This is a genomic window from Amorphoplanes digitatis (genome assembly GCF_014205335.1).
In the GTDB taxonomy this organism is placed as follows: Bacteria; Actinomycetota; Actinomycetes; order Mycobacteriales; family Micromonosporaceae; genus Actinoplanes; species Actinoplanes digitatus.
This window is the reverse complement of sequence record NZ_JACHNH010000001.1, coordinates 2,736,888-2,794,558: the sequence shown is the minus strand read 5'-3', so window position 1 is coordinate 2,794,558 and position 57,671 is coordinate 2,736,888. Positions and strand designations below refer to the sequence as shown.

Below are 57,671 nucleotides of genomic sequence, written 5' to 3'. Positions count from 1 at the left end.
TCGACGGCGTTGCCGGTGAGCCAGTGGTCGAGCTGGACGGCGAGGTCGAGGCTGAGCCGGGTGACGCCGGAGCGGGCGCCGTGGTCGGGCGTGTGCAGCACCGCCTCGGCGCGGCGCAGGTCGAGCAGCGGGCGTACCGGCGAGCGGTCGTCGTCCAGGATGGCGGCGAGCCGGGCGCGCAGGCCGCGCGCGTACGCCGGGTCCTGTGTGGACGGGAACGGCGCCTTGGTACGCCGCAGCACGGCCTCCGGCAGCAGGTCGCGCGCGGCCGCCCGCAGCAGGCTCTTCTCCCGGCCGTCGAAGCTGCGCATCGCCCAGGGCACGTTGAACACGTACTCGACGAGCCGGTGGTCGAGGAACGGCACCCGGCCCTCCAGCGCGGAGGCCATGCCCATCCGGTCCTTGCGGTCGAGGATGACCCGCAGGTACCGGGTGAGGTTGAGGTAGGTGATCTCCCGGATCCGGCGGTCCAGGCCGGTCTCGCCCGGCAGCCGCGGCACCTCGGCCAGCGCGGCATGGTAGTGGTCGCGCTGGTGCTCCTCGAGCCCGAGGTCGGCGACCAGGTCCCGGTGGAGCAGGCCGGTGAGCATCTCCATCCGGTGCGACGCGGCCAGCCAGGGGAACGCGTCGCGGTCGCGGTACCAGCCCTCGTGGAACCACCGGTAGCCGCCGAACAACTCGTCCGCCGCGTCGCCGGTCATGGTCACCGTCGAGTGTCCGCGGATGTGCTCGCTGAGCAGGTAGAGCGAGGTGTACATCTCGCCGGCCGGCGCCGGCATGTCGAGGGCGCGCACCACACCGGCGCGGACCCGCTCGTCGAGCAGGTCGCCGGAGCCGACCACCACCTCGGTGTGGTCGCTGCCGAGCCGGCGGACCATCTCGGCGACGTATGGCGCGTCGGGGTCGCCGTACATCTCGCCGGCCCGGAACCGCTGGACGTGTCCCTCGAAGTCGATCGAGAAGGTGCGCAGCGTGCTTCCGTCCCGCTCCCGCAGCGCCCGGGCGGCCAGCGCGGCGACCACGCTGGAGTCGAGGCCGCCGGAGAGCTGCACGCAGATCGGCACGTCGGACACGAGCTGCCCGGCGACGCTGTCCTCGAGCAGTTCCCGGACCCGGGCCACGGTGGCCGGCAGGTCGTCGGTGTGCGGCCGCGCGGTCAGCCGCCAGTAGCGGGTGGCGGTCATCCCGCCCACTCCGAACCGGACTATCTGGCCCGGCTCGACCTCGGGCACGTCCCGGTAGACGCCGCGGCCGGGCATCGGTGCGAAGGACAGCACCTCGCGCAGGCCGTCGAGGTCCACCACGGCCGGCACGTCCGGGTGCGCCAGCACCGCCTTCGGCTCGGAGCCGAAGATCACCCCGTGCGGGGTGCGGTGGTAGTAGAGCGGGTAGATGCCGAACCGGTCGCGGATCAGCAGCAGCTCCCGGGTGCGCGCGTCCCAGACGGCGAAGGCGAACATGCCGACCAGCCGCTCGGCGCAGGCCGCGCCCCATTCCAGGTACGCGCGCAGCACCACCTCGGTGTCGCTGCGGGTACGGAAACGGTGCCCGCGCCGCCGCAGATCGTCGCGCAGCTCGGCGAAGTTGAAGACCTCGCCGGTGTAATTCAGCACCGCGAGGACCCGTCCGTCCTCCTCGGCCACCATCGGCTGGCCGCCGCCGGCCAGGTCGATGACGGCGAGCCGGCGGAAGATCAGGGTGACGTATTCGTCCTGCCACACGCCACCGGAATCCGGGCCGCGGCGGTCCAGCGACGCCGCCATCGCGGCACGGACCTCCTCGCCCGTGGCGGCTCCGTCAAAGGCCAGGATTCCCGCGATTCCACACATCGGCTACCTCAGCTCACCTTGGTCGGCAGGTCTTCCGGCAGCACGCCGGTGTCGGCGGCCCGGCCGGTGCGGGTCCGTGCCGCGAGGCAGCCGGCCGCCAGGAGAACGGTCGCGGCGACGACCGCGAGCAGGACGCGGAAGTCGACCCAGCCGATCAGCACGGCGCCGACGGCCACCGAGGCCACCTGCGGCGCGGTCACGAGCGTGCCGGCCGCGCCGGCCACCCGGCCCTGCAGGTGCGGCGGGGTGTGCTGCTGGGCGACGGTGAACAGGCCGACGATCGCCATCGGGATGCCGAGCCCCACCACCGCGGCACCGGCGAGCACCGCCGGAACCGCCGGGAGCAGCATCACGGCCGACCCGAGGCCGAGCAGGCCCAGGCCGAGCACGGTCAACCGGGCCTCGCCGCCCGCCGGCAGCCCCCGCACGATCCGCACCGCCAGCAGCCCGCCGGCGACCGAGCCGGCGCCCTTCACGGTGGCGAGCACCCCGAGGAAGGCGGCGGGCCGGTGCAGCCCCTCGTCGACGACCGCGAAGACGATCGACTCGAAGAAGCCGAAGACGAGCAGGGCGCCGCCCATCGCGAGCACCACCCGCCGGATGCCGGCGGTGCCGGCCACGTGGACCAGGCCCGCGGTCAGCTCGGCCCAGCGGCTTCCCCGCCGCGGCTCCGGCCGGGGCTCGTGCACCCGCACGGCCGCGACCAGCGCGGCGCACAGCACGAAGGTCGCCGCGTCGAGGGCGGCGACCGCACGGGCGCCGAACGCCACGTAGAGCGCCGTGCCCACCGCGGGCGCGACCAGCAGGCCGACCTCCTGCGCGGTGCGCAGCACCGCGTTGGTGGCGCCGAGCCGCTCGGCGGGCACCAGCCGGGTCAGCAGGGCGGTGCCGGCCGCGTGATGCAGCCCGGTGCCGAGGCCGACGCCGAACAGCACCAGGTAGAGCAGCGGCACGCCGGCCGGGCCGTCGACCAGCAGGGCCAGGCTGACCCAGGCGGCGAGGAGCAGGTTGAGGACCACCACCAGCGGCCGGCGGCGCAGCCGGTCGGCCAGCACCGCGGTGAACGGGGTGAGCAGCCGCGGCGCCAGAAACGCGAGGAAGGCGAGGCCGGCCTGGCCGTTGGAGCCGGTCAGCTCCTTGACCCAGACCGAGAGCGCCACCGACAGCGCGGCGTCGCCGGCGACCGAGATGCCGGTGCCCGCGACCCACAGCCGGACGTTGCGCCGGTACTCAGGGCGTGACAACCGCCGGCTCCAGTTCCAGGGCGAGCTCGGCGACGGTGGGGTTCTCGAAGACGGTGAGCAGGGTGACGGCGACGCCCAGCTCCTCGCGCAGCCGGGCGACGAGCTGGGTGGCGACCAGCGAGTCGCCGCCGAGCTCGAAGAAGTCGTCGTCGGGTCCCGCGTCGGCGACGCCAAGCGACTCGCGCCACAGGCGCAGCAGGATCTCAGACATAGGTGTCCTTTCTCTGCCACCGCGGCGTCGGCAGGGCACCGCGGTCGACTTTCCCGTTGGTGGTGAGGGGTAGCCGGGCGACGACCACGAAGACCGCCGGCACCAGGTGGCGGGGCAGCCGGTCGCTGAGGTGGTCGCGCAGCCCGCGCCGGTCGACCGGCTCCGGCCCGCGGGGCACCACGTACGCGACGAGCCGCGGATCGCCGTGCTGGTTGGCGCGCACCGCGACGGCCGCCTCCCGCACCGCCGGATGACCGGCCAGCGCGCTCTCGATCTCGCCGGGCTCGACCCGGTACCCGCGCAGCTTGAACTGGCCGTCGGCCCGGCCGAGGAACTCGAGAACGCCGTCGGACCGGCGCCGGGCCAGGTCACCGGTGCGGTAGCGGACCGCACCGTCGGCCGGGTCGCGGACGAACGCCGCCGCGGTCAGCGCGGGCCGCCGCCAGTAGCCGCGCGCCACCCCCTCGCCGCCGATCCACAGCTCGCCGGTCACCCCGTCGGCGACCGGCCGGCCGGCGGCGTCGCGGACCTCGGCGGTGACGTCGCGGATCGGCCGTCCGATCGGGATCGGCCCGGGCGCGACGTCGGCCGCGGTGACCCGGTGGGTGCAGGCGAACGTGGTGGCCTCGGTCGGGCCGTACCCGTTGACGACCGCCAGGCCGGGCGCGTGCGCGAGGAGCCGGCCGACGTGGCCGGGCGACAGCACGTCGCCGCCGGCGATGACCGTACGCAGGCCGCCGCGGAACGTGTCCGGCCGCTCGTCGATCTGCCGGTGGAAGAGCGCGGCGGTCAGCCAGAGCACGGTGATTCCCTGCTCGTGGACCAGGTTCTCGATCTCCTCGGCGAGCGGCGGGCCGGGCGGCGCGACCACCAGCCGGGCGCCGTTGAGCAGCGGCGCCCAGATCTCGAAGGTGGCGGCGTCGAACGCGACCGGCGCGAGGTGCAGCACCCGGTCGGCGGGGGTGATCCGCACGTACCCGGGGTCGACGACCAGGTTCACGATGCTGTGGTGCTCGACGACGACGGCCTTGGGCTCGCCGGTGGAGCCCGATGTGTACAGCAGGTAGGCCGGGTCGGACGGGCCGGCGGTGGCGCCCGGCGCGGCGCCGGCCGCGCGGCGCCGGGCGGCCGGCACGACGGGCAGGCCGTGCCGCTCGACCTCCTTCTCCGCCGCCTCGTCCGCCAGCAGCACGGTCACCCCGGCGTCGGCCAGCAGCGCGGCCCGCCGGCGGAACGGGTCGCCCACCTCGACCGGGACGTACGCGGCGCCGGCGGTGAGTACGCCCAGCAGGGCGGCGACCAGGTCGGCCGAGCGCCGGACGGCAACACCGACCCGGTTGCCGGGGCGCACGCCGCGCGCGGCCAGGCGCCGCGCCACGTCGCCGGCCCAGGCGTCCAGCTCGGCGTAGCTGAGCCGCCGGTCGCCGCAGGACACGGCGACCGCGTCCGGTGCCCGCGCGACCCGCTCGGCGAAGACACCGGGCACGGTCCGGTTCACGACGGCCGCCGGGCGGCGTGGTCACGGAACAGGCGCAGCCGGTCCTCGCCGACCCGGGCACGCAGCGCCTCGTCCTCGATGCCGAGGCCCTCCCGCTCGGCCAGGCAGAGCACGCCGACCTTGCCCTCGTGCGCGTTGGTCTGCACCAGCCGGGTCGCCTCGGCGGCGGCGTCGAGGCCGAAGGTGCGCGACAGGGTCGGCACGATCCGGCCCAGTGCGACCAGCCGGTTGGCCTCCACCGACTCCTGCGCGTTGGCGCCGTGGCTGCCGATCACCCGCTTGAGCTTCATCCACAGGTGCCGGTTGTCGTAGCGGTGGTCGTACCCGCTGCTCGATCCGCAGGTGACCACCGTTCCGCCGCGCCGCACGACGTACACCGACGCGGCGAACGTCGCCCGCCCGACGTGCTCGAACGCGACGTGCGGGTCCTCGCCGGTGTGCTTGCGGATGGCCGTGCCCAGTGCGCGCCACTCGTCGACCCCGTCGGCCTCGTCGCCGGTGAGGCCGACGTCGTGGCGGTTGAGGACGACGTCGCAGCCGAGCCGGTCGAGCAGGTCGGCCTTGTCCGTCGAGCCGACAACCCCCACGGTGATCGCGCCGGCCTGGCGGCACAGCTGCACGGCGTACGCGCCGAGCCCGCCCGCCGCGCCCCAGACCAGCACCACGTCGCCGAGCTTGATCCGCGCGCCGCCCGGTCCGATCAGCATCCGGTACGCGGTGCCGAGGCAGAGCGTGTTGCAGGCGGCCTCCTCCCAGGAAAGGTGCCGCGGCTTGGCGATCAGCTGGGTGGCCTTGGCGACCGCGAACTGGCCGAACGCGCCGAAGTTGGTCTCGAAGCCCCAGGCGCGGAAGTCATGCGAGAGCATGCCGTCGCGCTGCGCCATGGGATCCTGCTCGTCGATGTACGGCGCGGCAACCACCACCCGGTCCCCCACCGACCAGTGCCGTACCGCGGACCCGGTACGCACCACCACGCCCGCGGCGTCCGAACCCACCACGTGGTAGTCGCGGCGGTGCCGGGTGGCCCATCCGCCCTGCCGGGCGAAGTGGTCGAGGAAGCCGAACGTGGACAGCGGCTGGAACATGGCCGACCAGACGGTGTTGTAGTTGACCGCGGCGGCCATGACCGCGACCAGCACCTCGTCCGGGGCCAGCTCGGGCATCGGTACGTCACCGATGTGGATCGAGCGGCGCACGTCGCGGTCCGCGGCGCCGTCGAAGATGCCCTCGTCCTCGCGCCGCAGGAAGGCCGCGCGATACGAGTCCGGTAGCGGGCTGTTCAGGATGGCGCGGGCACCGGCGTCGGCACGCACCGCCTCCACCAACTTCTCCGGCATGGTCAGTGACCTCCGATCGGGCTGAGCGGTTCGGGTTGCATCGCCACGCGCAGCTCGCCGAGCGTCGCCCGGGCCCGGACCGCGGCGATCAGGGCGGGCAGCACGTTGCGGCCGCCGAGGGCGTCGTCGCGCAGCACGCGGAGCTCGGCGGCGCACGCCCGGCGGTGGACCGTGCGCGGCGGGATCGCGGCGGGCGTGTGCCGGTCCGCGGCGATCAGCGCGTCCTCGGCCGCGGACGGGGTGGCGTCCGGTACACCGACGCGGGGGCCCGGGTTCGCGTACGCCATGGTCTCGACCTCGGCCTCCAGCCAGCCGGAGCGGATGCACTCGCTCATCCCGCCGTGGCGCTCGATCCGGTCGAGCCACTGCCGCACCTCGGCCGTCAGCGCGAGCCGCACCTGCTCCACCGCGGCCGAGCCGCCGAGCGGGTCGGCGTACCGCGCGAGGTCGGTCTCGCCGGCGAGGATCTGCTGGGTACGCAGGGCGACCCGGGCGCCGAGCCGGCCCGGGGTGCGGTGCGCCTCGTCGAAGCTGCACACGTGCAGCGACTGGACGCCGCCGAGCACCGCGGCCAGCGCCTGCACGGTGGCCCGGACGATGTTGTTGAGCGGTTCCTGGTGTGCAAGCGCCGAGCCGAACGTGTTGGCCTGGATGCGCATCCGCATGGCGCGCGGCTCGGTCGCACCCCACCGGTCGCGCATGCGCTCGGCGTACATCGCTCGGGCCACCCGGAACTTCACCGCCTCGGCGAGCAGCTCCATGTGGGTACCGAAGATGAAGCTGAACCGGGCCGCCACGGTGTCCACGTCCAGGCCGCGGGCGGCCAGGCCGGCGAGGTACTCGTCGGTGTTGGCCAGCGCGCAGGCCAGCTCCAGCGCGCGGTCGGCGCCCGCCTCCCGGACGTGCCCGCCGGAGATGGAGATCGGATTCACGGCCGGCAGATTCCGTACGCAGAATTCGATGACGTCGAGCGCGTAGCGCATGCTCGTCGGCAGATCGTAGATGTACGCCTTGCGGGCCAGGAACTCCTTGAGAATCTCGTTCTGGAGGGTGCCGCGCAGCGTCGCCGGATCGACACCGGACTCCTCGGCCACGACGATCCACATGGCGAGCAGCATCGGCGCGGTCGCGTTGATGGTGAACGAGACCGACACCTTCTCCAGTGGGATCTCGGCGAACACCGCGGCGAGGTCGTCGACCGTGGCGATCGAGACGCCGGTGCGGCCGACCTCGCCCGCGGCGGCCGGCTCGTCCGGGTCGAGCCCGTGCTGGGTGGGCAGGTCGAAGGCGAGCGACAGGCCGGTCTCGCCCATGCCCAGCAGGTAGCGGAACCGCTCGTTCGTCGACGCGGCGCTGTGCAGGCCGGCGAGCTGCCGCATGGTCCACAACCTGCTGCGATAGCCGGCCGGGTGCAGGCCGGCATCGTAGGGGAACTGCCCCGGAACGCCCGTCATGGACGCCGAACCTACGGACGGCGCGGACCATCGGACCAGGCAATCGGACCGGCACCGTTCTTGCCGGTCGGATTGCCTGGCCCGGTGCGGCGGCGGCGAATCTAATCGGCTTCCATGCGGAGTTCCGATGTGGTGGGCGGTCATACCGCCGAGGGTCCGGTCACCCGGGTCCAGGAGGGGATGCTGTCCGCCGAGCCGGTCCTGGCGGGCCGGCACTCGCCGTTCCACGTCCTGGTCAGCGCCGAGATCACCGGCGCGCTCGACGTCGACCGGCTGCGCGCCGTGCTTGACCGGGCGACCCGGCGGCACGCGTCGCTGCGGACGATCTGCACCCGGGACCCCGGCACCGGCCGGGCCGGGTACCGGGTGCTGGCCGCCTGGGATCCGGTCGTCGCCGAGCAGGACCTGCCGCCGCAGCCGGCCGGCGCCGACGCCGTGGAGCTCGTGCACCGGCTGCTCGCCCCGGCGGCGCCCCGGCTGCTGCGCCCGTACGAACGGCCGCCCGTCGTGTTCGTGCTGACCCGGGTGGCGCCGGGGCGGTCGGTGCTGTCCGTCCTCGCACACCACGTGATCCTGGACGGCTGGAGCGCGGGCCTGCTGTGGCGGGAGATCGCCGCGGGCTACCGGGACCGGTCACCGGCGGATCCCGGCGGCGAGCCGGAGCCGGGCATGGAGTCGCTGGCCACCGCCGGGCCGGACCTGGCCGGCCGGCGCGCCGCGATGCTCGCCGGCTGGCCCACCGTGGTGGAGATCCCGAGCGACCTGGTGCGCCCGGAGGTCCGCGACTACGCCGGCGCCCGGCTGCCGTTCACGCTGACCGGGGACGCCGCCGCCGGCTGCGCGGCGCTGGCACGGTCGCTGGGTGTCAGCCGCAACGTCGTCCTGCTGGCCGCGTGGGCGCTGACCGTGGCGCGCCGGGCCGCGGTGACCCGGCTCCTGGTCGGCGTGCCGACGGCCGCCAGGACGACCGCGACCGAGATGCGGGTGATCGGCGGGCCGACCGGGCTGGCCCCGGTCGCCTGCGAGGTACCGCCCGGCGGCACGGTCGCCGACTACGTGCGCGGCACCGGCCGGGCGACCCGGGAGTCGTCCGGCTTCGACGGCGCCGCCTTCGAGGACATCGTCGCCGCGCTCGGCGCGGGCCGCGGCGACCGGTCGCGCAACCCGCTGGTCCAGGTCGCCTTCGGCGCGCACGACGAGCTGCTGCCCGGCGTGCTGACGGCCGGCGGGACGCGGTTCGACGTACGCCTCGGGCACACCGGCGGCACCGCCTACGACGCCATGCTGCACGTGCTGGCCTGGCGGCCGGCGCCCACGCTGGAGCTGGAGTACGCCACCTCGGTGCTGTCCCCGGCGGAGGCGATGGAGTTGGCGGCCGGCTTCGACCGGGCCCTTGCCGAGATGGCCGCGGCGCCCGGCGGGCCGTTGGCCGCGGTGCGCACGATCGGCGCCGCCCAGCGCCGCCGCCTCGACGCGTGGGAGCCGGGACCGGACGCCGACGCCACACGCGGCCTGTGGCAGCTGATCGAGGAGGTCGCCGCGCGCGACCCGGACGCGACGGCCGTCCGCGACGCCGATCCGGCCCGCACGCTCACCTATCGCGAGCTGATGGCGGCGGCCGCCGCCCAGTCGGCCGTGCTGGTCGCCGCCGGTGCCGGGGTGGGCGACCGGGTCGGCCTCGCCGTGGGGCGCTGCGCCGAGGAGATCGTGGCGGTGCTCGGCATCCTCCGGATCGGCGCGGCCTACGTGGGCATCGACCCGGACACCCCGACCGCCATCGTGACGGCGATGCTGGACGCCGCCGGCGCGCGGGTGGTACTCGGCGAGCCGGACCGGCTCGCCGGCCTGGGCGCGGCGGCGGACGGGCGGCGGACGATCCCGGTGGTCGACCCGCACGCCACCGCGGGCGCCGTCCCGCCGGTCCCCGCCGCCGGGGACCCGGACCGGGTCGCCTACATCGCCTTCACGTCGGGGACCACCGGCCTGCCGAAGGGCGCGATGATCCCGTGCCGGGCCGTGGTCCGGCTGCTGCACGAGCCGGGGTTCCTGTCGCCCGGCGCGGCGGCCCGCTTCGCCCGGCTCGCACCGCTGGCGTTCGACGCGTCCACCTTGGAGATCTTCGCGCCGCTGTTCGCCGGCGGTACCGTCGAGGTGCTCGCCGGCAGCCCCACCCCGAACGGCCTGGCGGCGTTCCTGCGCGACCGGGCGATCACCGGCCTGTTCCTCACCACCGGCCTGCTCCGGCTGGCCGCCGACTACCGGCCGGACGGGTTCCGGGGTGTCGTCCAGCTCGTCACCGGCGGCGAGGCCCTGCCGCCGGGCGCGGTGGCCGAGATCCTGCGCGCCTGCCCGGGCCTGCGCGTCACCAATGCGTACGGGCCGACCGAGAACACCACGTTCACCACCGTCCACCACCTCGACGACCCGGTGTCCGTCGCGGCGCACGCGGTGCCGATCGGGAGACCGATCGCGGGCACCGGCGTCCTGGTCCTCGACCCGGACGGCCGCGACCTGCCGCCGGGCGCGGTCGGCGAGCTGTTCGCCTACGGCGACGGCCTGGCGCTCGGCTACGCCGGGCGGGCGGCCGAGACCGCTGCGGCGTTCGGTGAGTTCGGCCGCGGCGACGGCCGCCGCCTCTACCGCACCGGCGACCTGGTGCGCTGGGACTCCGGCGGCAACCTGGTGTTCCTCGGCCGGTGCGACCGGCAGGTCAAGATCCGCGGGTTCCGGGTGGAGCCCGACCAGGTCGCCGCCGTGCTGCGCCGGCACCCCGACGTCCGGGACGCGGCCGTGGCCGTGGTGCCGCTCGCCGACGGCGACAAGCAGTTGCTGGCCGCGCTCGTGCCGGCCGGCCGCGCACCCCGGCCCGACGAGGTGCGCGACTTCGCCGCCCGGCACCTGCCCGGCCACGCCCTGCCCTGGCGGTGGGCGGTCGTCGACGAGCTGCCGGTGAACCCGAACGGCAAGGTCGACTACGCCCGGCTCCTGGAGATCGCCGGCCCGCCGGGCTCTCCACCCCGCGGCGACGAGGGCGGCCCGCCCTCCGCCGACAGCCTCGAGGAGATCATCGCCACCGCCTGGCGTGACGTTCTCGGGCACCGCGACTTCGGCCGCGACGACTGGTTCTTCGAGGTCGGCGGCGACTCGCTGGCGCTGGTCCGGGTGCACACCATCCTCGGCGAGACGCTCGCCGGGCACCCGGTGTCGATCGCCGACCTCTACATCTGCGCCACGATCAGCGCCCTCGCCGCCCGGTTGCGGGCCGGCGCGGCGCACAACGAGCGGGAGGTAACGGCGGCATGAGCAAGTTGGACGAAATCGAGCGGTGGGCCGTGGGGTCGTGCCGCGACCTCGGCCTCGACCCGGGCGACGGCGGCGACGACTTCTTCGTGATCGGCGGCACCTCGATCGGGGTGCTGCGGCTCGTCGCCGGCGCCGAGCAGCGGTACGGCGCGGGCGTGCTGAGCCCGGACGACGTCTACAAGCACCGCGTGCTGCGGGAGATCGCCACGGTCGTGCACCGTAACGGCGGCGCTGCCGGATGAGGCCGGACCTCGCCGAGCTCCCGGCCGAGCTGACCTGCCCGGCGGGCCTGCGGGCGCTGGCCGGGCACCTGCGCGGCGCCGGGTTCGACGCGGACCGGGCCGCGGGCCTGCTCGGCGCGCCGAGCCCGGAACACCTGCTGGGCGACCCGGCGCGCTACGCGTTCTTCGCCGGCCCGGTACCGCCGGGCCCGGTAGCCGTCCTGACCTGGCTCTTCATCCTCAACGCGCGGGTTCCCGCCGACTTGGTACGCGGGGGCCTCGACCGGGAACTCATCGAGCTGCTGCGCGACCTCGGCCTGCTCGCGACGGCCGGGGACGGCTACCGCGGCACCGTGTCGATCACCCCGTACCGGTCCCGGTTCTTCGTCTCCGACCAGCTGTTCACCTGTACCGGGCCGCAGCAGGTCCGGGCGAACACCGGGCCCGGCCTGGTGATGCCGCCGCACGCGTCGAGCCTGCTGGCGCTGGCCACCGTCGACCGGATCGACGACACGCTGCTCGACGTCGGGTGCGGGGGCGGCTTCCTGGCCGTCAACGCCGCCGCGCGGTGCGGGACCGTCGCGGGCATCGACCCCAACCCGCGCTGCGCCCGGCTGGCCGGGTGGAACGGCGTCCTCAACGGGGTCGAGGCCGGCTTCGCCGTGGCGGACATCGCCTCGTTCACCGTGCCCGGCGACGACCGGTTCGGAGCTCTGATCTTCAACACACCGACGCTGCCCCGGATCCGGTCCACCGAGGACAGCGAGTGGGGCCAGTCCACGGCGGACCGGCTGGTCCGGCAGACCCTGGACGCGGCGCCCCGGATACTGCGGCCCGGCGGGACCGCCTACGTGCAGGCGCTTGTCGAGGTGCCGCGGCGGTACTCCTCGGCGGCCGCCGCGGTCCGGGACTGGGCCGGCGGCCACGACGTGACGGTCACCCCGATCGACGCGCCGCAGCTCAGCGTGACCCGCGAGCAGCTGCGGCGCCGCCGGCTGCCGGGGCACAGCCTGCTCGCGTACGGTGCGCGGTCCGGGGAACTGCTCGACGCGCTCGCCGCGCGTGACGTGGTGGCCGTGGAGCCGGTGACGATCGCGGCGCGGGTCCGGCCATGACGGATTGGCTCTTCCCCCTGCGCCGCGGCGGCACGGACTTCGCGTACCGCCTGGTGGTGTTTCCGTACGCGGCGGCCGGGCCGACCGCGTTCCGGGGCCTGTTCGCCCGGCTGCCGGACCCGGTGCAGCTGCTCGGCGTCGCGCTGCCCGGCCGGGAGCGCCGCTTCGACGAGCCGCCCGGGACCACCCTCGCCGAGGTCACCGCCGGGGTGGCCGGTGACCTCGCCGCCCGCGACCCGCTGCCGACCGTCCTGCTCGGCCACAGCCTCGGCGCGGCCCTCGCGATGGCCGTGGCCTCCTCGGCACCCGCGGCCTGCGAGGGGCTGGTGATCAGCGGGCGCAAGCCGCACGGCGTACCGCTCGGCGCCCTGCACGGCCTGACCGACGACGAGATCGCCGCGTTCCTCGCGGCGGCCGGGAACACCGCCCCGGAGCTGCTGGCCGACGCCTACTGGCGCGACCACCTGATCCGCCTCTTCCGGCACGACACCGCCCTCGACGTGGAGGCGACCCGGCAGGCCGGATCCGGCGCGCTGCGTGCCCGGATCCTCGCGCTCGGCGGTACCGACGACCCGTACGTCGATCCGGCGGAGCTGTCCGCCTGGGCGGCCCGCACCAGCGGGTCCTGCACGGTCGCCGTCTTCCCCGGCGCGCACTTCTTCCTGCTCGACCCCGCCAATCACGCGGCCGTCGGCGACGCCCTGACCGGCTTCCTCGGCGTCGCCGACCACCTCAGGAGGTAATTGTGGTAGCCGCCCATCCGTCCGCCGACCTGGACGCCCTGCTCGACTGGAACGAGAGCCCGATCGGCCCGCCGGTGAGCGCGGTGAAGCGCGTCATCGACGCCGCCGACCGGCTGCACCGCTATCCGCGCGGGCTCATGGAGGAGGTCACGGCGCGGGCCGCCGAGCACTTCGGCGTCGCCACCGACTCGGTCCTGCTGACCGCCGGCGTCGACGAGGCGGTCGACTGCGCGCTGACGCTCGCCGACCGCGGCTGGGGTGTCGAGCCCGGCTTCGACGGCTACCGGGACCGGGTCGAGGCGAACGGCAAGCCGTTCCGGCCGATCCCGCTCGGCCCGGACTGGCTGCCCGGCGACCTCGACCCGGCGCCCGGCGCCGGCGACATGGTCTTTCTCGCCCAGCCCGGCAACCCGACCGGCAACCTGCTGCGGACCGAGTGGATCGAAACGGTCCGGGCCACCGCCGCCTACGTGTTCCTCGACGAGACCTACCAGGAGTTCTCCTCCGGCACCGGGGTGCTGCCCGGCCGCGGAGGCGCGGCCGGCGCCGGCACCGACCCGCGGCTGCTCGTCTACCGCAGCTTCGCCAAGGCCGCCGGGCTGGCCGGCATCCGGATCGGCTGCCTGATCGGGGCGGCACCGGCGATCGCCCGGCTCACCCCGCTGCGCCGCTTCATGCCGATCGACGCGGTGAGCCTGAACGCCGTTGCCGGGCTGCTCGAGGAGCCGGAGTTCCTGGACCGGCTCGCCGCGCACGTCCGCGCGGCCCGGCCCGCGCTCTGCGCCACGCTGCGCGGCAGCGGCCTGTTCGCGGACGTACGCACGACCGAGGCGAACTTCGTCCTGGCCCGGCCGCGCGGCGCGCTGGGCGCGCTCGTCGACGGGCTCGCCGAGGACCGGATCCGGGTCAAGGACTGCGCCCCGCTCGGCCTGCCCGGCTGGCTCCGGATCAGCGTCGGGTCCTGGGAGGACCAGGACCGGCTCGCCGCCGCGCTCACCCGACTGAGAAGCCTCACTCCTGACGAAAGGGACACCGAATGCTGACCGACGACTTCGAACGCCGGCTGATCGAGCACATCCAACCGGTCCGGCAGTTCTTCCTGGCACAGGCCCTGCATCACGCCCTCGACCTCGGTGTCCTCGCGGCCCTCGCGGACGATCCCGGCCAGCAGTCCGACGACCTGGCCAAGCGGCTCGGTCTCGACCCGGTGCGCACCGCGACGCTGCTGCGCTACCTGCGCAACGAGGGCTACACCGTGCACGAGTCCGGCGGCTGGTCGCTGAGCGCGAAGGGCCGCGAGGTGCGCACGTTCGCACCCTGGTACGAGATGCTGGTCGGCGGCTACGCACCGACCATGGAGCAGCTCGGCGACGTGCTGCGCGACGGCACCCGGTACGCGTCGCGCAACACCACGAAGGTCGGCGCCGGCAGCTGCGGCATCGGCGCCTACGACGCGCTGCCCCTTGTCGAGCAGCTGCTGAACGCCGCCGCCGACCCGCCGCACACCATCGTCGACCTGGGCTGCGGCGACGGCAGCTTCCTGATGGACCTGCTGGTGGCCCGGCCCGGTCTGCGCGGCATCGGCGTCGAACCGAACCAGGGCTCGATCGTGCTCGGCGAGCGCCGGCGGGCCGAGCTGGGCCTGGAGGACCGGATGCGGCTGGCCCGGGGCGAGGCGACCGACGCCCTGGAGCTCGACCTGCCCGCCGGCGGGCAGGGCGTCTGCTTCATGACCGCGTTCGTGTTGCAGGAGTTCATGCAGCAGGCCGGGCCGGCGGCGGTCGAGGAGCTGCTGGCCGGCACGTTCGAGCGCTACCCCGAGGCGCGCTGGCTGGTCGTCGAGATGGACCACCAGCCGCTCGCCCCGGTGCTCGGCACGCACGGCCTGGCCCTCGCCTTCTACAACCCCTACTTCCTGATCCACGCGGCCACCGAGCAGCGCCTGGAGACCCGCGCCTGGTGGGACGACCTGTTCGACCGGCTCGGCCTGACCGCGGAGGCCACCGCCCACCCGGACCCCCGGGCCGACTCGACCGGCCTCCAGTTCGGCCTGCTGCTGTCCAGGAAGCACTGACACCGATCGCGACTTGTGTTGACACATCGCAGTGCCTCCTTGTATCAACTACTTGATACAAGGAGGCACTGCGATGTGGTACGTACCCATACTGGCGTTGACGATCACGGTGATGCTCGCCCTGACCACCGGCGCCCTGATCGTGATTCGCTTCCTGTGGCCGCTTCGCCCGCCGGCCGCGACCGGCTGGGACGACGCGCTCGACGCGGACGACGCCGTGCCGGCGGGCCGCACGCGGACGCCGGTCGGCGGGGACAGCCGCGCGGTGGTCCGGACCGGCAGGTGGCGGTGGGCGGGCATGCTGGTCGGCGCCATCGGCGCCGTCGCCGCGATGTCGGCGAGTGAATCGGCGCGCGGTGCGATGGTCGCGGCGCCCGTGTTCGTCGGCAGCGTGCTGGCCGGGGCGCTGATCGGCGAGCTGTGCATGCCGGCGCAGTCGGGGCAGGTGCGCCGTGCCGAGCTGCGGATCCGCCGGCACCTCGACTATGTGCCACCGGTGCTCGGCGTGCTCGTCTGCGTCGCGACGGTCGCCCTCTTCGCGCTGGCGACCTTCACCACGGCCGTGGGCGCCTCGCGGGGATGGAACGCCACGACCCAGGCGTCGGCCTGCGCCGCGGACGGGTCCCCACAGGTGTCCGAGTGGCTCTGGCCCGGCGCCTACTACACCGTTCCCGGCCTCGTCGTGGTTCTCGGCGGACTGGCGCTGGCCGGTCTCGCGCTGCGCCGCGCGGTGCGACGCCCGCCGTCGGCCGACGCCCTCCGCGTCGACGACGTCTCGCGGCGGCGCTCGGCCGAGGTCGTCACGGCGGCCGCCGGCGTACTCGTGCTCGTGCCCTTCATGGGCGTCGCCGCCGCCGCGGGCATGGCGATGATGTCGCTCGCGCAGATCTGCGATGAGCCGCTGTGGGCGTCGGCGGGGCCCGCACTGTCGGCGCTGGCGCTCGTGGCGTTCGTGGCCGCCGCCTGGTGCGGCGCCTTCCTGGTGCTGCCGTCGGCCCGGCTGACCGGCAGGAGATCGGCATGACCGACCTTCCGGCGCTGACGGTGCGGTCCACCGACCCGACACCCCCCTATGAGCAGCTACGCCGGCAACTCGCCGCACTGATCAACGACGGTGTGCTCGCCCGCGGTCAGCGGCTGCCACCGCTGCGCCAGCTCGCGGGCGACCTCGGCCTGGCCGTCGGCACGGTCGCGCGTACCTATCGGGAGCTGGAGGTCGCCGGACTGGTGGAGTCACGCCGGGGACGCGGCACCCGGGTCGCCGACCTCCCCGCGGCCGGGACCGGGGAGGCGTCCGCCCTGCTCCGCGCGGCGGAGGACTTCGTGCGGCGTGCGCGGGCCCTCGGCGCCGGACGTCCCGAGATCGTCGCGACCGTACACCAGGCCTTGGACGGCTTGCCGTAAGCGGAAGGAGCCCCCATGCGGGTCAAGTACGTCCTCAACGAGGTCCTGATCGGCCTGTGGCGCAACGCCACAATGACCATCGCCATGATCATCACGCTGGCGGTGTCGCTCACCATGCTCGGCGCCGGCGTGCTGCTGTACGCACAGGTCGACCGGATGAAGGACCTCTACTACGGCAACGTCGAGGTCAAGGTGTTCCTGAACGGGGACGCGACGGACGCCCAGCGCGACGGCCTCGGCGCCGCACTGCGTTCCAGCCCGATGGTGCGGGAAACGATCTACGAGAGCAAGGCGGAGGCGTTCGCCAGGTTCCGGGAGATGTGGTCCGAATCGCCCGACCTCATCGCGACCGTTCGGCCGGAGCAGTTGCCGGCATCCTTCCGGGTCAAGCTTCGCGACCCCGAGGGCTACCGGGAGTTCGCCGCCCGGTTCGGCACCCGGCCGGGCGTCGACCAGATCATCGACCAGCGGCAACTGCTGGAGAAGGTGTTCGACATCTTCGCCGCGATCCAACTGCTCGCGCTGGCCGTCGCCGCGGTGATGGCGATGGCCGCGCTGCTGCTGGTGGGCAACACGATCCAGCTGGCGGCCTACAGCAAGCGCCAGGAGGTGGCCGTCATGAGACTGGTCGGCGCGTCGAACTGGTTCATTCAGGCGCCGTTCGTGCTGGAGGCGATGGTCGCCGGCGTCGTGGGTGCGGTGCTCGGCTTCGGTGCGCTGTTCGCCGGCAAGACCATCCTGATCGACGGCCGGCTGCATTCGCTGATCCCGATTCAGAACGGGGACGTGTGGCTGATGCTGCCGTTGATGGCGGTGGTCGGCGCCGCCGTCAGCGCGGTCACCGCCTGGATCACCCTCCGTTTCTACCTCCGCGTCTAGGGCCTGTCCTGCCCCGCGTGTCCGGCCACCGCGGCCAGCGCCTGGCGGTCCACCTTGCCGTTGGCGGTCACCGGCAGCCGGTCGACCACCGCCCACAGGGTCGGCACCAGGTAGCCCGGAAGCCGGTCGGCCAGCATGGACCGGACCACGGCCGGGTCGAGCGGGTACGTGCCGGCCGGCACCACCGCGGCGACCAGTCGCTTGTCGGCGCTGTCGGTCCCGGTGGCGAAGACCAGCGCGTCACGGACTCCCGGGTGGGCCAGGATCGCCGCGCGCACCGCGCCCGGCTCGACCCGGTAGCCGCGGAGCTTGATCTGATCGTCGGCGCGGCCCAGGAAGTGCAGCCGGCCGGCCGGATCGCGCCGCACCAGGTCGCCGGTGCGATAGAGGCGCTCCGGTACGTCCGGCGAGAAGCGCCCGAACCGCCGCCGCGTCTCGGCCTGGTCACGCAGGTAGCCGGTCGCGAGTCCGTCGCCGGCGGCGTAGAGCTCGCCGACTTCGCCCGGCGGCACCGGCCGCGCCGACTCGTCGAGCACGTACACCCGGGTGCCGGGCACCGGCGTGCCGATCGGCAGCGGGCCGTCGACCTCCTCCGGGCGGGAGATCGAGTGGGTGGTGGTGAACGTGGTGTTCTCGGTGGGGCCGTAGCCGTTGGTGATCGTCAGGCCGGGATGGCGGGTGAGCAGCCGGGCCGCGTGCTCGTGCGGCACCACGTCGCCGCCGGTCAGCAGTTGCCGCAGCCCGCCCAGCGCGTTGGGTGCGAAGTCCACGAACAGCCGGAACAGGCCCGCGGTGAGCCAGGCGACGGTCACCTCCCGGTCGATCAGGAACTCGCCGAGCTCGCTGGGCGCCGGCAGGGCGCCGGGGTACGCCTCGAGCGTCGCCCCGGTCAGCAGCGCGCCCCACAGCTCCAGCGTGGAGGCGTCGAACGCGAGCGGGGACAGCCGCAGCATCCGCTCGCCCGGGCCGAGCCGCGCGTAGTGAGCGCCGCGGACCAGCCGCAGGACGGCCCGGTGCGGGATGCAGACGCCCTTGGGTTCGCCGCTGCTGCCCGAGGTGAAGGCCACGTAGGCGAGCCGTTCCGGATCGGGCGCCACCGGCGGCTCCGCGCCGCCCGCCCACGACGGTTCCCAGGTGGCGACCGCCGGGATGTTCCGCACCACGGCCGGCCGGTCGCCGGCCAGGACCGCGGCCGGTGCGCACCGGGCGACGATGCGGGCCAGGTGCGCGGCCGGCAGGCTCAGGTCGGCGCCGACGTAGGCGGCGCCGGCCCAGACCGTGCCGAGCACGGCGACCGCCTCGGCCACCGACGGTGCCAGCCCCACCAGGACCGTGTCACCGGGCGTCACCCCGGCGCGGCGCAGCTCGCGCGCCTGTTCGGCGGCGGCCGCGGCGAGCTGCGCGTACGTCAGCTCGGCCGTGCCGTCGCGGACCGCGACCCGCTGCGGGAACCTGCGGGCGGTGGCCCGGAAGAGCCCGTCCAGCGAGGTCATCCGATCAGCTCTGCCTGCGCCCGTACAGTGTTGGCGCGCAGCACGTCCATGGTCCGCACCGGCTGCCCGGCCCGCGCCCGGATCCGTTCGACGAGCGCGACCAGGCGCAGCGAGTCGCCGCCCACCTCGAAGAAGTTGACATCGTCCGCGACCTCGTCCAGGCCGAGGACCTCCAGCCAGAGCTCGCGCACCAGCTCGATCCGGCCGGCGCCGTCACGCACCGCGATTTCGTCCGACAAGGGAGCCTCCAGGTTTGCGCCCGCCGCGTCGTGGGCGGGCGGTGATCGGTACGTGCTTGTAGCCGGACGCGAAGGTGGACAGCAGCCGCTCCGGCCGGCCCGCCGGCGCGAAGTCCTGGTAGCGGCCCAGGAGCTCGGTGAAGAGGACGTCGAGGCTCACCTTCGCGACGCTGTGCCCGACGCAGTAGTGCGGGCCGATGCCGAACGCCAGGTGCTTGTTCGGCCGGCGCCGGATGTCGAACCGGTCCGCGCCGGGGAACACCCGCTCGTCGCGGTTGGCCGAGCCGAGCCACACCACCACGGCGTCCCGGGCGGCGATCGGCGTGCCGCGCACCACGGTCGCGGTGGTGGCGTACCGCATCACGTGGTTGACCGGGGAGGCCCAGCGCAGCGCCTCGGCGCAGCCCTGTCGGTTGAGCTCGGGGTGCGCGGCCCAGTCGGCGAGCACGTCGGTCCCGATGAACTCGGCCAGTACGAAGCTCGGCGCGTGCGGCGTGGTGACGTTGGCGCCCAGCAGCAGGCTGTAGCAGTTGGAGACGGCCTCGCCGAGGGTCATCTCCCTGCCCTCGAAGCGGGTGGCCAGCAGGGCGCTGAGCAGGTCGTCGCCGGGGTTCTCGGCGCGGTGCCGCACCACGTCCTGGAAGTAGCCGAAGAGCTCGAGGTGCGCACGTTTCAGGGTGACCTCCCGGCCGCCGGCGAGCTGGTACTCCGGGTCGTCGGCGGCGATGCACATCGTGGTGATCCGGGTCAGCCAGTCCCAGTCGGCGCGCGGCAGGCCCATGATGGTGCCGGTCACCCACATCGGCAGCGCCAGCATCGCGGCGCCGAAGTCGAAGACGCCGCCGTCGCCGAGCGGCGCCAGCAGCTCGACGATCAGCGGGCGGATCCTGCCCCGCTGCCGCTCGACCGCCTTGATGGTCAGCGCCCGTTTGAGCCGCGCCTGGCGGCGGGTGTGCCGCGGCGGGTCGGTGACGGCGAGCTGGTGACCGCCGGCCGGGTCGTCGGTGCCGAGCAGATCGAGCAGCGTGCCGCGTTCGGAGGTGAACGTCCGGGTGTCCCGCAGCACGGCGTCGGCCTCGGCGTAGGTGGTGACCGACCAGAAGCCCCGGCCGGCGTCCACCTGCTGCCAGTGCAGGCCGTCCTCGGCGCGCAGCCGCCGCAACAGTGCGTGCGCCTCGGGTCCGCAGTGGACGGCGGGGTCCACCAGGTCCGGCGCGCCGGACAGGATCGGGCATCTGTCACGCGTCATGGCCCACCACCGTGGCGAGGACGCTGCCGGGCGAGTCGGTCAGATACATGTGGCCGCCGTCGACCTCGGCGTAGCGGAAGCCCGCGTCGGTCTCGGCGGACCACTGCCGCGCCTCGGCGGCGCTCACCAGCTCGTCGCGCCGGCCCCGCACCGATGTGATGGGCACCGGCAGCGGCCCGTCGTGCTCCGAGACGTAGGACTCGTGCATCCGGTTGTCGGCGCGCAGCACCGGGAGCACGATCTCGCGCATCCCGGGGTGGTCCAGGGCGCCGTGCACGTAGCCGGTGACCCGGCGCAGCCCGTCGATGAAGCCGTCGTCGTCCAGGTGGCCGACCCGTTCGAAGCCGCGATCGCGGGGGCCGGGTGCGCCGCTGACGACGAGCCGGTCGACGGCGACGCCGCGCTCGACGAGCCGCCAGGTGAGCTCGTAGGCCAGCTCGGCGCCGAGCGAGTGGCCGAACAGCACCACCCGGCCGGCCCCGTCGAGCTGCGGTACCAGCGCGGGGCAGAGGGCGGCGGCCGCCGACCCGACGTCGGTGTGCGCCGGCTCGGCGAACCGCTCCTCCCGGCCGGGGAGCTGGACGGCCAGGATCGTCAGGCCCGCCGGTGCCGACCGCCGCCACTTGCGGAAGAACGAGGCGCCCGCCCCGGCGAACGGCAGGCAGATCAACACTGTCGGTTTCATCGTGCCTTCATGGCCGCGATCAGGCTCTTCGGGCGCATGTCCGTCCAGTGCTCGTCGACGTACCCGAGGCAGGCGTCGCGCGGGCCCGGGCCGTGTGCGACGGTCCAGCCGGCCGGCACCTCGGCGAAGCCGGGCCAGAGCGAGTGCTGGCCCTCGTCGTTGACCAGGACGAGGTAGGACTGGTCCTCGTTCTCGAACGGGTTTGTCATGGGTTTCTCCTGCCCTTCGATTCGGTCTGCGTCATTCGGCCCACAGCGCTTCGATCTCCGCCCGCTCCTCGTCGCTGAGCGTGACGAGCGGTTCGGGTGGGGCATCCTGGCCCGTGTCCTGCTCGATCTCGACGGCCACGGATGCGAGCGCGGCGACGGTTTTCGCGGTGAACACGTCGCGAGGAGTCAGGACGAGCCCGGCCTCCTTGGCCCGGCCGGCCAGGCGAATGGCGGTGATCGAGTCGCCGCCCAGCTCGAAGAAGTCATCATCGGCGCCGACCTCGGCCGCACCGAGCACCTCGGCGAACAGCCCGCACAGCAGCACCTCCCGCGCGGTCCCCGCCTGCCGATGTTCACGGCTGCCGGCGTATACCGGGGCGGGCAGGGCCCGCCGGTCCACCTTCCCGGTCGTGGTCAGCGGCAGCCGGTCGAGTGCCACGAACGCCGCAGGGACCAGATAGTCCGGCAAAAGATCCGCCGCGTGCTCCTGTAGGCCCTCCACCTCGCCGACCACGTAGGCGACCAGGCGTCCCTCTCGCGCCAGTACCACCGCCTGCGCCACGGCCGGGTGAGCACGCAGCACGGTCTCGACCTCACCCGGCTCGATCCGGTGACCACGGATCTTCACCTGCTGGTCGGCGCGGCCGACGAACACCAGATCCCCGTCCACGGTCCACCGCACCAGGTCACCCGTGCGGTACATCCGGCCACCGCCCGGGAAGGCCACGAACCGTGACGAGGTCAGCCCGGGCCGGCCCAGATAGCCACGGGCGACACCGGCACCGGCCAGATACAACTCGCCGACCACGCCCGGCGGCACCGGCCGCAACGCCCCATCCAGCACCAACGCCCGGGTGTTGTCCAGCGGACGGCCGATCGGCAACGGCGACGGGACCGGGCGACCCGGGGCGACCAGGTGGGCGGTCGCGAACGTCGTCGTCTCCGTCGGCCCGTAGACGTCCACAATGGTTAGATTCGGACAGGCTGCGCGGATCTTGGCGGCGGCCTCGGGGTCCACCTGTTCACCGCCGGTCCAGACCTCCCGCAACCCGGCGAAACACTCCGGGTCATCGGCGGCGAACAGATGGAACAACGCCGTCGTCAGGAACAACGCCGTAACCCCGAGCTCCCGCACCACCACCGGAGTCAGCGGCTCGTTCGGAGCCAGCACCGCGCAGCCGCCCGACAACAGCGGCACCCACAACTCATACGTCCAGGCGTCGAACGCCAACGCCGAATGCACCAGCACCCGCTCATGACCCGCCCCGAACCGGCCGTCCCGCGCCAAGGCCGCGACATCGGCGTGGGTGACCTCGACACCCTTCGGCCCGCCGGTCGAACCGGACGTGAACATCACGTAGGCAAGGTTCCCCGGCATGACCGGGAACCCGAGGTTCGACGCGTCCCCGGTATCCGGCCAGCCGCGGTCCACAACGCAGACGGTGTCGGCAAGCAGGTTCTCCACCCGGGAGGACGGCCAGGACGGGTCCACCGGCACGTACGCGCCGCCCGCCTTCAGGATCGCCAGGACCGCGACCACCCAGTCCACGCCTCGCGGCAACGCGAGCCCGACCCGGCTTTCCGCGCCGACACCCGCGGCGGCCAGTGCCCGGCCCATCCGGTTGGCCCGCGCGTTGAGCTCGGCGTAGCTGACCTCGTCCTTCCCGTGGACCACCGCGATCGCGTCGGGAGTGAGCGCCGCCTGCCGCTCGAACAGCCCCACCACCGTGGCGTCCGGCAGCGGGCGGTCCGTGTCGTTCCACCCCGCCAGCAACGACCGCTCGTCCGCGGACGAAAGATCAAGACGGCCGACGAGACGGCCGGGATCGGCCGCGAAGGCCTCCAGGACACCGCCGAGCCGGTCGGCCACCCGCCGGACCAGGTGCCGGTCGAACACGTCCGGCCGGTAGCTGATCTCGAACCGCAGCTCCGCGCCCGGCGTCACGATCATGCTGAGCGGATAGTGCGTGAAACCACTGTCCTCGTTGCCGAGCGGCGCGACCGTGAGGTCGCCGAAGCTCATCGACTCGACGCCCCAGAGCGCGTTCTGGAACGCGATGGTGGTGTCGAACAGGTCGTCGAGGCCGGCCTCCCGCCGCACCGCCGGCAGGTCGAGGTGGTGGAACGGGATCAGCGCGGCCTGCTCGGCCTGCACCCGCGCCAGCAGTCGGTCCAACGGCTCGGCCGGGTCGATGCGCACCCGCACCGGAATCGTATTGATCAACAAACCCACGATCTCCGCCGCGCCCGCCAACTCGGCCGGCCGGCCCGACACCGTCGACCCGAACACCACATCCCAGCGACCCGTCAGCTGCGCCAGCACCAGGGCCCACGCGCCCTGCACCACCGTGTTGAGCGTCAAGCCCCTGGCCCGGGCCGCGGACGCCACGCGCGCGGACTCCCGCTCACCCAGGCCTCCGGCCACCCGCGCCGGCGAGACCCCCGCCGGCAGGTCCGCACCCGCGGCCGCCAGGGTCGGCCCGTCCAGGCCGAGAAGCGCCTGCCGCCACGCACCCAGCGCCTCGTTCCGGTCCCGTCCGGCCAGCCAAGCGAGGTAGTCCCGCAGCGGCACCGGATCCGGCAGCGCGGGCTCGCCCCGGTACAGCGCGAACAGGTCGCCGAGCGCCCGCGCCATCGACCAGCCGTCCCACAGCAGGTGGTGGCTCGTCAGCACCAGCACGTGCCGGTCGGCCGCCAGCCGCGCCAGCGTCGCCCGCATCAGCGGCGGCACCGCCGGGTCGAAGCGCTCGGCCCGGTCGGCCTCCCGCACCCGGGCCAGTCCGCCCGGGTCGTCCGACAGGTCGAGCTCACGCCACGGCACCGTCACCCGGTCCGCCACGACCTGGACGACGTCGCCGCCGCGGCACACCACGAATCCCGCACGCAGGCTCGCGTGCCGGGCGACCAGAGCGTCGACCGCGGCCCGCAGCCGGCGCGGGTCCAGCTCGCCTGCGAGCAGCAGCGCGTCCTGCACGAGGTAGGGGTCGGTGTCGGTCTCGTCGTACAGGCTGTGGAACAGCAGGCCCTGTTGCAGCGGCGTGGCCGGCAGGATCTCCTCGACGGCCTCGTAGCGGGCCTCGACGGCCGCCCGCTCGTCGTCCGCGAGCACCACGAGCGGCCCGGCCGGTGTCCCGGCGTCGTCGCGTACCTCGCCGGCGAGCGCGGCGAGCGCCGCGGCGGTCCGGCCCGCGAAGACCTCGCGCGGGCTGAACGCGAGCCCGGCCTGCCGGGCCCGGGTGACCAGCTGGATGGCGACGATCGAGTCGCCGCCCAGCTCGAAGAAGTCGTCGTCGATGCCCACCTCGGCGACGCCGAGCACGCGTGCGAACAGCCCGCAGAGCAGTTCCTCGCGCGGGGTGCGTGCCGGGCGGTGTACCCGGCCGGCGCCGTACGCGGGCGCGGGCAGTGCCCGCCGGTCGATCTTCCCCGTGCTGGTCAGCGGCCACCGGTCGAGCGCGACGAACGCGGCCGGCACCATGTAGTCCGGCAGCAGCGCGGCCGCGTGCCGCCGCAGGCCCTCCACCTCGCCGACCACGTAGGCGACCAGGCGTCCCTCCCTCGCGAGCACCACCGCCTGTGTGACGGCCGGGTGAGCACGCAGCACCGTCTCGATCTCGCCCGGCTCGATCCGGTACCCACGGATCTTCACCTGGTGGTCGGCGCGGCCGAGGAAGTCCAGCTCGCCGTCCACGGTCCAGCGGGCCAGGTCGCCGGTGCGGTACATCCGCGCGCCGGCGGGGCCGAACGGGCAGGCCACGAACCGGGCGGCGGTCAGCCCGGGCCGGCCGAGATAGCCCCGGGCCACCCCCTCGCCGGCCAGGTACAGCTCCCCGGTCACGCCCGGCGGCACCGGGCGCAGAGCCGGGTCCAGCACGTACGCCTGCTTGTTGCCCATCGGGCGGCCGATGGAGGTGCCGGTCCCGCTCGTGATGTGGGCGCAGGTGGAGTCCACCGTGCACTCCGTGGGGCCGTAGAAGTTGTAGACCTCGGCGCCGGTCGCGGCCAGGTCGCACCACAGCGACTCGTCGACCTTGTCGCCGCCGAGCGACAGCAGCCTCGGCCGGTGCCCCGGCGCGCTCAGCAGGCCGGCGTCCAGCAGCTGCCGGGCGTGCAGCGGCGGCACGCTGAGCGAATCGACGGCGTGCTCTCTCCCGTACGCGATAAGGGCCTGCGCGTCACCGCGCAGCTCCTCGCCGATGAGGTGGAGTTCGTGGCCGGCCATCATCCGCAGCAGGTCGGCCCAGGCGGCGTCGAAGCCCAGCCCGAACGTCAGCGCGACCCGCAGGCGGCGGCCCGCGGCGGCCGCGCGCATGTACCCGTCGTTCTGCGCGTGGAACATGGCCACGACGTTGCGGTGGGTGACCGCCACGCCCTTCGGCCGGCCGGTCGAGCCGGAGGTCTGAATCACGTAGGCGAGGTGCCCCGGCCGCAGCGGCGTCCGGGGGTCGTCCGCGGGCCCGTCGGCCGTGGCCCGTTCGACGGGCAGGACGGTGGCGCCGCCGGCCTCCGGCGCGTCGCCGCCGGTCAGCACCACCGCCGGGGCGACGTCGGCGAGCAGGGCGCGGATGCGCTCGGCCGGCCAGGACAGCTCGATCGGCAGGTAGGCGCAGCCGGCCTTGAGCACGCCGAGGATTGCCACGACGGCGTCCGCCGACCGGGGCAGCAGCGCCGCCACCAGGTCGTCGGTGCCGGCGCCGAGGCCGATCAACCGGTGGGCGACCCGGTTCGCGCGGGCGTTGAGCTCGGCGAAGCTGAGCGCGAGGGTGTCGTGTACCAGCGCGGTCGCGTCCGGGGTGGCCCGGACCTGACGTTCGAACAGGTCGACGACGGTGTCGTCCGGGAGCGGGCGGGCCGTGTCGTTCCAGTCCGAGAGCAGCCGGGTCCGGTCGGCGGCCGGCAGCAGGTCGACGTGGCCGGCGGGCCGGCCGGGGTCGGCCGCGAAGGTCTCCAGGACCCGGCGCAGGCCGCCGGTCACCTGCCGGGCGAAACCCTCGTCGAACAGGTCCGGGCGGTAGCTGAGCTCCAGCCGCAGGTCCGCGCCGGGCAGCACGTCGAGGCTCAGCGGGTAGTGGGTGAAGCCGCGCGCATCGTCGTCGAGGACGCCGACGTCGAGCCCGGCGCCGCGCAGGACGTCGTCGTTCCACGGCGCGTTCTGGAAGACGGTGGAGGTGTCGAACAGTTCGCCGAGCCCGGCCTCGCGCCGCAGGGCCGGCAACTCGACGTGGTGGTGCGGGGTCAGCGCGGCCTGCTCGGCCTGCAACCGGGCGAGCAGGCGGTCCAGCGGCTCGGCCGGGTCGATGCGTACCCGCACCGGGATCGTGTTGATGAGCAGCCCGACGATGTCCGCCGCGCCCGGCAGCTCGGCCGGCCGGCCCGACACGGTCGACCCGAACACCACGTCCCAGCGGCCGGTCAGCTGCGCCAGCACCAGCGCCCAGGCGCCCTGGACCACCGTGTTGAGCGTCAGGCCCTTCGCCCGGGCCACGGCCGCCACCCCGGCCGACGCCCGCTCGCCCAGGCCGGCGGCGATCCGCGCGGGCAGGGCGCCCGCCGATGCGCCCGGCGCCACCAGGGTCGGGCCGTCCAGGCCCGCGAGGGCCCGGCGCCACGCCGCCAGGGCCGCCGTCCTGTCCCGGCCGGCCAGCCACGCCAGGTAGTCGCGGAACGGCACCGCCGGCGGCAGTCCGGACTCGCCCCGGTACAGCGCGAAGAGGTCGCCGAGCGCCCGCGCCATCGACCAGCCGTCCCACAGCAGGTGGTGGCTGGTCAGCACGAAGGCAAAGCGATCCGGGGCGAGCCGCGCCAGCGTCGCGCGCACCAGCGGCGGTGCCGCCGGGTCGAAGCGCACCAGCCGGTCCGCCGCTAGCATCGCGGTGAGCCCGCCGGGATTCGCCGACAGGTCGAGCTCGCGCCACGGCACCGTCACCCGGTCCGCCACGACCTGCACCACCGCGCCGCCGGGGCAGACCGCGAAACCGGCGCGCAGGCTCGCGTGCCGGGCGACGAGTCCCTCCACCGCGGCCCGCAACCGATGCGGGTCGACCGGGCCCGACAGCATCAGCGGGATCTGGCCGACGTACGGGTCCGCCGGGCCGTCGCCGCGGTCGTAGAGCGCGTGGAAGAGCAGGCCGTGCTGGAGCGGTGCGGCCGGCAGGATCTCACCGGCCGCCGGGAAGCGGGCCTCGACCGCCGCCCGGTCCTCGTCGTCGAGCACGATCAGCGGGCCGTTGACGGCCTCGGCGGCGGCCTGCGGTGCGGTGGCCACCCGCGCGAGCGCGGCCACGGTCTTCGCGGTGAACACGTCGCGGGGGCTCAGGACGAGCCCGGCCTCCCGGGCCCGGCCGGCCAGGCGGATCGCGGTGATCGAGTCACCGCCCAACTCGAAGAAATCATCGTCAGCGCCGACCTCGGCCGCACCGAGCACCTCGGCGAACAGCCCGCACAGGACCACCTCCCGCGGTGTGCCCGCCGGACGGTGTTCACGGCTGCCGGCGAATGTGGGCGCGGGCAGCGCCCGCCGGTCCACCTTCCCGGTCGTGGTCAGCGGCAGCCGGTCGAGCACCACGAACGCCGCAGGAACCAGATAGTCCGGCAACAGACCCGCCGCGTGCTCCCGCAGACCGTCCACCTCGCCGACCACGTAGGCGACCAGACGGCCCTCTCGCGCCAGCACCACCGCCTGCGCCACCCCCGGATGGGCACGCAGCACGGTCTCGACCTCACCCGGCTCGATCCGATGACCACGGATCTTCACCTGCTGATCGGCCCGGCCGACGAACACCAACTCCCCCGCCGCCGTCCACCGCACCAGATCACCGGTGCGATACATCCGCGCACCGGCCGGGCCTGCCACGAACCGTGACGCGGTCAGCCCGGGCCGGCCCAGATAGCCACGGGCGACACCGGCACCGGCCAGATACAACTCGCCGACCACGCCCGGCGGCACCGGCCGCAACGCCCCATCCAGCACCAACGCCCGGGTGTTGTCCAGCGGACGGCCGATCGGCAACGGCACCGGGACCGGGCGACCCGGGGCGACCACCTGCGCGGTCGCGAACGTCGTCGTCTCCGTCGGCCCGTAGACGTCCACAATGGTCAGATTCGGACAGGCTGCGCGGACCTTGGCGGCGGCCTCGGCGTCCACCTGTTCACCGCCGGTCCAGACCTCCCGCAACCCGGCGAAACACTCCGGGTCATCGGCGGCGAACAGATGGAACAACGCCGTCGTCAGGAACAGTGCCGTGAGGCCGTGACCCCGGACTCCCGCCGGGGTCAGCGGCCCGTTCGGAGCCAGCACCGCGCAGCCACCCGACAACAGCGGCACCCACAGCTCGTACGTCCAGGCGTCGAACGCCAATGCGGAGTGCACCAGCACCCGCTCATGACCGGCCTCGAACCGGCTGTCCCGGGCCAGTGCGGTGATGTCGGCGTGGGTGACCTCGACACCCTTCGGCCGGCCCGTCGAGCCGGACGTGAACATCACGTACGCCAGGTTCCCCGGCACGATCCGGCATCCCAGGTTCGACGCGTCCCCCATATCCGGCTGATCCACATTGGAGATAACGCGGACGGTGTCAGCCAGAAGGCTCTCCACCCGGGAGGACGGCCAGGACGGGTCCACCGGCACGTACGCACCGCCCGCCTTCAGGATCGCCAGGACCGCGACCACCCAGTCCACGCCCCGTGGCAACGCCAAGCCGACCCGGCTCTCCGCGCCCACACCCGCCGCCACCAGCGTCCGGCCCAAGCGGTTCGCCCGCGCGTTCAGCTCGGCGTAGGTGACCTCACCGGTCTCGTGCACCAACGCCACCGCGTCGGGGGTGAGGCGGACCTGCCGCTCGAACAGCTCCACCACGGTGGCGTCCGGCAGCGGGCGGTCCGTGTCGTTCCAGCTCGCCAGCAACGAGTGCTCCGCGGCCGACAGAAGCTCAACGGACCCGGCGAGCCGCCCGGGATCGGCCGCGAAGGCCTCGAGGACGCCGCCCAGCCGCTCGGCCACGCCCCGGGCGAACCACTCCTCGAACACATCCGGCCGGTAGCTGACGTCGAACCGCAGCTCCGCGCCCGGCGTCACGGCCAGGCTCAACGGGTAGTGGGTGAAGCCCTCCTGCGCCGGGTCCTCCCCGCGCAGCACCCCGGTGTCCCACAGGTCGCCGGGCGCCTCGGCCTGGTGGAAGTTCTCGAAGGCGATGGTGGTGTCGAACAGCTCGCCGAGGCCGGACTCGCGCCGCACCACCGGCAGCTCGACATGATGGAACGCGGTCAGCGCCGCCTGCTCGGCCTGCACCCGGGCAAGCAGCCGATCCAACGGCTCCGCCGGATCGATGCGCACCCGCACCGGAACCGTGTTGATGAGCAGCCCGACGATGTCCGCCACGCCCGGCAACTCCGCCGGCCGGCCCGACACCGTCGACCCGAACACCACATCCCAGCGACCCGTCAGCTGCGCCAGCACCAGCGCCCACGCGCCCTGCACCACCGTGTTGAGCGTCAGGCCCTTCGCCCGGGCCACGGCCGCCACCCGTGCGGAGGCCCGCTCGCCCAGACCGCCCGCGACCCGCGCGGGCAACACGCCCCTGGCCGGGCCCGCGCCCGGCGCCACCAGCGTCGCGCCGTCCAGCCCGTTGAGCGCCCGGCCCCACGCCGCGACGGCCGCGTCGCGATCCTGCCCGGCCAGCCATGCCAGGTAGTCGCGCAGCGGCACCGGGTCCGGCAGCGCGGGCTCGCCCCGGTACAGCGCGGCCAGGTCGGCCAGCGCCCGCGCCATCGACCAGCCGTCCCACAGGATGTGGTGGCTCGTCAGCACCAGCACCCGGCGCCCCGCCGGAAGCCGGACCAGCGTCGCCCGCAGCAGCGGCGGCACCGCCGCGTCGAACGGCACCAGCCGGTCCGCCGCGAGAAACCCGGCCAGGTCCGGCAGGTCGGTCTCCCGCCAGCCGACGGTCGCGTGTTCCGCGATGACCTGCACCGCGCCGCCCTCGCGGCGCACCAGGAACGCCGCGCGCAGGCTCGCGTGCCGGGCGACCAGGCCGTCCAGCGCGGCCCGCAGCCGCACCGGGTCGACCGCGTCCGACAACTCCAGCGGCGCCTGGATCACGTACGGGTCGGCCGCGCTCGCGGTGGCCAGCGCGTGGAAGAGCAAACCCTCTTGCAGCGGAGCCGCCGGCAGGACCTCCTCGGCGCCCGGGTACCGGGCCTCGATCGCCGTCCGGTCCTCGTCGTCGAGCACCACGAGCGGCCCGCCACCGGCATCGGCGCCGGCCTCCGGCACCGCCTCGGTGGCGGCCCGGGCCAGGGCGGCGACCGTCTCGCCGATGAAGATGTCGCGGTATTCGAGCACGAGCCCGCGGACCCGGGCCGCGGCAACCAGCCGCACGGAGCTGACCGAGTCGCCGCCCAGCTCGAAGAAGCTGTCGTGGATGCCGGGCCGGGGCGCGTCCAGCACCTCGGCGAACAGCTCGCACAGCAGCGCCTCACGCACGTCCATCATGGAGTCCTTTCGGAACGGGTCGGGCGGCGGGGCGGCGTACTACAGCCGGACCCGGTCGGCGGAGACCGGCTTGCGGACCTCGCCCGGGTCGCGGGAGACGATGATCTTCCGGAGCCAGCGGTCGGTGCCGTCGTAGCGCGCGGTGAACGACTCCCGGGCGTGCGCGACGCTGCGGTTGTTCAGGATCAGCAGGGTGCCCTGAGCCGCGACCAGGGGCCGCCGGACCCGGTGCAGCTCCGCCGCGAGCGCGTCCAGCGCCCGCCGCGCGGCCGGATCGTCGCCGACGCAGCTCATGTACGGCGCGTCGAGCCGGATGCACGGCTCGAACGGGTTGCCGAACAGCACCGGGACCGGCGCCGGCCGGTCGCGCATCTCGATCGCCTTGCGCAGCGCGGGGTCGCCGGGCGCGCGCAGTTCGAGCTGCCGGATGTGCTCGTCGTCCGGGATGATGTGGAACCGCGCCTCGGACAGCACCCGCCGGTCGTCGTCGCCGAGTTCGACGTCGCGCACCGCGGAGACGTACGTCGGCACCGCGTCGTGGTTGCGGACCCCGAAGAGCAGGATGTAGTCGCACGAGTCCGGCCGGAACGCGTCGTCGGTGTGGAACTGGAGGAACGCGTCGCTGCCGTGGCCGCTCTCGCGCCGCTCGTCGCCGCGGATCGGGAAGACGTCCTGCACCAGCCGGCCACATTGGAGGGTCGCCCAGGCGAACGGCTCGCCGAGTGCCGAGGCGCACATCGCCACGGCGATGTCGAGCTCGGCGGTCGATTCGAGCCCGTCCCGCAGATCCCAGTGGTCGGGGGTCGGTCCCACGGCGGCGTCGTCGACCGGGAAGCCGCGCACCTCGCACACCGGCACGTTCCCGTCGCGGCGGAACTCGTCGAGGAACCGGGACAGCCCGGCCGGCAGCAGTTCATGACTGGACGGGTGCCGGTCGTAGAAGTCGGGTCCGGCCGGTGAGCTCCCGCCCGCCCGGAGCTCATCGACGGCGCCCGCTAGCGCGCACGCCTCCTCGGCGGACATGATGTACCGGTCTTTTCGTAGCGTGTCTCTCACGCGATCCTCCGGTTGAATTCGCTGGTGGTGGCACCTGCGATCTCGCCACCGTCGATGACGATTTCCTGGCCGGTGAGAAAGCGGGCCTCGGGCGACGCCAGATAGAAGAACGCGGCGGCGATCTCGTCCGGATCCGCGTGCCGGCCGGCCGGGATGCGTGCGTTGACGGCGACCAGCATCTCCGGGGTGTACTCGGCGAGCTGCATCGGCGTCAGCACCGCGCCCGGTGACACGCAGGCCGCCCGGATCGCCGGGCTGAGCTCCATCGCGAACGTGCGGCAGAGCGCCGCGACGCCGGCCTTCGTGGCGTTGTAGTCGGCGTAACCCGGGTATCCGCGGTGGCCGTTGACCGAGGCGGTGGCCAGCAGCACGCCCGCGCCCCGGCCGGCCATCCGGCGTGCGGCCGACCGCCACATCGCCAGCACACCGAGCAGGTTGACGTCGACGACCCGGCGGGCGTCCGTCTCGGCGATCTCCAGGACGCCGTGCCGGATGCTGATGCCGGCGTTGGCGATCGCCACGTCGATACCGCCGTGCGCCTCGTCGACCCGGGCGACCGCCCGGTCGACGGCGGACCAGTCGGCCACGTCGGTCTCGATCCAGGTGCCGGCGGCGGAATCCGTTTCCGGCGGCTTGATATCGAGGTTGTAAACGCGGTCACCGGCCCGGGCGAATCGTTTCGCGGTCGCGTTTCCGATTCCGCTGGACGCACCCGAAATCACGATGGTTCGCATGGTTTTCCTCCGCTTCACCGAATTCCGATGGTGTCAGTGGCCCGGACCGCGGCCCAGGCAACGCATCCGGCAACTGCCGGGCAATCCGGCAGCGCCAATTGCCGCCCGAAAAGGCCCGGTCAGCGCGGTACCGGCGGGGCGGCGAGGCCGGCCGCGATGCCGGCCGGCGTCCGGCGCCGGAAGATCAGGGCGGGGTCGACGTCCGCGCCGAGTACCTCGCGGATCCGCCCGGCCAGCCGCAGCGCCAGCAGGGAGTCGCCACCCGCGGCGAAGAAGTCGGCGCCGGCGCCGAGCCGGCCGGCGCCGAGGACCTCCCCGGCGAGCTCGCCGACCCGGTCCACGACCGCCGGCCCGGGGTCGGGCTGCCGGTGCGGGTCGGCGGCGAATCCTTCGAGGACGGCCGTCAACCGGTCCATCGCCTCGGCGGCCAGCGGGTCCGGTACCAGCTCGGGACGGTGACTGATCTCCAGGCGGAGCCGTTCGCCCGGCGCCGCCAGCAGCTTGAGCGGGTAGTGGTAGGCGTCCCGCCCGGAGAACTGGGCCACCGGCAGCCGCTCGTCGCCCGGCGCCGGGTCGGCGGCGGCGTCGGGGAAGTTCTCGAAGACCATCGACGTGTCGTAGAGCGGCCCCAGCCCGGCGAGCCGCTGCACGGCCCCCGGCCCCAGATAGGCGTACCGGTTCAGGGCCGCCTGTTCCGCCTGCACCTCGGCCAGCAGGCCGGCCAGGCCGGCGCCCGGCGTCAACCGGACCCGCACCGGCACCGTGCTGATCAAGAGCCCGACCATCTCCTCGGCGCCGGGCAGCTCGGGCGGGCGCACCGAGACGGTGGCGCCGAACACCACGTCGCGGCGGCCGGTGAGCGCGCCGAGCACCACGGCCCAGGCGCCCTGGAGCACGGTGTTCACCGTGAGGCCGCAGGCGCGGGCCCGCGCGGCGATCCGGCCGGTCAGCTCGGCGGGCAGGTCGGCGGTGCGGCGCCGGGGCAGGGTGGGCAGCCCGGCCGCGTCGCCGCCGGGCGCGATCAGCGTCGGCGCTTCGAGCCCGGCGAGCGCCGCCCGCCAGGCCGCCTCCGCGGCGGCCGTGTCCTGCCCGGCCAGCCACTCGTGGAAGAGCCGCACGGGCGGGGGCGCCGGGCGGGTGGCGTCGCCCGCGTAGTGCTCGCCGAGCTCGCGCAGCAGCAGCGGAAGGGACCAGCCGTCGGCCAGCAGGTGGTGCAGGGTGAGCACCAGCGCGTGGCGGTCACCGCCCAGCCGCAGCAGCGCGAACCGCAGCAGGGGCGGCCGGGCCGGGTCGAACCGGCGGAGCAGGTCCGCGTCGAGGAAGCCGGTCAGCCCGTCCGGTCCCGGCAGGTCGTGTTCCTGGAACGGCGCGGTCACCGTGGCCGGGATGAGCTGGACGGGCGCGCCCACCGCGCGCACCGGGAAGGCCGCGCGCAGCGCGGCGTGCCGGTCCACCAGCGCCTGGCACGCGGCGCGCAGCGCGGGCACCCGCGGCGCGCGGTCCAGCTCCAGCACCAGCTGGAGGTGGTAGACGTCCGGGACCGCGCGGTCGTAGCGGGCGTGGAACAGCAGCCCCTCCTGAAGCGGCGTGAGCGGCAGCACGTCGGCGAGGCCCCGCCCGCCGAGGGACGCCTCCCACCGGGACAGCTCCTCCTGGCCCACCTCGGCCGGGCGGACGTCGGACGGGGTGAGACCGCCGGCACCGGGCCGCGCCGCGTGCGCACCGAGCAGGCGCAGGGCGGACAGCCACGCCTCGCCGAGCGCGCGTACGTCATGGACGGTCAGCAGCCGGTCCGGCCAGGCGAACGCGGCGGTCAGGATCGGCCCGTCCGGGCCGTCCTCGATCGCGGCGGTCACGCCGAGGGTGTGCGGCATGGCAAGGCGCGGGCCGGCGCCCGGCCCGGCGGCGTCCGACTCGGGCGCCGGCGACCAGTCCGCGCCGTCGTCGCCCGCGACGCGACCCAGGTAGTTGAAGCCGATCCGGGGCGCCGGGTGTGCGGCGAGCACCGCCGCGGTCCGCGGGTTGAGGTAGCGCAGCAGGCCGTAGCCGAGGCCGCGATCGGGCAGCCGGCGGCGCTGCTCCTTGACCCGCTTCAGCGCGGCGCCGAGGCGCGGGTCGCTGGGCCCGGCCCGCTCCCAGCCGGGCAGTTTAGGGTCGAGGCGCTCCGGGTGCAGGGTGGTGAACCAGCCGACGGTACGGGACAGGTCGGCGCCGCCGGGCAGGTCCTGCCGGCCGTGCCCCTCGACGTCGACGAGCACGCCGCCGGCCGGGCCGGGCCGCCACGAGGTGACCGCCATGGCGAGCGCCGTCAGCATGGCGTCCTCCGCGTCCGCGCGGAAGGCTGCCGGCACGGCCGTGAGCAGTGCGGCGGTGTCCGCCGGGCCGAGCCGGACGGACAGGCTGCGCGCCGCGCCGAACACGTCCTGCGGCCCGGCCGCCGGCAGGGCGTCGCCGGGGCCGCCGCGGAGCACCTCCGTCCACAGTGCCGCCTCCGCGACCCGGTCCGGCTCCGTCGCCGCCGCCGCCATCCGGTGCGACCAGGTACGCAGCGAGAACGGCACCGGGAGGAGCCGAGGCTCGTCCTGGAACGCGGCCCGCAGGTCGGGAACGAGAATGCGCCAAGACACCTCGTCGACGACACCGTGGTGCGCCAGGATCAGCAGGCGTCCGCCGCTCCGCGGCCCGCGGTCGAGCCAGACACAGCGCAGCATCCGCCGTTCGCCCGGTGACAGCTCCGCGCGGGCCCGGGTCGCCTCGGCCGCGACCGCCGTCCGGAGCGCGGGACCGGCGAGGCCGGCCGCGTCCACCCGGCGTACGCACTCGGCGGCACGCACCGAGCCGCGCGGGCCGATGTCCAGCGCCCACCGCGGCCCCGGCGCTGCGGTCCACCGCATCCGCAGCGCGTCGTGCCGGTCGAGCACCGCCTGCACCGCCGCCGTGAGGCCGCCCAGGTCCATCCCGGCCGGTACCCGCAGCACCGCCGACTGGTGGAGGTCGTCGACCGGCCCGGCGAGCCCGCTCAGCCAGTGCAGGACCGGCAGGGCCGGCAGGTCGCCGATCCCGGCGTCCCGGTGCTCGGCCGCCGCGGCCGCCGCGGGCCGGGCGACCCGGGCCAGCGCGGCGACCGTCCGGTGGGTGAAGACGTCGCGGGGTGTCAGCGCCCAACCGGCGCGGCGGGCCCGCGCGACCAGCTGGATCGACATGATCGAGTCGCCGCCCAGGTCGAAGAAGCTGTCCTCGGCGCCGGCGCCGGCCTGCCCGAGCACCTCGGCGAACAGGCCGGCGAGCAGCTCCTCGACGGGCCCGTGCGGCGGGCGCCCGCCCGGCCGGGCGACGGCCGGCGCGGGCAGGGCCGCGCGGTCCAGCTTGCCGTTCGCGGTCAGCGGCAGCTCGGCCAGCTCGACGATGTCGGCGGGAACCATGTAGCCGGGCAGGGTCGCGGCGGCGTGCGCGGTCAGCTCGCCAGGTTCGGCCGGCGGCCCGGCCGGCACCACGTAGGCCACCAGCCGCTTCGCGCCCGGCCGGTCCTCGCGCATCACGACGGCGACGTGCGCGACGCCGGGGTGCCGGGCCAGCACCGCCTCGATCTCGCCGAGCTCCACCCGCATGCCGCGGATCTTGACCTGGTGGTCGGCCCGGCCGAGGTATTCCAGGTCACCGCCGGGCGACCACCGGACGATGTCGCCGGTGCGGTACATCCGCTCGCCGGCCGCGCCGAACGGGCTTGCGACGAAGCGTTCCGCGGTCAGCGCCGGCCGATGCGCGTAGCCGGAGGCCAGCTGCCGCCCGGCGAGGTACAGCTCTCCCGCGACGCCCGGCGCCACCGGCCGCAGCGCCGCGTCGAGCACGAACACCCGGGTGTTCCACACCGGTCTCCCGATCGGCACACCGGCGCCCGCGGGCACCGGCCGGCACGGCCAGTGCGTCACCTGCACGGCCGCCTCGGTCGGGCCGTACAGGTTGTGCAGGCCGGCCGGGAGAAGCTCGTGGAACAGGTTGACGGTCTCCGGCGGAAGCGGCTCGCCGATGCAGAACACCCGGCGCAGGCTGTCGCACGCCGCGGCCGCCGGCTCCTGGAGGAACACGCCGAGCAGCGACGGTACGAACTGGACGGTGTCGACCGACTCGCGCTGGATCAGCCCGGCCAGGTAGGCCGGGTCCTGGTGCCCGCCGGGGGCCGCCACCACGAGCGTGGCTCCGGTCTGCAACGGCCAGAACAGCTCCGGCACCGACACGTCGAACCCCGACGGGGTCTTCTGGAGCATGCGGTCGCCCGGGCCGAGCGGGAACCGGCCCTGCATCCAGCGGAGCGCGTTGACGATCGCGGCGTGGCTCACCACGACGCCCTTGGGGCGCCCGGTCGAGCCGGACGTGAACATGATGTAGGCCGGCCCGGCGGGCCACCGGGCCGCCGCCGCGCGGTCCGGCGCGTCCGGCAACGGTGCGTCCAGGAGCAGCCGGGGCACGGGCGAGCGGGGCAGCCCGGCCGCGACGGTCCCGGTGGTGATCAGCAGGGCCGGGTCCGCGTCGGCGAGGATGCCGGCGGTACGCCCCGCCGGGTACTCGGGATCGAGCGGGACATACGCCGCGCCCGCCGCCACGACCGCGTGCACGGCCACGATCAACTCGATCGAGCGGGGAACGGCGACCGCTATCGCGTCGCCCGGCCGTACCCCACGGGCGCGCAGGACGCGCGCGAGCCGGTCGACGCGCCCGGCCAGCTCGGCGTAGGTGAGGCGCTCGCCCTCGAAGACCACGGCCGTCGCCTCCGGTGTCCGCGCGGCCTGCGCCTCGAACAGCTCCGGCAGGGTCGACTCCGGCAGCGGCACGCCGGTGTCGTTCCACTCCCGGACGACCTGGGCCAGCTCCGCCTCCGGCAGCAACCCGACCCGGCCCACCGGCGTGGCCGGGTCCGCGGCGCAGGTCTCCAGCAGCATCACCAGGCGCCGCGCGAACCGTTCGACGGTGTCCCGGTCGAAGAACTCCGCCCGGTAGCTCAGTGCCAGGTGCAGCCGCGGCCCGGGTACCGCGGTCAGGCTGAGCGGATAGTGGGTGGCGCCGGTCCGCTCGGCCTCCGACTCGGTCTCCGCGCTGATCCGGAGCCGGTGCGCCGCGCCGCCGGAGGAGTCCGCGGGGGCGTTGGCGAACATGACCGCGGTGTCGTACAGCTCGCTGAGCCCGGCCAGCCGCTGGACGGCGGCCAGGCCGAGATGGTGGTGCGTGATCAGCTCGGCCTGCTCGCGCTGTACCCGTTCGAGCAGCCCGGCGAGGGTCTCGGCCGGATCGAGCCGCACCCGGACCGGCACCGTGTTGATCAGCAGGCCGACGATGTCGGCCACCCCGTCGAGATCCGCGGGCCGGCCCGACACCGCCTGCCCGAACATCACGTCGTCGCGACCGGTCACGCCGCACAGCAGCAGCGCCCAGGCGACCTGCACGATCGTGTTGACGGTCAGCCCGGTGGACCGCGCGGACCCGGTCAGCGCCGCCGTCGCCTCCCGCGACAGCTCGGCCGCGACCAGCCCGGCCATCGTCGCCGGCCCGGTCGCCGGCTTCACCGGCGCCACCAGCGTCGGCTCCGCCACCCCGCGCAGCGCCTCGGCCCAGGCGAGCCCGGCCTTCTCCCGGTCCTGGCCGGCCAGCCAGGCCAGATACCGGCTGAACGGGACCGCCGGCGGCAGCTCCTCGCCCTCGTACAGCGCGACCAGGTCGCGCAGGACCAGTTGCAGCGACCACGCGTCGAGCAGGATGTGATGCCAGGTCAGGACGAGGATGTGCCGGTCGTCCGCCAGCCGCGCCAGGGTGAGGCGCAGCAGCGGCGGGCGGGCCATGTCGAACGGCTCGGCCCGGTCGGCCGTCTGCCGCCGGCCCAGCAGCCGCTCCTGCTCGGCCGGTGCGACGTCGCGCAGGTCCAGTTCGGCCCAGGGCAGAGCGACGTCGCGGCGGATCAGCTGGACCGGCTCCCCCGATTCCCGGGTGTGGAAACCGGCCCGCAGCGCGCAGTGCCGCCGCAGCAGCTCCTCGGCGGCCGACCGCAGCCGGTCCGGCGACAGCGCACCGTCCAGCCGCAGCGACACCTGCACCACGTAGACGTCGACGCCCTCGTCGTCGTAGAGCGCGTGGAACAGCATCCCCTCCTGGAGCGGGGTCAGGGGCAGGGCCGCTTCGAGAGAAGACACCTTCACCCGTCGGATCGTGCCGCCGATCCGTACCCGGCTCCAGGCAGGCCGACCGGCAACTCGTGTTGCCGGTCAGTCCCGGGTGGGCAGCGGCAACGCGCGCAGCTCGCCCTTGCGGACCTTGTTCGATCCGGTACGCGGCAGGTCGTCCACGACGTCCACGTACGCCGGGATCTTGTAGCCGGCGAGCCGGCCCCTGAGGAACGCCGGCACCTCGGCGGGCGTGAGGTGCCGTCCCGGCGCCGGGACCACGAACGCGCGGCCGACCTCGCCCCACTTTTCGTCCGGTACGCCGACCACGGCGGCCTCGGCGACCGCCGGGTGCTCGAAGATCGCCGCCTCGACCTCGGCCGGGTAGACGTTCTCCCCGCCGGAGATGTACATGTCCTTGGTCCGGTCGACGATGCGGAAGTGCCCGTCGGCGCCGACGGTGGCCACGTCGCCGGAGCGGAACCAGTCGCCGTCCACGAACGCCGCCGCGGTGGCCGCCGGGTCGTCCCAGTAGCCCGGGGTGACGTTCGGGCCGCGGACCAGCACCTCGCCCGGCTCGCCGGGCTCGGTGTCCGTCAGGTCCGGCCGCACGCAGCGCACGTCGGCGAAGAAGACCGGCGGGCCGGCCGAGCCGACGTGCTCGCGGCTCTCCCGGGCCTCCAGGAACGTGGCCCCGGGCGCGGTCTCGGTCATGCCGTAGCCCTGGCAGAACGCCAGCCCCCGCTCCTGATAGCGGCGGATCAGCGCCTCCGGAACGGACGCGCCGCCGGTGAGCAGGACCCGCACCGACGACAGGTCGGCGGTGTCCCAGCGGGGTGAGCGGGTGAGCCCGGCGAACATGGTGGAGACGCCGAACATCCAGGTCACCCCGTGCCGGCCGATCAGGTCGAGGCAGTCGTCCGCGTCCCAGCTCGGCATGATCACCGAGGTGCCGCCCTTGAGCAGCGCCGGCAGCAGGCACTGGTTGAGCGCGGCGACGTGGAACAGCGGCGCGCTGATCAGGACGACGTCGTCGCTGATCACGTCGACGCCGACCAGCAGGTTGTAGCAGTTCCAGACGATGTTGGCGTGGGTGAGGGTGGCGCCCTTGGGCGTTCCGGTGGTGCCCGAGGTGTAGAGGATGCAGGCCACGTCGTCCATGTCCGCCGGCGTGGGTGCGGGTGCCGGGCCGCCGGTGGCGAGGAACCGCTCGTACTCCGCCAGGGTCACCGTCGTGCCGGCCGAGACCGGCGGCATGCCCGGCGCGACGATCAGCGCCGAAGCGCCGCTGTGCCGTAGCTGGAAGTCGAGTTCCGGGGCGGTGAGCCGGTAGTTCAGGGGCACGAAGACGGCGCCGAGGGCGTACGCGGCGAACATGGTCTCGACGAACGCCGGATGGTTGGGGCCGAGGTAGGCGACCCGGTCGCCGCGGCGCACGCCGGCGCCGCGCAGGGCGGCGGCGAGGCGGGTGGTGCGTGCGTGCAGTTCGGCGTACGTGGTCCGCCGGTCCTCGAAGATCAGCGCGGTGCGCCGGGGCGACATCGCCGCCCGGCGCGCCGGCCACGAGCCGAGCATGGTCTCAGGCGTAGTGCCGGTAGATGGGCCGGGCGACGCACGCGGGCTTGCTGAGCCCGTCGACCTCGACGGTGAAGTCGAAGGTGCTCTGCACGCAGTTGCGGCCCACCTCCTCGACGCTGACCACCGTCGCGCCCAGGCGGATCTTGGAGCCGACCTTGACCGGGCTGGGGAAGCGGACCTTTTCCAGACCGTAGTTGACGCCCATCTTGACGTCCTCGACCGCGAGCAGCTCGCCGAAGAGCGGGATGACCAGGGAGAGGGTGAGGTAGCCGTGCGCGATCGGGCCGCCGAACGGTCCGGCCTTGGCGCGCTCGACGTCCACGTGTATCCACTGGTGGTCGCCGGTGGCGTCGGCGAACGTCAGCACCCGGTCCTGGGTGATCTCCAGCCATTCGCTGTGGCCGAGATCCTGGCCGACGAGGCCCTTGAGTCCGTCGAGCCCCTTCACGGTGGTGGTCATTCCGCGTTCTCCTTTGCAGACAGGCCGAGCAGCCGTGCGGCGTTCGTCTTGAGAATCTTGGGGCGGACCGCGGGCTTGATGTCGAGCGCCGCGAAGTCGGCGAGCCAGCGGTCGGGCGTGATGAGCGGGTAGTCGGAGCCGAACAGCACCTTGTCCTGGAGCAGGCTGTTCGCGTACCGGACCAGCTGGGGCGGGAAGTACTTGGGCGACCAGCCGGAGAGGTCGATGTGTACGTGCTGCTTGTGCGTGGCGACGGCGAGGGCCTCGTCCTGCCAGGGGAAGGACGGGTGGGCCAGGATGATCCGCAGGTCCGGGAAGTCCACCGCGACGTCGTCGACGAGCATCGGGTTCGAGTACCTCAGGCGGATGCCGCCGCCACCGCGCACGCCGGCGCCGATCCCGGTCTGCCCGGTGTGGAAGAGCGCGACCGCGCCGAGTTCCTCGATCGCCTCGTAGAGCGGGAAGGCGAGCCGGTCGTCCGGCGCGAAGCCCTGGAGGCTGGGGTGGAACTTGAACCCGCGCACGCCGTGGCGCTCGACCAGGCGCCGGGCCTCGCGGACGCCGGCGCGGCCCTTGTGCGGGTCGATGCTGGCGAACGCGATCAGCGTGTCCGGGTGCGCCGCGCAGCCCTCCGCGATCTCCTCGTTGGCGATCCGCGGGTGGCCGGTGGCGTGCTCGGCGTCGACGGTGAAGACCACCGCCGCCATCGCGCGCTCGGCGTAGTAGGCGGCCGTCTCGTCGATGGTCGGCTGCCGGTTGCCCTGCGCCTTGAAGTAGCCGGCCGACGCGCCGAGCAGCGCGGGGCTCAGCGAGCCCTGCCCGTCCCTGCCGACCTCGGCGTGCGTGTGCACGTCGATCGCGGCGAGCTCGTCGAGGTTCATGACCGGTCCCGCGGCGCCGGGATTCCGTACGTCTCGGGCTCGGAGCCCACGCCGGCATCCCAGCCGGCGGCGATCGCCGTGGCGGTCCACCCGCCGTCGGCGAAGGCGACGGCCTTCTCCCGGGGGTGCGCCCAGAGCGCGAGCCGGTCACCGCCGACGCCGATCGCCTGGCCGGTGACGCCCTTCGACGCGTCCGAGGCGAGGAAGACGATCAGGCCGGTGACGTCGTCGACCGTGCCGAGGCCCTCCTCGCGGCGCAGCCAGGCGGGCAACGGCGCGCCGGTGCGCTCCGCCTCCTCGATCACGCCGGCGAACGCCGGGATGGTCCTGGTCATCTCGGTGGCCGCGACCGGAACCACCGCGTTGACGGTGATCCGGCTGCGCTCCAGTTCGAGCGCCCAGGTGCGGGCCATCGCGGCGATGCCGGCCTTGGCCGCGGCGTAGTTGGTCTGCCCGAAGTTGCCGCGCTGCCCGGCCGGGGAGGAGATCAGGATGATCCGGCCGCCGTCGCCCTGCTCGCGCATCCGGATCGCGGCGGCGCGGGCGCAGGTGAAGGTGCCCCGGAGGTGGACGCCGACGACCGCGTCGAAGTCCTCGTCGGTCATCTTCCAGAGGACCCGGTCGCGCAGGATGCCGGCGTTGGTGATCAGGACGTCGAGGCGGCCGTACGCCTCCACGGCGGCGGCGACCAGCCGTTCGGCGCTCCCGGAGTCGGACACCGAGGCGGTCACCCCGACGGCGGCTCCCCCGGCCGCGGTGATCTCCGCGACCGCCGCCTCGACCGCCGCCGGTGTCACGTCGTTCACCACCACGGCGGCGCCGGCCGCGGCGAGCGCCTTCGCGTAGCCCAGGCCGAGTCCCCGGCCCGCCCCTGTGACCACGGCGACCTTGCCGCTCAGATCCATGCCCATCAACCTCTCACGGAAACCGCGCCCGGCGCGAGCCATTCAATCGACAGGATTCCTGTCGATGTCGAGTGTTGCGATGAACAGGATTCCTGTCAATCGGCTAGCCTGGCGCCATGCGCCCCGGCCCATCCCTGCTGTACCTCGTCAAGCAGCTCGAGCTGGCGGTCCGGGCCCGCCTCGAGGAGCTCGTACGCGGCGCCGGCATCACCGCGTTGCAGTACACCGCCCTCACCGTGCTGGAGCGCCACGACGGCCTGTCCGCGGCCCAGCTCGCCCGCGACTCGTTCGTCACCGCGCAGTCCATCGCCGACATGGTGCGCGCGCTGGAGAACCGCGGCCTCATCCGGCGCGAACGCGACGCCGCCAACCGCCGCGAGCTGCGGATCCACCTCACCGGCGAGGGGCAGCGGCTGCTCGCCTCGTTCGCCGCGCCCGTACGCGAGCTGGAGGACCGCATGATCTCCAAGCTGACGCCGGAGCAGGCGGCCGAGTTCCGCCAGTCCCTGATCGGCGGCTGGCAGGCGCTGACCTAGTCGTCGGCGATCATGTCCAGCACCCGCTCGGCGATCTCGGCGGCGGGACGGCGCAGCGCGTCGTCGAGGTGGGTGAAGACCTTCTGCGCGTGCAGGGCCGGCCAGTCCTCGGGCAGGTGCTGGAACGGCAGGTGCGGGTCGCGGCGGACGAGCTGGAGCCAGTCGGCGACCAGGCGCAGCTTCGCCGCGAACGGGTCCGGCGACGGCACGGGGCCGGCGACGCGCTCCCACCGCGCGAGGAAGTCGTCGTACTGCCGCGCCATGCCGTCGACGTCGTAGGCGTCGCGGATGATCTGCGCGACGTCGGTCAGCTGGTCCGCGTGCGCCCGGAAGACCCGGACGTGCGCGTCGAGCCCCAGCCCGGCCACGATCGGCGCGACGTCCGGCCCGCCGGGCGCGATCCACAGTCCGCCCTGCAACGGCCCGAACCCCGCCCACACCAGCTGCGACCGCAGGTCACGCCGCTGGCGCTGCCAGGCGTCGGGCAGCGAGAAGGCCAGCAGGGTCCAGGTGCCGTCCCAGTCGTGGTTGACCGCGCCGGTCTCCAGGGCGCGGCGCCGGCCGTCCAGCAGGATCCGCTCGGAGCGCTCGGTGAGACCGAAGTACATCCGCCGGCCGCTGCGCCGGCGGCGCAGGAGTCCACGGTTGACCATCCGGGTCAGCGTCGACCGGGCCGCGTGCTCGGCGACGTCCACACGCGACGCGGCGTCGACGAGGCTGCCCGAGTAGACGCACACGGATCGGCCCAGGACGTACTCGCCGAACAGGGTGAGTACCAGCGTCTGCGGACGCAGCGCGGGCGGCTCGGGATCCGGATCCTGGCTGCTCACTTCGTACCTTCCCGTCGCGCGCAAGATGATGGGCATTTTCTTGACTGCCGTTCAGAATAAGCCTAACTTGGGCCCAATCCTCGTCAATGCGCAGCCCTCGCCTGGAGGTACTCGTGCGACGTCCAACCTTTGTCCTCATCGGCCTGGTGGCGGCGCTGGCCGCCGCCGGGTGCGGCGGCGATTCCTCGGGCGACAGCGACAGCGGCCCGGTCAAAGTCGGCCTGATCACCTCGCTCACCGGGAACTACGCGCCGCTGGGCAGCGAGGACCGCAAGGCCGTCGAGCTGGCGGTCCAGCAGATCAACGACAAGGGCGGCCTGCTCGGACGCACGGTCGAGCTGACCGTGCGGGACGACAAGAGCGCGCCGGATCAGTCGGTGCTCGCGTTCAACCAGCTCACCGACGACGGCGTGGTGGGTGTGCTCGGTTCGCCGTTCTCCAACTCGGCCCTGGCGACCATCCCGCAGGTCGATCGCGAGAAGATCCCCTATGTGTCGCTGACCCCGGCGGACGAGCAGGTCAACCCCGTGCACCCGTACGTGTTCGTGGTTCCCGCGACGTCGGGCACCTACGCCGACCGGATCCTCCAGTACTACCAGGCGCAGAAGTACACGAAGGTCGCGATCGCCTACGACACCAAGAGCTCCTACGCGATGGCGGGTTTCGCCGGCACGCAGGCCAAGGCGGCCCAGTACGGCATCACGCTGGTCGCCACCGAGCAGTTCCAGACCACGACGACCGAGTTCAGCGCGGTGCTCAACCACGTCCGGTCCTCCGGCGCGCAGGCGCTGGTGGTGTGGGCGACCGGCGCGCCGTCGGTGGCCTTCGCGAAGCAGTACGCCAGCGCCGGCCTCGACATCCCCCTGATGTTCACCGGCGCGCAGGCCAGCACCCTGTGGCTCAAGCCGACCGGGCCGGCGGCCGAGGGCATCTTCGTGGCCAGCTCCCTGGCGGTCGTCGGCGACGCACTGCCCGACGGCCCGCAGAAGCAGGCCGTCAACGACCTCACCGTGCCGTTCACCCAGAAGTACGGCTACGCGCCGCCACAGTTCGCCGCCGACGGCTACTCCGGCACGAAGCTGCTGGCCGCCGCCATCCAGAACGCGGACTCCACCGACCCGGAGAAGATCCAGAAATCGCTGGCGGGCCTGACCCTGCTGACCCCGAACGGCACGTACCGGTACAGCGACACCGACCACTCCGGACTGTCGGCGAAATACATCTCGATAAACGTGGTCAAGGGCGGCGCCTTCACGGCGACCGACTGGGCCACCACCCAGCTCGCCGGCCTCGCCAACGGATGACGGCCCCGGATCCCGTACTGCTGAGCGTCGCGGGCGTCTCCCGCAGGTTCGGCGGCGTGTACGCCCTGCGCGACGTCGACGTCGACGTCACGCGGGGCGAGACACACGGCGTCATCGGCCCCAACGGCGCCGGCAAGTCCACACTGTTCAGCCTGATCGGCGGTCATCTGCGGGCCAGCTCCGGCACCATCGCATACGACGGCGCCCGGATCGACCGCGCCGCGCCGCACCGCCGGGCCCGGTCCGGGATCGCGATGGTGTTCCAGGGCGCGCGGCTGTTCCGCGGCATGACCGCGCTGGAGAACGTCATGGTCGGCGCGCACGCCGCGACCCGGGCCGGCGCGCTCAGCGCGGTGCTGCGCCTGCCCCGGCACTCCCGCGACGAGCGCCGGATCCTGGCCTGGTCCCGCGAGGCGCTGGCCCGGGTCGGCCTCGCCGACTGGGCCGGCCGTCCGGCCGAGGCGCTGCCGCTCGGCCAGCAGCGTGCGCTCCAGGTCGCCCGGGCGCTCTGCGGGCAGCCGCGGCTGCTGCTGCTCGACGAGCCCGCGTCCGGGCTGCGCGCCGCCGAGCGGGCCGCGCTCGCCGAGCTGATCGCGGAGCTGCGGACCGGCGGGCTGACGATGATGCTCGTCGAGCACGACGTCGCGTTCGTCACCGGCCTCGCCGACCGCATAACGGTCCTGGACCTGGGCAGGGTCATCGCGCAGGACGTGCCGCGGGCGATCCGCGCCGACCAGCGCGTCATCGACGCCTACCTCGGAGCGGACGGGCATGAGTGACCCCGTGATCGAGGTGGAGGAGCTGACCGTGCGGTACGGGGCGGCGGTGGCCCTGGACGCGGTCAGCCTCAGCGTGCGGGCCGGGGAGATGGTGGCGCTCATCGGGCCGAACGGCGCAGGGAAGTCCACCCTGGTCAACACGCTCTCCGGCATCCTGTCGCCGGCGTCCGGCCGGGTAACGGTCACCGGGCGGCTGGCGCACGTGCCGGAGGGCCGGCAGATGTTCGGCAGCCTGACCGTCGACGACAACCTGCGGCTGGGCGCCTGGCGCGACCGCGACCGGAGCACCGGCCGGATCTACGCGATCCTGCCCGAGCTGGAGCCCGTCCGGCGGCGCCGCGCGGGCCTGCTCTCCGGCGGCCAGCAGCAGATGGTGGCGCTGGGCCGGGCCCTGATGGGCCGCCCGCGGGCGCTGGTCATCGACGAGATGTCGCTCGGGCTCGCGCCCCTTGTCGTCGCCGGCCTCGCCGCACATCTGCGGGCGCTCAACGCCGAGGAGGGGCTGGCGGTGCTGCTGATCGAGCAGAACGCGCGGCTCGCGCTGGAGCTGTGTTCGCGGGCGTACGTGCTGGAGGCCGGCCGGCTGGTCGCGCACGGCTCCGCCGCGGAGCTCGCGTCCAGCCCGGCCGTGGTCGCGGCCTACCTGGGCGGCGCGGCATGAGCGCCTTTCTCCAGTACCTGATCACGGGGCTCGGCGTGGGGTGCGCGTTCGCGCTGATCGGCAGCGGCCTGGTGGTCATCTACCGGGTCACCCGGGTGGTCAACTTCGCGCAGGGCGCGTTCGCGGTCATCGCCGCGATGACCGTCTCGTCGCTGCTGGGCGCGCGCGTGCCGCACGGCCTGGCCGAGGCGCTCGCCGTCGCGCTGGCCGGACTCGTCGGGCTGCTGGTCGGCCTGACCGCGATCGGCAAGCCGGGCACCAGCCCGCAGTCGGCGCTCATCGTCACCCTCGGGGTCGCGGTGTTCGCGTACGCGGTGGAGATCCTCATCTGGGGCGATCAGCCGCGCTCGTTCCCCGGGCTGCCCGCGTCGGTCACCGTGCTCGGCGCCCGGGTGCAGAGCCACTACCTGTTGATCATCGCCGCCTCGGCGCTGGTCTTCCTCGCCATGGCGCTGCTGTTCGCCCGCACCGACCTCGGCAAGGCGCTGACCGCCTCGGCCGCGAACCCGTACGCCGCCCGGATCGTCGGCATCGACGTGCGGCGGATGGGCCTGCTCTCGTTCGTCATCGGCGGCGCGCTCGGCGGCCTGGCCGGCGTGCTCGTCACCCCGGTGCAGCAGGTCACCTTCGACGGCGACGTCGTCCTGGTGGTCAGCGGCTTCGCCGCGGCAATCCTCGGCGATCTCACCCGGCCGGCCGCCACGCTGCTCGGCGGACTGCTGCTCGGCGTGGCGCAGGCGATGGTGGCGGGCTACCTGAGCACCTCGTACCAGAGCGAGGTGGCGCTGCTGCTGATGCTCGTCGTGCTGATCGCACAGGCCGCCCGCCGCCCGATGATCCAGGAGGAGACGGCGTGACGACACCGCGGCCCGGCACGGTGCTGACCGCAGCCGCCACGCTGGCGCTGCCGCTGGCGCTGCGCGACGACCACCTGACCCTCTACGTCCTGCTCGGCCTCGCCGCCATGGTCACCATCGGCCTGTCGATGCTGATGGGCTACGCCGGCCAGGTGTCGCTGGGGCAGGCCTCCTTCTACGCCCTCGGCGGGTACGCGGCAGGGCTGATCGGCGTGCACGGCGGGCCGACGCTGCTGGGCCTGCTCGCCGCGCCGGCCGTGGCCGCGGCGGTCGCGCTCGTCGTCGGCGTGCCGATCCTGCGGCTGCGCGGCCACCAGCTCGCCTTCGCCACCCTCGCGCTGCAACTCATCCTGCTGTCCCTGCTCGGCGACGCCACCTGGGCCGGCGGTGCCATCGGCCTGCAAGGCATCCCGCACCTCTCGATCGCCGGGGTCGAGCTCGACCGGGACATCGACTACGCCTACCTCACCTGGGCCGGCGTCGCCGTCACGATGGTGGTGGCGCACAACGTGATGTCCTCGCGCACCGGCCGGGGGCTGCGGGCCCTCGCCACGAGCGAGACCGCCGCCGCGGCCAGCGGGGTGCCCGTCGGCCGGTACCGGCTGCTCGTCTTCGCGGTCTCGGCCGCTTTCGCCGGCCTGGCCGGCGGCGTCTACGCCTTCTACGTCGGCTACCTCGCGCCCGGCTCGTTCCCGGTCCTGCTCTCGGTGCAGTTCGTCGTGATGGCCGTCGTCGGCGGGCTCGGCACCATCTGGGGCGGCCTGTTCGGCGCGGCGGCCGTCACGCTCCTGGTCCAGCTGCTCACCGACTTCGGCACCCGCCCCGGCATGCCGAGCTACGCGCCAAGCGTGCTCTCGTACGCCGTCTACGCGGTCCTGCTCGTGCTCGTCGTGCTCTTCCTGCCGCACGGCCTGGTGCCGGCCCTGCGGAAGTGGTGGCCGTGGCACCGCCCCGTCCGAACCCGGAGGTAACCGTGATCCGAAGACTCGCCACCGCTCTCCTGCTCGCCGCCACCCTCATCGCGGGGCATTCGCCCGGCATCGCCACCGCCGCACCGGCCACCACGACCCACCACACCGGCGTCCTGCGCGACGGCGGCAGCTGGGTCGCCGACGTGCCCGCCGACTGGAACGGCACCCTCGTGCTGTACAGCCACGGCTTCGGCACGCTCGCGGCCGCCGACGCGCCGAGCCCCGCGGTGCAGCAGGCCATGCTGGACCGCGGCTACGCACTCGTCGGCTCCTCGTACGACCCGAACGGCTCCCTCTGGGCGCTGAAGAGCGCCACCCGCGACCAGTTCGAGAGCCTCGCCGCGATCACCCGGATCATCGGCCGCCCCCGCCTCACCCTCGCCCTCGGCACCTCGATGGGCGGCCTGGTCAGCGGCCAGGAGGCCCAGATCGGCGGGCACCGGCTCGACGGCGCCGTCTCCACCTGCGGCCTCATGGCCGGCGGCATCGACCTGAACAACTACCAGCTCGACGGCGAATACGCGCTCAACCGGCTGCTGCGCCCCGAACAGCCGGCCAAGCTCGTCGGCTACACCGCGCCCGCCGAGGGCGCCGCGGCGGCGGCCCAGCTGTCCGCCACCGCCACCGCCGCCCGGGCCGATGCCGCCGGACGCGCCCGGGTCGCGCTGGCCACCGCGCTGCTGAACATGCCCACCTGGTCCGGCGGCCAGGCCGAGCCGCCCGCGCCGGGCGACGCCGAGGGCATCGCCGCCGCCCAGTACGAGTGGCTCGTCGCGACGCTGCCGTTCATCATGCCGTCGCGGTACTTCATCGAGCTCTCCGCCGGCGGGAACGCCTCCTGGAACACCGGCGTCGACTACGCGGCGCTGATGGCCCGCTCCCCGCACCGCGACACCGTCCGCGCCCTCTACCGCACCGCCGGGCTGGACCTGCGCGCCGACCTCGCCGACCTCACCCGGAACGCCGCCGTCCGCGCCGACCCGCCCGCGGTCCGGTCCCTGGCCCGCACCTCGACGCTCAGCGGGCACCTCGACGTGCCGAACCTGACAATGCACACCCTCTACGACCAGCTCGCACCCGTCGAGGTCGAGGAGCGGTACGCCCGCCAGGTGCGCGCGGCCGGCGACCGCGGACTGCTGCGCCAGGCCTACGTGAACCGCCGCGGCCACTGCGCCTTCACCCCGAGCGAGATCATCGCCGCCGTCCGGGCCGTCGAGCACCGCGCGGTCACCGGCCGCTGGGACGCCGCCGCCACCGCCCGGCACCTCCAGGCCGACGCCGGCGCCCTCGGCCTGGGCGACACCCCCGCCTTCGTCCACCACCGGCCGGGCCGTTTCGTCAACGATCGGCACCTCCCCGGGTGACCGCCCCGCGCGCCCTCGGGTCGTTTCCCGCGCGGGCGGCGATCCTACGACCATGTACAAGATCGCGGCGGCGGCCGTCGCCTGCCTGACCCTCGTCGCCGGAGCCGCACCCGCCGGTGCGGCTCCGGCCACCGGGCCCGACGCCGCCGGAGCCGCCCGGCTGCGCCTGGCCTGGGCCGCCGGTCCCGCCGCCGCGGGTATTCAGACCGCGCCGGTCTATCTGGCCGGCTCGACCTACCACGTCGAGGGCGTCGCCGACCCGGAGAAGCTCCGTTCGCTCATCCGGGTGGTGCGCCGCGATGCCGGCACCGGGCGGCGCCTGCCGTTCGCCACCGGCGCGGTCGAGTCGATCGCCGGGTATCCGCCGGTCGCGGACGGGCGCTCGCTCTTCGTCACCACCTTCCGCGAGGAGACGCGGCTGTGGGCCTTCCACCCGGACGGCCGGGTGCTGTGGAGCCGGAACCAGCCCGGCGAGCTGTTCCCGCATCCGCCGCTGCGGGCGGGCGCCTACCTGATCACCGCGTCCAAGTCCGGGTGCGACGTCGAGTGCGACCACAACACCGTCTTCGCCTGGCATGCCGACGACGGGCGCCCGGCCTGGTCGTACCGGTTGCCCGGCGGATACCTCAAGCTCGCCGCCGCCGCCGGCCAGGTGGCCGTGCGGACCGACACGTTGACCGTCCTCGACACCGGCACCGGCGAGCGGCTGTGGTCGCGGCCCGCCGAGGGCGGCGGCATCGCGGTGGACGACACGCACGCCTACGTCGCGGACGGCTCGCTGCGGGCCTACCGGGTCACGGACGGCAGCCCGGCGTGGGCCGGCGAGGACGCCGGATACACCGCCGCCTACCCCAGCCGATACGGGATCTTCACGACCTCGGGGCAGCGCCTCGCGGCCTACGACCTGACGGGCCGCCGCCGCTGGTGGAGCGCGATCCATCCACGGACGACGCTCACCGTCGACGGCGGCGTCGTCTACTTCCAGCAATCGCCGACCCGGCGCGGCGCGGCGTACCTGATCGCGATGCGCGCCTCGAACGGCGCCGTACTGAGCCGGGTCCGGATCTGGGGCCGGCCCAGCGTCGGCGACGTCGCCGTCGGCGGCGGCCGCGTCTTCACCAAGGCCCTCCTGGAGAAGATCGTCGCCTTCGCCCCGGCCGATGCCCGGTCGAGGTAGACGCAATCGATCCCCTGTCGCGTCAGATGGCGATGAAACCGGTCCAGAGGCCGACGACGCCGGTGATTCCGGCGGCCACGATCAGGATGCAGAGGGCGACCTCGGTCGGCGTGAACAGTCGCCGGCCCCGCACGGCCAGCTGGCGCAGGCCGTCGACGCCCTCGAACAGCGCCCGCACCCGCGGGCCGGCCCGTGGCCACCCTGGCTGGCCGAGGTGCTCCGGGTCGCCCGTGACTCCCTGCTCGACGCCGGCCGGCCACCCGGGCCGGGCGGCCGCACCCCGCGCCACGTGCTCGCACAGGCGAGCGCGGCGCTGGCCGCGGGCGACGGCCGCACCGCCCGCGATCGCGTGGCGGCCCTGCTGCGCAGCCCGCGCCTGCCCCTCGACGTGCGCGTCGACTGCTGGCTCATCACGACCGGCGCGGAGCTGGCCGACAACAACCCCGATCGCGCGCACCAGGCCCTGCTGCGGGCGCTGCGGGCGGCGAAGCCCGAGCGGCTGCGCCGGTCGCTGCTGGAGGCGCCCGCCCCGGTGCGCCGCCTGCTCCGGGAGGAGCCGGCGCTCGCCGAGCGGCACGCCTGGCTCGGCACCGCCGAGGCGGCGCCGCCGACGGCAACGGCCCCGGTCTTCGAGGCCCTGACCGCCCGGGAGGGCGAGGTGCTCGGATACCTCAGCCAGCTGCGTTCCACCGAGGAGATCGCCCAGGCGATGTTCGTGTCCGTGAACACCGTCCGGACGCACATCCGCGGCGTGCTGCGCAAGCTGGCGGCGACCCGGCGCGGCGAGGCGATCCGCCGGGCCCGCGAGCTCGGGCTGATCTGACCGGCGGCGAGGAGCCGATCCGACCGGCGGCGAGGATCAGCCGGGCTGAAGACGGCCGAACCGGCTGCGGTGGAAGACCAGCGGCGAGGGGTCGGCCCGCCCGGCGTGGCGGACCGCGCGCAGGCGCAGCAGCACGATGGTGTGGTCGCCGGCGAGCACCTCGTCGTGGACGGTGGTGTCGAACTGGGCCAGGCCGTCGTCGAGGGTGACCGCGCCCTGCGCCGACGCGGTCAGCGACAGCCCGTCGAACCGCCGGTCGACGGCGCCGGCCAGCTGGCGCGCCACCGCGGAGTGGTGGTCGGCCAGGATGGTGACGCCGAGCTGCTCCGCGCGGCGCAGGTCGGGCCACGTCTTCGACCTGTTGGCGATGGAGAACGACACCAGGGGCGGATCGAGGCTCACCGAGGTGAACGAGCTCGCCGCCAGGCCGACCGGCACCCCGTTGACGAGGGCGGCGACGGCCACCACGCCGCTGGGGAAGATGCCGAAGACCTCGCGCAGCCGCTCGTGCGACAGGTCCTGGTTGGTGCGCAGGGTGGTCACGCGGCACCCGCCCCCGCGGTCGGGGCGGCGCCGAACGGCACGGCGGCGGCCGCCTGCCGGCCGGGCGCCGGATGCCGCCAGAGCCCGCGGCGGGACAGCTCGGGCAGCACGCCCTCGCCGAAGCGGTACGCCTCCTCGAGGTGCGGGTACCCGGATAGCACGAACTCCGTGACGCCCACCTCGACGTACTGCTCGACGAGGTCCGCGATCTGCCGGTGGCTGCCGACCAGCGCGGTGCCGGCGCCGCCGCGCACCAGCCCGACGCCGGCCCACAGGTTCGGATGGATCTCCAGCGAGTCCCGGGAGCCGCCGTTGAGGTCGAGCATCCGCCGCTGGCCCTCGGACTCGCTGCGGCGCAGCCCGGCCTGCACCTCGCGGATCTGCTCGTCGGAGATGCCGGCCAGCAGCCGGCCGGCCTCGGCCCAGGCCTCCTCGGCGGTGTCCCGGGCGATGGTGTGCACCCGCAGGCCGAAGGCGGGGTCCCGGCCCTGCCGCTCGGCGAGCTCACGCACCCGGCGCACCTTCTCGCCGACGGCGGCGGGCGGCTCGCCCCAGGTCAGGTAGACGTCGGCGTGCCGGGCCGCCACGTCGAGCGCCGCGGGCGACGACCCGCCGAAGTAGACGCCCGGCAGCGGATCGGGGCGCTGGGACAGGACCGCGTCGGACAGGTGGTAGTACTTGCCCTCGACCTCGACGGGCTTGCCCGACCACAGCGCGCGGACGATGTCGAGGAACTCGCCGCAGCGCTCGTAGCGGGCGTCCTTGTCCAGGTGGTCGCCGTACATCCGCTGCTCGTGGCTCTCGCCGCCGGTGACCACGTTGAGCAGCAACCGGCCGCCGGAGAGGTTCTGGAAGGTGCCGGCCATCTGCGCGGCAAGGAACGGCGACACCAGGCCGGGCCGGAACGCCACGAGGAACTTCAGCCGCTCGGAGACGCTGCTCAGCATCGCGGTGGTGATCCAGGCGTCCTCGCACCAGGCGCCGGTCGGTGTCAGCGCCGCCTCGAAGCCGAGCTGCTCGGCCGACCGGGCGATCTGGCCGAGGTAGGCGACCGAGGCGGGCCGCCCGCCCGAGCCGGCCGGGGTGCCGTGTCCGCCGCCGACGATGTTTCGGCCGTCGCCGCCGTTGGTGGGCAGGAACCAGTGGAACTTCAGATCGGTCATGGCTCACACCTGTCCGTGGTTGGGGGGTGGGGTTCCGTCGACGGCCCAGCGTCCGAGGTGCTGGATCTTCCAGGCGGCGGGATCATGGAGGGTGTGCGTGCGGGCGTTGCGCCAGTGCCGGTCCAGGCCGAGCCCGGCGGCGGCGGAGCGGGTGCCGGCCACCTCGAACAGCCGGCTGCTCGCCTCGAGGGCCGCGTGTGTGGTGGCCGCCCGCGCCGCGGCGACGGCGAGGGACGCGGCGGTCGCGGAATCCGCCGTCAGGTCGCCGTCGGCCCGGTCGATGGCCCGGGCCGCCTCGCCCAGCAGCGCCTCGGACCCCCGCACGGCCAGCTCGATCTCCCCGAACGCCCGCACCACGAGGGGATCGTCGGCGGCCCGCTCCACCTTCGCGTCCGGGTGGGGGCGGCTCTTCTCGCGCACGAACGCCGCGGCGTCGGTGAGCGCCGCGCGGGCGATGCCGGCGTCGATCGCCGCGTGCAGCACCTGCGCGAACGCGCCGTAGGTCTGCGGGCCGTCGAAGGTGACCGCGAACGGCGTGATGAGCTCGTCGGGCACCGCGACGTCGCGCAGCAGCACGGAGCCGCTGGCGGTGGTCCGCTGGCCCAGGCCGTTCCAGTCGTCGACGACCTCGACGCCCTCGGCGTGCCGGTCCACCCAGGCGACGTGCAGCGGGCCGTCGAGACCCAGGTGTGCCAGCACCGGGATCCGGTGCGCCAGCAGCGCGCCCGTGGCGTAGAACTTGTCGCCGTTGAGCCGCCAGTGCCCGGGCGCGGCGGCGGTCAGCGTGGTCCGGATGTCGCGCACGTGCTTGGTGCCGGCCTCGGACTGCGCGTTGCCGAAGCGCCGGCCGGCGAGCACCTCGCCGAACAGCCGCCGCTGCTGCGCCTCGGTGCCTTGCAGGCGTAGCTGGTTGACGTAGACGAAGTGGCTGTGCGGGATCTGGCCGATGTTCGGGTCGGCGGCCGACAGCAGCCGGATCACCTCGACGACGGTCTCCACGGGCAGGCCGGCACCGCCGTACCGGGTGGGAATGGTGATCGCCAGCAGGCCGGACCCGCTGAGCAGGTCCAGCGCGGCCAGCGGGAGGACGCGGTGCGCGTCGCGCTCGGCCGCGTCGCGGGCGAAGCCGGCGGCGAGCCCCGCGGCGAGCGTGACCGCCTCGGCCGGCGCGAGCCGCGGAACGGCGCTGGGCGCCAGCGTCCCGGGGCTCGTCACGCCGACCCCAGCCGCGGCACGGCGGTGAGCAGCCGGCGCGTGTACGGGTGCTGCGGCCGTTCGAAGACGTCGGCGGCGGTGCCGTGCTCGACGACCCGGCCGTCCTTCATGACCAGGATCCGGTCGCTCATGTGATGGATGACCCCCAGGTCGTGGGAGATGAACAGGTAGCTCACGCCGAGCTCGTCCTGTAGGTCGGTGAGCAGGTCCAGCACCTGCGCCTGCACCGAGACGTCGAGCGCCGAGGCGGGCTCGTCGCAGACCAGGATCGACGGCTGCGGCGCCAGCGCCCGGGCGATGGCGACCCGCTGCCGCTGCCCGCCGGACAGGCGCAGCGGCGCCGCGCTCAGGTGCCGCTCGTGGAGGCCGACCTGTTCGAGCAGGCGTACGGAGCGCTCGCGCGCCTCCGCCCTCGAACTCGGCGGCCGGGCGGCGGTCGCGAGCGCGTCGGCGAGGACCCGGCCGACGGACCAGCGCGGGTCGAACGAGCTGAGCGGGTCCTGATAGACGACGCCGATCTGCTTGCGCAGCGGGCGGCGCCGGGCCGGCGACAGCGCCGACCACGGCTCGCCGTTCAGCAGCACCTCGCCCTCGGTGGCGGCCAGGATGGCCAGCGCCATGCGGGCCAGGGTGGTCTTGCCGGAGCCGGACTCGCCGACGACGCCGAGCGTCTCCCCGCCGTACAGGTCGAAGGAGACGTCGTCGACCACTCGGCGGTCCACCTTGTCGGGGCCGCGGAAGACCTTGGCGAGGTTGCGGCCTTGCAGGACGGGCCGGTCCGTCTCGACCGGCCGGCGGGTACGCGGCGCCGGCGCGGCGCCGGCGGCCGGGCGGGTGAGGCTGGCGCCCCGGGTGTGCTCGGACGGGATCGCGTCGAGCAGCTTGCGGGTGTACTCGTGCCGCGGATCGCGCAGCACTTGCTCGGCGGGGCCGTGCTCGACGATCTCGCCGTCGCGCATGACGGCGACCTCGTCGGCCATCCGGGCCACCACGGACAGGTCGTGGCTGATCAGGATGATCGAGGTGCCCCGCTCCTTCGAGGCGGCGAGCAGGTCGAGCACCTGCGCCTGCACCGTGACGTCGAGCGCGGTGGTCGGCTCGTCGGCGATCAGCAGCGGTGGCGCCAGCGCGATCGCCGAGGCGATCAGGGCCCGCTGGCGCAGTCCGCCGGAGAGCTCGTACGGCCGCTGCGCCGCCTTCACCTCCGGCTCCGGCACGCCGACGGAGCCGAGCAGCTCGATCGCCTTCGCGGACCGGCCGGCGCGGGTGCCCCAGCCGTGCAGCCGCAGCGGCTCGGCCACCTCGTGCCCGACCCGGCGGAGCGGGTCGAGCGAGACGAGGGCGTCCTGGAGGACGAAGCCGATCCGGCTGCCGCGCACGCCGCGCCAGGCCCGCTCGGAGGTGCGCAGCAGGTCGGTGCCGGCGAGGTCGATCCGGTCCGCGCTGACCCGGCTGCCGGCGCCGGTCAGGCCGACCAGGGTGCGGGCGGTCACGCTCTTGCCGGACCCGGACTCGCCGACGATGACAAGGCAGCCGCCCGGCCGGGCGGTGAACGAGATGCCCTTGACGACCTCGGTGCCCCCGAACGACACCCGCAGGTTCTCGACGCGCAGCAGGGCCGCGCCGGGATCGCCGTCGCGGCGGTCCAGCAGGTCTTCCCGGTAGTCCAGAGTGGTCATCGGGAGGCTCCTCCGAGTCTGTTCTGCAGGGTACGGCCGAGCGCGGTCACCGAGAGCGCGACCAGGACGATCACCAGGCCGGGCAGGATCTCCAGCCACCAGGAGGTGGTGATGTGCAGGCGGCCCGCGTCGAGCAGCGCACCCCATTCCGGGCTCGGCGGCGGCACGCCGAGGCCGAGGAACGACAGCCCGGAGGCCCACACGATCGACTGGCCGATGCCGAGGGTGACGACCGCGACGAGCGGCCGCATGGCGTTCGGGAACAGGTGCCGGCGCCAGATCGGGAACCGCCGGTGCCCGAGCGCCGACGCCGCCTCCATGAAGCCGGCCTGGCGTACCGCGAGCACCTGGCCCCGGACCATCCGGGCGTAGCCGGGCGCCGACCCGATGCCGACCGCGACGATCTCGGTGGCCAGCGACGGCCCGCGGATCGTGATGACCAGCAGCCCGAGCAGCAGCGCCGGGAAGGCGAAGGCGACCTCGATGACGCGGGTGATGACCGCGTCGACCACGCCGCCGGACAGCGCCGCGGTGAACCCCAGCACGGCGGCGATCAGGAACGCCAGCGCGGTCGCGCCGAGGCCGATCGCCAGCGACTGGCGCGAGCCGTGAATGACCCGGGTGAGCAGGTCCCGGCCGGCGTCGTCGGTGCCGAACGGGTGCTGCCAGGACGGCGCGAGCAGGGTCGAGTGCAGGTCGATCGCCGTCGGGCTGCGGTCGGTGAGCAGGCCGGGCGCGATCGCCGCGACCAGCACGAGCCCGACGACCAGCAGCGACAGCGCCGTGCCGAGGGAGGGCAGCCGGTCGCGCCACGGCAGCGACCGGGCCGTCAGCGGCCAGGAGAGCACGCTCATCGCGCACCCGCCAGCCGCGGGTCGACCACCGCGTAGGCCAGGTCGACCAGCAGGTTGGCCACCACGTAGATGGCCGCGACCACCAGCACGATGCCCGACACGGTGGGCAGGTCGCGGGTGTTGACCGCGGTGACCAGCACCTGCCCGATTCCCGGCCGGCCGAAGATGTTCTCGGTGATGACGGCGCCCGAGACCAGCGCGCCGAGCGCCCACCCGGAGAGCGTGATCGCCGGGAGTACCGCGTGCCGCAGCACGTGCCGCAGCCGTACGCCCAGGTCGGACATCCCCCGGCTGCGTGCCGTCGTCACGAACGGCTGCCGCAGCACCTGCACGAACTCGTCGCGGGTCACCTGGCCGAGGAATCCGGCGAGCGGTATCGCGAGCGTCAGCACCGGCAGGACCGAGCCCCACGCGCTGGTGCCCCCGATGATCGGGAACATCCGGAGCTGGACCGCGAAGACCACGAGCAGGACGA

General features: G+C 74.3%; 45 protein-coding genes (2 of these 45 cut by a window edge). 18 read left to right on the top strand and 27 right to left on the bottom strand.

The features are described from left to right. The 6 genes in view from asnB to BJ971_RS11955 are tightly spaced (at most 8 nt apart) and all read right to left on the bottom strand, a layout consistent with a single transcriptional unit that may run on beyond the window. Window positions 1-1,829 carry the 5' portion of an asparagine synthase (glutamine-hydrolyzing) gene (asnB, locus tag BJ971_RS11980; protein ID WP_184992517.1) on the bottom strand. It extends 13 nt beyond the left edge of the window, so the window shows 1,829 of its 1,842 coding nt (coding positions 1-1,829); its start codon is at window positions 1,827-1,829; its stop codon lies off the left edge, out of view. Window positions 1,830-1,837: 8 nt separating this feature from the next. Beyond that, window positions 1,838-3,073: an MFS transporter gene (locus BJ971_RS11975; protein WP_184992515.1), complete on the bottom strand. Its 1,236-nt coding sequence runs from the start codon at window positions 3,071-3,073 to the stop codon at window positions 1,838-1,840. Then, window positions 3,060-3,284: a phosphopantetheine-binding protein gene (locus tag BJ971_RS11970; RefSeq protein WP_184992513.1), complete on the bottom strand. Its 225-nt coding sequence runs from the start codon at window positions 3,282-3,284 to the stop codon at window positions 3,060-3,062. Before BJ971_RS11970 ends, BJ971_RS11975 begins: the two co-directional genes overlap by 14 nt. Continuing rightward, window positions 3,277-4,782, bottom strand: coding sequence for an amino acid adenylation domain-containing protein (locus BJ971_RS11965; protein ID WP_184992511.1), 1,506 nt, complete (start codon window positions 4,780-4,782; stop codon window positions 3,277-3,279). The genes BJ971_RS11970 and BJ971_RS11965 overlap by 8 nt, the downstream gene beginning before the upstream one ends. Next, on the bottom strand, window positions 4,779-6,119 hold the full coding sequence (ccrA, locus tag BJ971_RS11960; RefSeq protein WP_184992509.1) for a crotonyl-CoA carboxylase/reductase: 1,341 nt from the start codon (window positions 6,117-6,119) through the stop codon (window positions 4,779-4,781). The genes BJ971_RS11965 and ccrA overlap by 4 nt, the downstream gene beginning before the upstream one ends. A gap of 2 nt (window positions 6,120-6,121) precedes the next feature. Next, entirely contained in the window at window positions 6,122-7,573 is a 1,452-nt protein-coding gene (locus tag BJ971_RS11955; protein WP_184992507.1) for a methylmalonyl-CoA mutase family protein, read from the bottom strand. A 114-nt stretch (window positions 7,574-7,687) separates the two neighbouring features. Between BJ971_RS11955 and BJ971_RS11950 the strand changes: the two genes are divergently transcribed. The 9 genes from BJ971_RS11950 to ftsX all read left to right on the top strand — a co-directional run bounded on the left by BJ971_RS11950 (window position 7,688) and on the right by ftsX (window position 17,312). Further along, window positions 7,688-10,876, top strand: a complete 3,189-nt coding sequence (locus tag BJ971_RS11950) for a non-ribosomal peptide synthetase (RefSeq protein ID WP_184992505.1) — start codon at window positions 7,688-7,690, stop codon at window positions 10,874-10,876. After that, window positions 10,873-11,118: an acyl carrier protein gene (locus tag BJ971_RS11945; protein WP_184992503.1), complete on the top strand. Its 246-nt coding sequence runs from the start codon at window positions 10,873-10,875 to the stop codon at window positions 11,116-11,118. The genes BJ971_RS11950 and BJ971_RS11945 overlap by 4 nt, the downstream gene beginning before the upstream one ends. Continuing rightward, window positions 11,115-12,212: a methyltransferase domain-containing protein gene (locus tag BJ971_RS11940; RefSeq protein WP_184992501.1), complete on the top strand. Its 1,098-nt coding sequence runs from the start codon at window positions 11,115-11,117 to the stop codon at window positions 12,210-12,212. Before BJ971_RS11945 ends, BJ971_RS11940 begins: the two co-directional genes overlap by 4 nt. Then, window positions 12,209-12,955, top strand: a complete 747-nt coding sequence (locus tag BJ971_RS11935; RefSeq protein WP_184992499.1) for a thioesterase II family protein — start codon at window positions 12,209-12,211, stop codon at window positions 12,953-12,955. The genes BJ971_RS11940 and BJ971_RS11935 overlap by 4 nt, the downstream gene beginning before the upstream one ends. A gap of 2 nt (window positions 12,956-12,957) precedes the next feature. Continuing rightward, window positions 12,958-13,998 carry a pyridoxal phosphate-dependent aminotransferase gene (locus BJ971_RS11930; protein WP_184992497.1) on the top strand — a complete coding sequence of 347 codons (1,041 nt, stop codon included), beginning with the start codon at window positions 12,958-12,960 and terminating at the stop codon, window positions 13,996-13,998. After that, window positions 13,992-15,029, top strand: coding sequence for a 2-ketoarginine methyltransferase (locus BJ971_RS11925; RefSeq protein ID WP_184992495.1), 1,038 nt, complete (start codon window positions 13,992-13,994; stop codon window positions 15,027-15,029). The genes BJ971_RS11930 and BJ971_RS11925 overlap by 7 nt, the downstream gene beginning before the upstream one ends. A 73-nt stretch (window positions 15,030-15,102) precedes the next feature. Next, window positions 15,103-16,053 (top strand): hypothetical protein, encoded by a 951-nt coding sequence (locus BJ971_RS11920; protein WP_184992493.1) that lies wholly within the window; start codon window positions 15,103-15,105, stop codon window positions 16,051-16,053. After that, a complete protein-coding gene (locus BJ971_RS11915; RefSeq protein ID WP_184992491.1) occupies window positions 16,050-16,433 on the top strand; it encodes a GntR family transcriptional regulator in 384 nt (127 codons plus the stop codon). The genes BJ971_RS11920 and BJ971_RS11915 overlap by 4 nt, the downstream gene beginning before the upstream one ends. A gap of 15 nt (window positions 16,434-16,448) precedes the next feature. Then, window positions 16,449-17,312, top strand: coding sequence for a permease-like cell division protein FtsX (ftsX, locus tag BJ971_RS11910; protein WP_184992489.1), 864 nt, complete (start codon window positions 16,449-16,451; stop codon window positions 17,310-17,312). Here the strand turns inward: ftsX and BJ971_RS11905 are convergent. From BJ971_RS11905 to BJ971_RS11845, 13 genes are all read right to left on the bottom strand, one after another. Then, complete coding sequence (locus tag BJ971_RS11905; RefSeq protein WP_184992487.1) at window positions 17,309-18,805, bottom strand: amino acid adenylation domain-containing protein; 1,497 nt, start codon at window positions 18,803-18,805, stop codon at window positions 17,309-17,311. The genes ftsX and BJ971_RS11905 overlap by 4 nt on opposite strands. Then, a complete protein-coding gene (locus tag BJ971_RS11900; RefSeq protein WP_184992485.1) occupies window positions 18,802-19,044 on the bottom strand; it encodes an acyl carrier protein in 243 nt (80 codons plus the stop codon). The genes BJ971_RS11905 and BJ971_RS11900 overlap by 4 nt, the downstream gene beginning before the upstream one ends. Next, window positions 19,019-20,293: a cytochrome P450 gene (locus tag BJ971_RS11895; protein ID WP_184992483.1), complete on the bottom strand. Its 1,275-nt coding sequence runs from the start codon at window positions 20,291-20,293 to the stop codon at window positions 19,019-19,021. The genes BJ971_RS11900 and BJ971_RS11895 overlap by 26 nt, the downstream gene beginning before the upstream one ends. Next, the gene (locus BJ971_RS11890) at window positions 20,283-20,978 is read right to left on the bottom strand and encodes a thioesterase II family protein (RefSeq protein WP_184992481.1); all 696 of its coding nucleotides are present in this window, start codon (window positions 20,976-20,978) and stop codon (window positions 20,283-20,285) included. The genes BJ971_RS11895 and BJ971_RS11890 overlap by 11 nt, the downstream gene beginning before the upstream one ends. After that, complete coding sequence (locus tag BJ971_RS11885) at window positions 20,975-21,187, bottom strand: MbtH family protein (RefSeq protein WP_184992479.1); 213 nt, start codon at window positions 21,185-21,187, stop codon at window positions 20,975-20,977. The genes BJ971_RS11890 and BJ971_RS11885 overlap by 4 nt, the downstream gene beginning before the upstream one ends. 31 nt (window positions 21,188-21,218) lie before the next feature. After that, the gene (locus tag BJ971_RS11880; RefSeq protein ID WP_184992477.1) at window positions 21,219-30,674 is read right to left on the bottom strand and encodes a non-ribosomal peptide synthetase; all 9,456 of its coding nucleotides are present in this window, start codon (window positions 30,672-30,674) and stop codon (window positions 21,219-21,221) included. A 42-nt stretch (window positions 30,675-30,716) separates the two neighbouring features. After that, window positions 30,717-31,700, bottom strand: coding sequence for a TauD/TfdA family dioxygenase (locus BJ971_RS11875; protein WP_184992475.1), 984 nt, complete (start codon window positions 31,698-31,700; stop codon window positions 30,717-30,719). A gap of 29 nt (window positions 31,701-31,729) precedes the next feature. Beyond that, complete coding sequence (locus BJ971_RS11870; protein WP_184992473.1) at window positions 31,730-32,467, bottom strand: SDR family NAD(P)-dependent oxidoreductase; 738 nt, start codon at window positions 32,465-32,467, stop codon at window positions 31,730-31,732. A 119-nt stretch (window positions 32,468-32,586) separates the two neighbouring features. Then, window positions 32,587-38,652: a non-ribosomal peptide synthetase gene (locus BJ971_RS11865; protein WP_203709057.1), complete on the bottom strand. Its 6,066-nt coding sequence runs from the start codon at window positions 38,650-38,652 to the stop codon at window positions 32,587-32,589. A 66-nt stretch (window positions 38,653-38,718) separates the two neighbouring features. Beyond that, complete coding sequence (locus tag BJ971_RS11860) at window positions 38,719-40,191, bottom strand: acyl-CoA synthetase (protein ID WP_184992471.1); 1,473 nt, start codon at window positions 40,189-40,191, stop codon at window positions 38,719-38,721. A 4-nt stretch (window positions 40,192-40,195) separates the two neighbouring features. Then, window positions 40,196-40,654, bottom strand: a complete 459-nt coding sequence (locus BJ971_RS11855; protein ID WP_184992468.1) for a MaoC family dehydratase — start codon at window positions 40,652-40,654, stop codon at window positions 40,196-40,198. Continuing rightward, window positions 40,651-41,535 carry an amidohydrolase family protein gene (locus BJ971_RS11850; RefSeq protein ID WP_184992466.1) on the bottom strand — a complete coding sequence of 295 codons (885 nt, stop codon included), beginning with the start codon at window positions 41,533-41,535 and terminating at the stop codon, window positions 40,651-40,653. Before BJ971_RS11850 ends, BJ971_RS11855 begins: the two co-directional genes overlap by 4 nt. Next, window positions 41,532-42,440, bottom strand: a complete 909-nt coding sequence (locus BJ971_RS11845) for an SDR family NAD(P)-dependent oxidoreductase (RefSeq protein ID WP_184992464.1) — start codon at window positions 42,438-42,440, stop codon at window positions 41,532-41,534. The genes BJ971_RS11850 and BJ971_RS11845 overlap by 4 nt, the downstream gene beginning before the upstream one ends. Window positions 42,441-42,556: 116 nt before the next feature. Here BJ971_RS11845 and BJ971_RS11840 point away from each other — a divergent pair, with 116 nt between their 5' ends. After that, complete coding sequence (locus BJ971_RS11840) at window positions 42,557-42,976, top strand: MarR family winged helix-turn-helix transcriptional regulator (protein ID WP_184992462.1); 420 nt, start codon at window positions 42,557-42,559, stop codon at window positions 42,974-42,976. Here BJ971_RS11840 and BJ971_RS11835 read toward each other — a convergent pair. After that, the gene (locus BJ971_RS11835; protein WP_239087110.1) at window positions 42,973-43,806 is read right to left on the bottom strand and encodes a PaaX family transcriptional regulator; all 834 of its coding nucleotides are present in this window, start codon (window positions 43,804-43,806) and stop codon (window positions 42,973-42,975) included. The genes BJ971_RS11840 and BJ971_RS11835 overlap by 4 nt on opposite strands. A 113-nt stretch (window positions 43,807-43,919) precedes the next feature. On the opposite strand from BJ971_RS11835, the gene BJ971_RS11830 reads away from it, so the two are divergent. Genes BJ971_RS11830 through BJ971_RS11800 form a run of 7 tightly spaced genes read left to right on the top strand, consistent with a single transcriptional unit; the run spans window position 43,920 to window position 50,919 of the window. Then, window positions 43,920-45,110 (top strand): ABC transporter substrate-binding protein, encoded by a 1,191-nt coding sequence (locus BJ971_RS11830; RefSeq protein WP_239087109.1) that lies wholly within the window; start codon window positions 43,920-43,922, stop codon window positions 45,108-45,110. Then, complete coding sequence (locus tag BJ971_RS11825) at window positions 45,107-45,889, top strand: ABC transporter ATP-binding protein (RefSeq protein WP_184992456.1); 783 nt, start codon at window positions 45,107-45,109, stop codon at window positions 45,887-45,889. Before BJ971_RS11830 ends, BJ971_RS11825 begins: the two co-directional genes overlap by 4 nt. Further along, window positions 45,882-46,550, top strand: a complete 669-nt coding sequence (locus tag BJ971_RS11820; protein ID WP_184992454.1) for an ABC transporter ATP-binding protein — start codon at window positions 45,882-45,884, stop codon at window positions 46,548-46,550. Before BJ971_RS11825 ends, BJ971_RS11820 begins: the two co-directional genes overlap by 8 nt. Next, a complete protein-coding gene (locus BJ971_RS11815; RefSeq protein ID WP_184992452.1) occupies window positions 46,547-47,407 on the top strand; it encodes a branched-chain amino acid ABC transporter permease in 861 nt (286 codons plus the stop codon). Before BJ971_RS11820 ends, BJ971_RS11815 begins: the two co-directional genes overlap by 4 nt. Continuing rightward, the gene (locus BJ971_RS11810; protein ID WP_239087108.1) at window positions 47,404-48,378 is read left to right on the top strand and encodes a branched-chain amino acid ABC transporter permease; all 975 of its coding nucleotides are present in this window, start codon (window positions 47,404-47,406) and stop codon (window positions 48,376-48,378) included. Before BJ971_RS11815 ends, BJ971_RS11810 begins: the two co-directional genes overlap by 4 nt. A gap of 2 nt (window positions 48,379-48,380) precedes the next feature. Further along, window positions 48,381-49,742, top strand: coding sequence for a hypothetical protein (locus tag BJ971_RS11805; protein ID WP_203709056.1), 1,362 nt, complete (start codon window positions 48,381-48,383; stop codon window positions 49,740-49,742). A 52-nt stretch (window positions 49,743-49,794) separates the two neighbouring features. Then, the gene (locus BJ971_RS11800) at window positions 49,795-50,919 is read left to right on the top strand and encodes an outer membrane protein assembly factor BamB family protein (protein ID WP_184992448.1); all 1,125 of its coding nucleotides are present in this window, start codon (window positions 49,795-49,797) and stop codon (window positions 50,917-50,919) included. A 22-nt stretch (window positions 50,920-50,941) separates the two neighbouring features. Here BJ971_RS11800 and BJ971_RS11795 read toward each other — a convergent pair whose 3' ends face one another. Further along, on the bottom strand, window positions 50,942-51,097 hold the full coding sequence (locus BJ971_RS11795) for a hypothetical protein (RefSeq protein ID WP_184992445.1): 156 nt from the start codon (window positions 51,095-51,097) through the stop codon (window positions 50,942-50,944). 36 nt (window positions 51,098-51,133) lie between these two features. Between BJ971_RS11795 and BJ971_RS11790 the strand changes: the two genes are divergently transcribed. Next, the gene (locus tag BJ971_RS11790) at window positions 51,134-51,742 is read left to right on the top strand and encodes a helix-turn-helix transcriptional regulator (protein ID WP_184992443.1); all 609 of its coding nucleotides are present in this window, start codon (window positions 51,134-51,136) and stop codon (window positions 51,740-51,742) included. A 36-nt stretch (window positions 51,743-51,778) separates the two neighbouring features. On the opposite strand, the gene BJ971_RS11785 is transcribed toward BJ971_RS11790, so the two are convergent. The 6 genes in view from BJ971_RS11785 to BJ971_RS11760 are tightly spaced (at most 3 nt apart) and all read right to left on the bottom strand, a layout consistent with a single transcriptional unit that may run on beyond the window. Beyond that, window positions 51,779-52,285 (bottom strand): flavin reductase family protein, encoded by a 507-nt coding sequence (locus tag BJ971_RS11785; protein WP_184992441.1) that lies wholly within the window; start codon window positions 52,283-52,285, stop codon window positions 51,779-51,781. Next, complete coding sequence (locus BJ971_RS11780; protein WP_184992439.1) at window positions 52,282-53,448, bottom strand: LLM class flavin-dependent oxidoreductase; 1,167 nt, start codon at window positions 53,446-53,448, stop codon at window positions 52,282-52,284. The genes BJ971_RS11785 and BJ971_RS11780 overlap by 4 nt, the downstream gene beginning before the upstream one ends. A gap of 3 nt (window positions 53,449-53,451) precedes the next feature. After that, entirely contained in the window at window positions 53,452-54,663 is a 1,212-nt protein-coding gene (locus BJ971_RS11775) for an SfnB family sulfur acquisition oxidoreductase (protein ID WP_239087107.1), read from the bottom strand. Further along, window positions 54,660-56,342 (bottom strand): dipeptide ABC transporter ATP-binding protein, encoded by a 1,683-nt coding sequence (locus tag BJ971_RS11770; RefSeq protein WP_184992437.1) that lies wholly within the window; start codon window positions 56,340-56,342, stop codon window positions 54,660-54,662. The genes BJ971_RS11775 and BJ971_RS11770 overlap by 4 nt, the downstream gene beginning before the upstream one ends. Next, entirely contained in the window at window positions 56,339-57,196 is an 858-nt protein-coding gene (locus BJ971_RS11765) for an ABC transporter permease (RefSeq protein ID WP_184992435.1), read from the bottom strand. The genes BJ971_RS11770 and BJ971_RS11765 overlap by 4 nt, the downstream gene beginning before the upstream one ends. Then, window positions 57,193-57,671, bottom strand: the 3' portion of a protein-coding gene (locus BJ971_RS11760) for an ABC transporter permease (RefSeq protein WP_184992433.1). Its footprint extends 466 nt past the window's final position; only the last 479 of its 945 coding nucleotides appear in the window; the start codon falls outside the window, past its right edge — the gene reads right to left on this strand; it ends in the stop codon at window positions 57,193-57,195. The genes BJ971_RS11765 and BJ971_RS11760 overlap by 4 nt, the downstream gene beginning before the upstream one ends.

What these genes read in the sequence shown, in the direction of transcription:
- BJ971_RS11950 (WP_184992505.1), top strand. Translation starts at nt 7,688, where the DNA reads ATGCGGAGTTCCGATGTGGTGGGCGGTCATACCGCCGAGGGTCCGGTC.
- BJ971_RS11925 (WP_184992495.1), top strand. Translation starts at nt 13,992, where the DNA reads ATGCTGACCGACGACTTCGAACGCCGGCTGATCGAGCACATCCAACCG.
- BJ971_RS11970 (WP_184992513.1), bottom strand. Translation starts at nt 3,284, where the DNA reads ATGTCTGAGATCCTGCTGCGCCTGTGGCGCGAGTCGCTTGGCGTCGCC.
- BJ971_RS11840 (WP_184992462.1), top strand. Translation starts at nt 42,557, where the DNA reads ATGCGCCCCGGCCCATCCCTGCTGTACCTCGTCAAGCAGCTCGAGCTG.
- BJ971_RS11860 (WP_184992471.1), bottom strand. Translation starts at nt 40,191, where the DNA reads ATGCTCGGCTCGTGGCCGGCGCGCCGGGCGGCGATGTCGCCCCGGCGC.
- BJ971_RS11935 (WP_184992499.1), top strand. Translation starts at nt 12,209, where the DNA reads ATGACGGATTGGCTCTTCCCCCTGCGCCGCGGCGGCACGGACTTCGCG.
- BJ971_RS11940 (WP_184992501.1), top strand. Translation starts at nt 11,115, where the DNA reads ATGAGGCCGGACCTCGCCGAGCTCCCGGCCGAGCTGACCTGCCCGGCG.
- BJ971_RS11800 (WP_184992448.1), top strand. Translation starts at nt 49,795, where the DNA reads ATGTACAAGATCGCGGCGGCGGCCGTCGCCTGCCTGACCCTCGTCGCC.
- BJ971_RS11845 (WP_184992464.1), bottom strand. Translation starts at nt 42,440, where the DNA reads ATGGATCTGAGCGGCAAGGTCGCCGTGGTCACAGGGGCGGGCCGGGGA.
- BJ971_RS11895 (WP_184992483.1), bottom strand. Translation starts at nt 20,293, where the DNA reads ATGACGCGTGACAGATGCCCGATCCTGTCCGGCGCGCCGGACCTGGTG.
- BJ971_RS11820 (WP_184992454.1), top strand. Translation starts at nt 45,882, where the DNA reads ATGAGTGACCCCGTGATCGAGGTGGAGGAGCTGACCGTGCGGTACGGG.
- ccrA (WP_184992509.1), bottom strand. Translation starts at nt 6,119, where the DNA reads ATGCCGGAGAAGTTGGTGGAGGCGGTGCGTGCCGACGCCGGTGCCCGC.
- BJ971_RS11945 (WP_184992503.1), top strand. Translation starts at nt 10,873, where the DNA reads ATGAGCAAGTTGGACGAAATCGAGCGGTGGGCCGTGGGGTCGTGCCGC.
- BJ971_RS11870 (WP_184992473.1), bottom strand. Translation starts at nt 32,467, where the DNA reads ATGCGAACCATCGTGATTTCGGGTGCGTCCAGCGGAATCGGAAACGCG.
- BJ971_RS11905 (WP_184992487.1), bottom strand. Translation starts at nt 18,805, where the DNA reads ATGACCTCGCTGGACGGGCTCTTCCGGGCCACCGCCCGCAGGTTCCCG.
- BJ971_RS11825 (WP_184992456.1), top strand. Translation starts at nt 45,107, where the DNA reads ATGACGGCCCCGGATCCCGTACTGCTGAGCGTCGCGGGCGTCTCCCGC.
- BJ971_RS11890 (WP_184992481.1), bottom strand. Translation starts at nt 20,978, where the DNA reads ATGAAACCGACAGTGTTGATCTGCCTGCCGTTCGCCGGGGCGGGCGCC.
- BJ971_RS11915 (WP_184992491.1), top strand. Translation starts at nt 16,050, where the DNA reads ATGACCGACCTTCCGGCGCTGACGGTGCGGTCCACCGACCCGACACCC.
- BJ971_RS11780 (WP_184992439.1), bottom strand. Translation starts at nt 53,448, where the DNA reads ATGACCGATCTGAAGTTCCACTGGTTCCTGCCCACCAACGGCGGCGAC.
- BJ971_RS11765 (WP_184992435.1), bottom strand. Translation starts at nt 57,196, where the DNA reads ATGAGCGTGCTCTCCTGGCCGCTGACGGCCCGGTCGCTGCCGTGGCGC.
- BJ971_RS11855 (WP_184992468.1), bottom strand. Translation starts at nt 40,654, where the DNA reads ATGACCACCACCGTGAAGGGGCTCGACGGACTCAAGGGCCTCGTCGGC.
- BJ971_RS11955 (WP_184992507.1), bottom strand. Translation starts at nt 7,573, where the DNA reads ATGACGGGCGTTCCGGGGCAGTTCCCCTACGATGCCGGCCTGCACCCG.
- BJ971_RS11880 (WP_184992477.1), bottom strand. Translation starts at nt 30,674, where the DNA reads ATGGACGTGCGTGAGGCGCTGCTGTGCGAGCTGTTCGCCGAGGTGCTG.
- BJ971_RS11815 (WP_184992452.1), top strand. Translation starts at nt 46,547, where the DNA reads ATGAGCGCCTTTCTCCAGTACCTGATCACGGGGCTCGGCGTGGGGTGC.
- BJ971_RS11850 (WP_184992466.1), bottom strand. Translation starts at nt 41,535, where the DNA reads ATGAACCTCGACGAGCTCGCCGCGATCGACGTGCACACGCACGCCGAG.
- BJ971_RS11875 (WP_184992475.1), bottom strand. Translation starts at nt 31,700, where the DNA reads ATGTCCGCCGAGGAGGCGTGCGCGCTAGCGGGCGCCGTCGATGAGCTC.
- ftsX (WP_184992489.1), top strand. Translation starts at nt 16,449, where the DNA reads ATGCGGGTCAAGTACGTCCTCAACGAGGTCCTGATCGGCCTGTGGCGC.
- BJ971_RS11770 (WP_184992437.1), bottom strand. Translation starts at nt 56,342, where the DNA reads ATGACCACTCTGGACTACCGGGAAGACCTGCTGGACCGCCGCGACGGC.
- BJ971_RS11885 (WP_184992479.1), bottom strand. Translation starts at nt 21,187, where the DNA reads ATGACAAACCCGTTCGAGAACGAGGACCAGTCCTACCTCGTCCTGGTC.
- BJ971_RS11920 (WP_184992493.1), top strand. Translation starts at nt 15,103, where the DNA reads ATGTGGTACGTACCCATACTGGCGTTGACGATCACGGTGATGCTCGCC.